Origin of the sequence: Gordonia sp. SCSIO 19800 (genome assembly GCF_018132775.1) — a bacterium.
GTDB classification, from domain to species: domain Bacteria; phylum Actinomycetota; class Actinomycetes; order Mycobacteriales; family Mycobacteriaceae; genus Gordonia; species Gordonia hongkongensis.
The window spans coordinates 57,672-115,342 of the sequence record NZ_JAGRQM010000015.1; the positions used below are offsets into that span (position 1 = coordinate 57,672).

47 protein-coding genes and 1 pseudogene (2 of these 48 cut by a window edge) are annotated in these 57,671 nt (G+C 67.1%); 35 read left to right on the forward strand and 13 right to left on the reverse strand.

From position 1 onward, the window contains the following. Window positions 1–318 carry the 5' portion of a hypothetical protein gene (locus tag KB201_RS16755; RefSeq protein ID WP_211539876.1) on the reverse strand. Its footprint begins 66 nt before the window's first position, so only the first 318 of its 384 coding nucleotides appear in the window; the start codon lies at window positions 316–318; its stop codon lies off the left edge, out of view. A gap of 244 nt (window positions 319–562) precedes the next feature. Here KB201_RS16755 and KB201_RS16760 point away from each other — a divergent pair, with 244 nt between their 5' ends. After that, on the forward strand, window positions 563–1,255 hold the full coding sequence (locus KB201_RS16760; protein ID WP_211539878.1) for a hypothetical protein: 693 nt from the start codon (window positions 563–565) through the stop codon (window positions 1,253–1,255). An 83-nt stretch (window positions 1,256–1,338) separates the two neighbouring features. Here KB201_RS16760 and KB201_RS25270 read toward each other — a convergent pair. After that, window positions 1,339–2,183, reverse strand: a pseudogene (locus KB201_RS25270) (hypothetical protein). 500 nt (window positions 2,184–2,683) lie between these two features. On the opposite strand from KB201_RS25270, the gene KB201_RS16770 reads away from it, so the two are divergent. Both KB201_RS16770 and KB201_RS16775 read left to right on the forward strand, forming a co-directional pair. Continuing rightward, the gene (locus KB201_RS16770) at window positions 2,684–3,340 is read left to right on the forward strand and encodes an MspA family porin (protein WP_165630964.1); all 657 of its coding nucleotides are present in this window, start codon (window positions 2,684–2,686) and stop codon (window positions 3,338–3,340) included. Window positions 3,341–3,526: 186 nt separating this feature from the next. Then, the gene (locus KB201_RS16775; protein ID WP_211539882.1) at window positions 3,527–3,718 is read left to right on the forward strand and encodes a hypothetical protein; all 192 of its coding nucleotides are present in this window, start codon (window positions 3,527–3,529) and stop codon (window positions 3,716–3,718) included. 67 nt (window positions 3,719–3,785) lie between these two features. On the opposite strand, the gene KB201_RS16780 is transcribed toward KB201_RS16775, so the two are convergent. Then, complete coding sequence (locus KB201_RS16780) at window positions 3,786–4,199, reverse strand: hypothetical protein (protein WP_165630966.1); 414 nt, start codon at window positions 4,197–4,199, stop codon at window positions 3,786–3,788. A 37-nt stretch (window positions 4,200–4,236) separates the two neighbouring features. Beyond that, entirely contained in the window at window positions 4,237–4,881 is a 645-nt protein-coding gene (locus KB201_RS16785; RefSeq protein WP_211539883.1) for a hypothetical protein, read from the reverse strand. Between the two features lie 231 nt (window positions 4,882–5,112). On the opposite strand from KB201_RS16785, the gene KB201_RS16790 reads away from it, so the two are divergent. Next, the gene (locus tag KB201_RS16790; protein ID WP_211539942.1) at window positions 5,113–5,421 is read left to right on the forward strand and encodes a hypothetical protein; all 309 of its coding nucleotides are present in this window, start codon (window positions 5,113–5,115) and stop codon (window positions 5,419–5,421) included. Window positions 5,422–5,584: 163 nt separating this feature from the next. Here KB201_RS16790 and KB201_RS16795 read toward each other — a convergent pair whose 3' ends face one another. Genes KB201_RS16795 through KB201_RS16810 form a run of 4 tightly spaced genes read right to left on the reverse strand, consistent with a single transcriptional unit; the run spans window position 5,585 to window position 11,050 of the window. Then, window positions 5,585–5,887, reverse strand: a complete 303-nt coding sequence (locus KB201_RS16795; protein ID WP_211539884.1) for a hypothetical protein — start codon at window positions 5,885–5,887, stop codon at window positions 5,585–5,587. A 51-nt stretch (window positions 5,888–5,938) separates the two neighbouring features. Further along, the gene (locus KB201_RS16800) at window positions 5,939–7,771 is read right to left on the reverse strand and encodes an Hsp70 family protein (RefSeq protein WP_211539885.1); all 1,833 of its coding nucleotides are present in this window, start codon (window positions 7,769–7,771) and stop codon (window positions 5,939–5,941) included. Between the two features lie 31 nt (window positions 7,772–7,802). Continuing rightward, a complete protein-coding gene (locus tag KB201_RS16805; protein WP_211539886.1) occupies window positions 7,803–9,227 on the reverse strand; it encodes a GTPase in 1,425 nt (474 codons plus the stop codon). Beyond that, the gene (locus KB201_RS16810) at window positions 9,224–11,050 is read right to left on the reverse strand and encodes a dynamin family protein (RefSeq protein ID WP_211539934.1); all 1,827 of its coding nucleotides are present in this window, start codon (window positions 11,048–11,050) and stop codon (window positions 9,224–9,226) included. Before KB201_RS16810 ends, KB201_RS16805 begins: the two co-directional genes overlap by 4 nt. 375 nt (window positions 11,051–11,425) lie before the next feature. On the opposite strand from KB201_RS16810, the gene KB201_RS16815 reads away from it, so the two are divergent. Together KB201_RS16815 and KB201_RS16820 are read left to right on the forward strand one after the other, a co-directional pair. Continuing rightward, complete coding sequence (locus tag KB201_RS16815) at window positions 11,426–12,679, forward strand: hypothetical protein (RefSeq protein ID WP_211539887.1); 1,254 nt, start codon at window positions 11,426–11,428, stop codon at window positions 12,677–12,679. Between the two features lie 18 nt (window positions 12,680–12,697). Further along, on the forward strand, window positions 12,698–13,909 hold the full coding sequence (locus KB201_RS16820; RefSeq protein ID WP_211539888.1) for a hypothetical protein: 1,212 nt from the start codon (window positions 12,698–12,700) through the stop codon (window positions 13,907–13,909). 90 nt (window positions 13,910–13,999) lie between these two features. Here KB201_RS16820 and KB201_RS16825 read toward each other — a convergent pair whose 3' ends face one another. Together KB201_RS16825 and KB201_RS25275 are read right to left on the reverse strand one after the other, a co-directional pair. Then, window positions 14,000–14,272 (reverse strand): hypothetical protein, encoded by a 273-nt coding sequence (locus KB201_RS16825; protein WP_205333836.1) that lies wholly within the window; start codon window positions 14,270–14,272, stop codon window positions 14,000–14,002. 254 nt (window positions 14,273–14,526) lie between these two features. Continuing rightward, on the reverse strand, window positions 14,527–16,308 hold the full coding sequence (locus KB201_RS25275; protein ID WP_374193949.1) for a MarR family transcriptional regulator: 1,782 nt from the start codon (window positions 16,306–16,308) through the stop codon (window positions 14,527–14,529). Between the two features lie 3,344 nt (window positions 16,309–19,652). Here KB201_RS25275 and KB201_RS16835 point away from each other — a divergent pair. The 29 genes from KB201_RS16835 to KB201_RS16980 all read left to right on the forward strand — a co-directional run bounded on the left by KB201_RS16835 (window position 19,653) and on the right by KB201_RS16980 (window position 53,392). Continuing rightward, window positions 19,653–20,624: a ParA family protein gene (locus tag KB201_RS16835; RefSeq protein WP_240199201.1), complete on the forward strand. Its 972-nt coding sequence runs from the start codon at window positions 19,653–19,655 to the stop codon at window positions 20,622–20,624. A 227-nt stretch (window positions 20,625–20,851) separates the two neighbouring features. Further along, on the forward strand, window positions 20,852–21,202 hold the full coding sequence (locus KB201_RS16840; protein ID WP_211539893.1) for a hypothetical protein: 351 nt from the start codon (window positions 20,852–20,854) through the stop codon (window positions 21,200–21,202). Window positions 21,203–23,123: 1,921 nt separating this feature from the next. After that, the gene (locus KB201_RS16850; RefSeq protein ID WP_249145839.1) at window positions 23,124–24,773 is read left to right on the forward strand and encodes a cutinase family protein; all 1,650 of its coding nucleotides are present in this window, start codon (window positions 23,124–23,126) and stop codon (window positions 24,771–24,773) included. 148 nt (window positions 24,774–24,921) lie between these two features. Then, window positions 24,922–25,446, forward strand: a complete 525-nt coding sequence (locus KB201_RS16855) for a hypothetical protein (RefSeq protein WP_211539895.1) — start codon at window positions 24,922–24,924, stop codon at window positions 25,444–25,446. Further along, window positions 25,443–26,291 (forward strand): hypothetical protein, encoded by an 849-nt coding sequence (locus KB201_RS16860; RefSeq protein ID WP_211539897.1) that lies wholly within the window; start codon window positions 25,443–25,445, stop codon window positions 26,289–26,291. Before KB201_RS16855 ends, KB201_RS16860 begins: the two co-directional genes overlap by 4 nt. 146 nt (window positions 26,292–26,437) lie before the next feature. Next, entirely contained in the window at window positions 26,438–27,673 is a 1,236-nt protein-coding gene (locus KB201_RS16865; protein WP_307848079.1) for a hypothetical protein, read from the forward strand. A gap of 161 nt (window positions 27,674–27,834) precedes the next feature. Further along, window positions 27,835–28,308, forward strand: coding sequence for a hypothetical protein (locus KB201_RS16870; RefSeq protein ID WP_211539899.1), 474 nt, complete (start codon window positions 27,835–27,837; stop codon window positions 28,306–28,308). 43 nt (window positions 28,309–28,351) lie between these two features. Then, a complete protein-coding gene (locus KB201_RS16875) occupies window positions 28,352–28,639 on the forward strand; it encodes a hypothetical protein (protein WP_211539900.1) in 288 nt (95 codons plus the stop codon). A gap of 25 nt (window positions 28,640–28,664) precedes the next feature. Then, a complete protein-coding gene (locus tag KB201_RS16880) occupies window positions 28,665–28,934 on the forward strand; it encodes a hypothetical protein (RefSeq protein WP_182374558.1) in 270 nt (89 codons plus the stop codon). Continuing rightward, window positions 28,880–29,566, forward strand: coding sequence for a hypothetical protein (locus tag KB201_RS16885; protein WP_211539901.1), 687 nt, complete (start codon window positions 28,880–28,882; stop codon window positions 29,564–29,566). The genes KB201_RS16880 and KB201_RS16885 overlap by 55 nt, the downstream gene beginning before the upstream one ends. 4 nt (window positions 29,567–29,570) lie before the next feature. Then, complete coding sequence (locus KB201_RS16890; RefSeq protein ID WP_211539902.1) at window positions 29,571–30,473, forward strand: hypothetical protein; 903 nt, start codon at window positions 29,571–29,573, stop codon at window positions 30,471–30,473. After that, a complete protein-coding gene (locus KB201_RS16895; RefSeq protein WP_211539903.1) occupies window positions 30,467–31,984 on the forward strand; it encodes a hypothetical protein in 1,518 nt (505 codons plus the stop codon). The genes KB201_RS16890 and KB201_RS16895 overlap by 7 nt, the downstream gene beginning before the upstream one ends. 46 nt (window positions 31,985–32,030) lie before the next feature. Next, window positions 32,031–33,527, forward strand: a complete 1,497-nt coding sequence (locus KB201_RS16900; protein ID WP_211539904.1) for an SCO6880 family protein — start codon at window positions 32,031–32,033, stop codon at window positions 33,525–33,527. Window positions 33,528–33,553: 26 nt separating this feature from the next. Further along, window positions 33,554–34,612: a hypothetical protein gene (locus KB201_RS16905; protein ID WP_211539906.1), complete on the forward strand. Its 1,059-nt coding sequence runs from the start codon at window positions 33,554–33,556 to the stop codon at window positions 34,610–34,612. A 21-nt stretch (window positions 34,613–34,633) separates the two neighbouring features. Continuing rightward, window positions 34,634–36,595, forward strand: a complete 1,962-nt coding sequence (locus tag KB201_RS16910; protein ID WP_211539908.1) for a hypothetical protein — start codon at window positions 34,634–34,636, stop codon at window positions 36,593–36,595. Then, entirely contained in the window at window positions 36,592–36,990 is a 399-nt protein-coding gene (locus KB201_RS16915) for a hypothetical protein (protein WP_211539910.1), read from the forward strand. The genes KB201_RS16910 and KB201_RS16915 overlap by 4 nt, the downstream gene beginning before the upstream one ends. Then, on the forward strand, window positions 36,983–39,007 hold the full coding sequence (locus KB201_RS25095; protein WP_211539912.1) for a transglycosylase family protein: 2,025 nt from the start codon (window positions 36,983–36,985) through the stop codon (window positions 39,005–39,007). The genes KB201_RS16915 and KB201_RS25095 overlap by 8 nt, the downstream gene beginning before the upstream one ends. After that, window positions 39,004–39,552, forward strand: a complete 549-nt coding sequence (locus KB201_RS16925) for a hypothetical protein (RefSeq protein WP_211539914.1) — start codon at window positions 39,004–39,006, stop codon at window positions 39,550–39,552. Before KB201_RS25095 ends, KB201_RS16925 begins: the two co-directional genes overlap by 4 nt. A gap of 43 nt (window positions 39,553–39,595) precedes the next feature. Continuing rightward, window positions 39,596–40,297, forward strand: coding sequence for a hypothetical protein (locus tag KB201_RS16930; RefSeq protein WP_211539915.1), 702 nt, complete (start codon window positions 39,596–39,598; stop codon window positions 40,295–40,297). After that, window positions 40,294–42,225, forward strand: a complete 1,932-nt coding sequence (locus tag KB201_RS16935; RefSeq protein WP_211539916.1) for a type IV secretory system conjugative DNA transfer family protein — start codon at window positions 40,294–40,296, stop codon at window positions 42,223–42,225. The genes KB201_RS16930 and KB201_RS16935 overlap by 4 nt, the downstream gene beginning before the upstream one ends. Further along, window positions 42,222–42,626: a DUF4913 domain-containing protein gene (locus KB201_RS16940; RefSeq protein WP_211539917.1), complete on the forward strand. Its 405-nt coding sequence runs from the start codon at window positions 42,222–42,224 to the stop codon at window positions 42,624–42,626. The genes KB201_RS16935 and KB201_RS16940 overlap by 4 nt, the downstream gene beginning before the upstream one ends. Window positions 42,627–42,818: 192 nt before the next feature. After that, window positions 42,819–44,042 (forward strand): hypothetical protein, encoded by a 1,224-nt coding sequence (locus KB201_RS16945; protein WP_211539918.1) that lies wholly within the window; start codon window positions 42,819–42,821, stop codon window positions 44,040–44,042. 168 nt (window positions 44,043–44,210) lie between these two features. Then, window positions 44,211–44,546, forward strand: a complete 336-nt coding sequence (locus KB201_RS16950) for a hypothetical protein (RefSeq protein WP_211539919.1) — start codon at window positions 44,211–44,213, stop codon at window positions 44,544–44,546. Window positions 44,547–44,828: 282 nt separating this feature from the next. Beyond that, complete coding sequence (locus tag KB201_RS16955; protein WP_211539920.1) at window positions 44,829–45,413, forward strand: hypothetical protein; 585 nt, start codon at window positions 44,829–44,831, stop codon at window positions 45,411–45,413. Window positions 45,414–45,454: 41 nt separating this feature from the next. After that, window positions 45,455–51,196 (forward strand): DEAD/DEAH box helicase family protein, encoded by a 5,742-nt coding sequence (locus KB201_RS16960; protein ID WP_249145841.1) that lies wholly within the window; start codon window positions 45,455–45,457, stop codon window positions 51,194–51,196. Window positions 51,197–51,537: 341 nt separating this feature from the next. Further along, window positions 51,538–51,954, forward strand: coding sequence for a hypothetical protein (locus tag KB201_RS16965; protein ID WP_211539922.1), 417 nt, complete (start codon window positions 51,538–51,540; stop codon window positions 51,952–51,954). 226 nt (window positions 51,955–52,180) lie between these two features. Continuing rightward, complete coding sequence (locus KB201_RS16970; RefSeq protein WP_211539924.1) at window positions 52,181–52,594, forward strand: hypothetical protein; 414 nt, start codon at window positions 52,181–52,183, stop codon at window positions 52,592–52,594. A 22-nt stretch (window positions 52,595–52,616) separates the two neighbouring features. Beyond that, window positions 52,617–53,006 (forward strand): PLD nuclease N-terminal domain-containing protein, encoded by a 390-nt coding sequence (locus KB201_RS16975; protein WP_211539926.1) that lies wholly within the window; start codon window positions 52,617–52,619, stop codon window positions 53,004–53,006. A 68-nt stretch (window positions 53,007–53,074) separates the two neighbouring features. Then, window positions 53,075–53,392 carry a hypothetical protein gene (locus KB201_RS16980; protein ID WP_211539928.1) on the forward strand — a complete coding sequence of 106 codons (318 nt, stop codon included), beginning with the start codon at window positions 53,075–53,077 and terminating at the stop codon, window positions 53,390–53,392. A 38-nt stretch (window positions 53,393–53,430) separates the two neighbouring features. On the opposite strand, the gene KB201_RS25280 is transcribed toward KB201_RS16980, so the two are convergent. The 3 genes from KB201_RS25280 to mobF all read right to left on the reverse strand — a co-directional run. After that, entirely contained in the window at window positions 53,431–53,673 is a 243-nt protein-coding gene (locus KB201_RS25280; RefSeq protein ID WP_075862459.1) for a recombinase family protein, read from the reverse strand. Continuing rightward, complete coding sequence (locus KB201_RS16990) at window positions 53,670–53,885, reverse strand: hypothetical protein (protein ID WP_075862460.1); 216 nt, start codon at window positions 53,883–53,885, stop codon at window positions 53,670–53,672. Before KB201_RS16990 ends, KB201_RS25280 begins: the two co-directional genes overlap by 4 nt. A 692-nt stretch (window positions 53,886–54,577) precedes the next feature. Then, window positions 54,578–57,671 carry the end of a MobF family relaxase gene (mobF, locus tag KB201_RS25205; RefSeq protein WP_307848080.1) on the reverse strand. Its footprint extends 3,122 nt past the window's final position, so only the last 3,094 of its 6,216 coding nucleotides appear in the window; its start codon lies beyond the right edge, outside the window; it ends in the stop codon at window positions 54,578–54,580.

Sequence of the window (57,671 nt, forward strand, 5' to 3'; positions counted from 1 at the left end):
AACATTCGCGCTGCCCTCGTCGGCGGGCGGGAGCTGTCCCTCCTCGGCGGCGTCTTGGGCGGCGTGAGCGACCGGCGGATCAGCCGGCTTCTCGTCGTCAGGGCTGTCGGGGTTGTCGTCGCCCAGGTCGATGTCCTCATCGGGATCGGCCGGCGGGGTGTCGTCCATGTCGGGGACGGTGTCGGGGTCGGCGACGGCGGTCGGGTCGAAGGCGGCCTGCAGCGCGTTGTCCCACACTCCCGGCGGGAGATCAGCGGCGAGGGTGGCGGGGTCGATGCCGAGTGACGCCAGAACCGGCGACGGTTCGTCCTCCTGCATGTGTTGACCTCCGTTTCTGGTGAGGTGGTCGCCGACGAAGGTCGCCGTCGGCCCGGTCACCAGGTGAGATGTTACGGCCCACCCCTGGTGTTCCCGACCCGGTCCCGACAGCTGTGATGTAATCCTCCTCGCCAGATAGACGCGGATTCGGGGTCGCGGCGATCGTGGGCGGGAACATTCCTCATTCCTGGTGGCAACAGATTCCCGACACGCTCACAGACTCCAGTTCGAAAGAGGACCCACCATGTCCGGTACCCCCAGCAGCGACGCCCCCATCATCAGCCCCGACGAGCCCTACAACCCTGACGCCACCCCCGCCGATGCACCCGCCCCGGAAGCCGCCGACGGCCCGGCTGGCGAGGTGGTGCACACCACCGACGACGCCGGCAACGCCATCGACGTGCACTACGACGAAGCCGGCGAGGTGGTCCTGATCGAGGCCGACACCGATGGTGACGGCCAGGTTGACACCGCGGCGGCACCGACCGCCGACGGCGGCGCCGTCATCGCCAGCGACCTCGACAGCGACGGCGTGGTTGACGAGGTCGCCCACCTCGACGCCGATGGGGACCTCACCCAGGTCGATTCCTACGAAGATGGGCAACTGGTCACCCAGACCCTCGACACCGATGCCGACGGCGCCCCCGACACCGTGCTGACCGACACCGACCGCGACGGCGCACCCGACACCCTGCTCGTCGACACCAACGCCGACGGGGCCATCGACGCCGTCGCTGTCGACACCGATGGCGACGGGCAGTTCGACGCTGTCGCGCTCGACACCGACTTCGACGGCCAGGCCGATGTCTACGGCCAGGACACCGACGGTGACGGCGAGCTCGACCTCTACAGCGACGAGACCGGCACCTACAGCGACACCCCGGACGCCCCCGAAGACACCACCCCCGGCGGCCACGACAGCGACGCCCTCGTCTGACCCCGCCCGAGGTGACCGACGTCGATGCCCGACCCTCAGCTGGGGGTCGGTCATCGCTGTGTGTGGGGGTGACGGCCTCGGCGTCAGAATCCGCGGAAGATGCCGTCGGTGTCGGCGGCGCCGACGAAGTCGGCGAAGTCCATGTTGGCCAGGGCGAGGTTGTTCTCGATCGACCACATCGCAGCGGGCACGACCCGCACGCTGCGATTGGAGGTGTCCTCGCCGTCGAGATTGATGGCCAGGATCGGGTGGTCGGGTGGGACAGAGTCTGGGTATCGCACAGGAACACGTAGAACGGCGGCGGTTCCCCGATCGCGTGCGCGAGCTCGTCGACGGTGATGTTGTCGTAGGTGGGGTCATCGACCAGGGTGAGATCGGCAGTGAACCCGTCGACAGGATCGGGAGCCAGCGCCGCATTCGCCACCGTCGTCCACGCCTCGAGATCGCTGAAATCACCACGGATCAACAGTGACAGGCCAGACAGATGGTCGGCGTCGAGCGGTCCAGACACCGAGGTCGCAGAGTCGGCCGCCACGGCGGCGTCGATGCGCTCTCGCACCTCGACGGGCTGGGCCGGGGCATGTGACGCGGCCGGAGTGTTGCGGCCGGTCGGCGTGTAGCGGATGACCTCGAGGCCGGCCGCCCGGGGATCGGCCAGATGTCGACACGCACCTGCACGACGGGATCGGAGAATCGCCGGTCCCGGCAGGACACGCGAACCATGTTCCAAGGACCAAAAATCGTCTGCACCAGAGGCTTTATGCGCTCGTGTTCGCTCGGCGACGACCACACCAGAGGCTGCATCGTAGGCAGGTAGCCGAATTTCGGCGCCACCTTGCTCGACATGGACCCACCCGTCGGCAGCATCCAACAGGGCCGGGCTCGGCGCCGTGAGTGATGAGATCGACGACCACCGGGGCCGGCGCATCAGGGATCAGAAACGTCAACTCGGGAAGCCGCGGCGGATCGAACCCCGGCTTACCAGGTTCGTAGCTGAGCGTGTAGTCCTTGGTGTCCTGAATGCCGATACTCAACCGATGCTGGCCGGTGTACCAGCTCTGATAATGCTCTGGCTCGAATGATGCGAATGCGCCAGTGAGAGCGATGAATCAGCCGTCCGATGTTCGTACTGCACGTGCTCCAGCTCCACAACCACCCCTCGTTACTGTCGACCCCCACAGCACGCTCTTCTAGCGGCTGCCCCGCCGCCACCCTAGGGCCGAACGGCGGCGATCGATCACGCCGACGACACATCCGCCTGCCCAACGGCGTTGATCCTGCATCGTGCTGCCGGGAACATTCTCGGTTCCCCGTGGCAACCAATCCTCAGTTGCTCACGCAGAGCACATTTCTCGCACCGATGAACGGGGCGGGACTGCCAGCACAGGGCGCGGCGATTCGCTGCGACAGGACCAGAGGACACTTCGAATGAACAAGACCGCCATGACCATTGCCGTTGCCGCCGTGTCGATGGGCGCTGTCGCGAGCGGGTTCGCCGCCGGCACCGCCGAGGCCCAGCCGGGGCACCAGCGCAGCTGGGTCACCGACGACGGCTGGAAGGCCTCGATCGCCTCCACCCAGGAGAAGGTGCAGAAAGTCGCCCCCCTGTCCTCGGTGCCGACGTCGCGGGAAGCGTTCATGTCGATGCGTGCGGTGTCCACGCTGACGCCGCCGGCCGGGCAGGCCGGTGCAGCGATCACCGGTGAACTCGAGGCCGGGTACATGATCGGGTGCGCGGTGCAGCTGGAATCGGTGACCGGCAGTGTCGGGGCGAGCCTGGGCATCGGTGGCAGCGGCGGTGGCGGTGTCAGCGCGGCCGGCCCCAGCGGCAACCTGTCGATCAGTCCGCAGGCCCTGCTGCAGCCGAGTCTGTCGGTGGCGATGTCACCGGGCAAGATCACCACCGTCACCTTCGACAAGAAGGCCGTCGGTGCCGGACGTGCGTCGACGACCACCCGCGAAGGTCACATCAGCATCGACGGGTGTGCGGGCCCGGTGGCGGTCCGCTCCTACGCCATCCTCAAGACCAGCACCCCGAAAGCAAACGACGGCAACGCCGTCTACGGCCGCGTCGTCTACCTGTAAACCAATCGGCCCCAAATCTGCTGGTCGGCGGGAACATTCCTGCACTCTCGCGGCAACCCATCTGTGGACGCACCACCGGCGGTGCGCCGCGCACGGTCTGCGACCGCAGACGTGCACAACACCGAAGTCCAGCCGAAGAGCTGGCATGACGAAAGGAACACTCAGATGCGAGTAGGTAAGACGCGAGTGCGTAAGACGACTGGTTCCACCGTGGCGGCCGTCGCGGCGGCCGGTGCACTATCGCTGCTGGGCGGCGGACTGGCCTCGGCCGCCCCGATCGAGCTGCAGCACGGCGACGACGGGCTGACGACCTACGACTTCGGCGTCGACGGCCAGGACGTCATCGTCGGCGGCACCGGCAACTTCACCTGGCCCTGACAGCCAGCTCGACAGAGCTGAACCGATCACTGCGGGTGGACGTTCTACGTCCACCCGCAGTCTTCGTTCAATCGGTCGTCACCGACCAGTGTCCGGCATCCGGGTGCCGGGACGGCAGCGCCGAACCGAGACGGGCTGCAGCATCGGCGAGGATTGGCCACGACTCGACGAGCTCGCCCTGCCAACACGCCCACGGCACCGGACCCGGCCCGAGAACATCGCCGAGCAGCGGGTGCCGGCTACGCGCAATGCTGTCGGCGGCCTTCTCCACGGCCGTCACCAAGTCCCATCTGGTCACGTCGGCGACGTAGCTGGGCAGCTCGGCCGTAGCCTCTGCGACGGCGTCAACCGAGCCGGGCTCGGTGGCCACAAGGTCGGCGGCACGCGCAGCAATCACCTGCGGGCGCGGCTCAATGGGCGCACCGTCGGGATGGATCGACCGGTAGCTCAGCGGCGTCGGATATTGATCGTGCGCACCCACGCTAGAAGCGTATCGACTAGCGACGACGGCCGAGCCGCTAGTCGAGGATCTTGCGGAGGGTCGCGGTCGCTTGTTTGCGGACCTCGCTGTCGGGGTCGTCGAGGTAGTGCTCGATGACTGGGCGCAGACCGGCCGGGAGCGGTTGGTACTGCCGAATGAACTTGATACCCAGTGCCCGAACGGTGTCGTCGTCGATCTGCTCGAGGACGATCTGCAGTCCCTCGGGGGTGCCTTGGGTGATCAGCCATTCCAGTAGCGCGGCGCGGCCCGAGCCCAACGACCGATCGGATGCCAGTGCGGCGATGCGGTCGAAGTCGCTGGGCACCGCGAGGTAGCGCAGTGCGTTCGCCGCCGCATGCAGGGTTCCCGGGCTTTGCTGCGGATCGCGATAGAACTCGCTCATGAGCAGCGGCACGGCCTCGGTTCCCATCGCGTCGATCGTGGTCAGTGCCCGATAAATGCTGCTGCGGAAGCGACCAAGATCGACGGGGCCGGTCAGGGGTACGCGTTGCTCGGCATGCTTGAGCCAGTCGATGAGCACAGGTATCACGCTGGGGTACCGCCGGTTGGTGTTGACCAGTCCCGCCACGCTGGTGATCGTGAGGCCGTCCCGCCGGGCGGCCCTGGCGATGTCCCTGCCGAGGACGTCGTGAGCGGTCCGCCACTGCGGCGTAACAGGCATCGCTAGTCGAATCCCATCCGAGTCAGTCGCAGGACGCCTCAGCGGGCAAATCCCATATGTGCCGTCCAGATTCATCGAGTGCCGCGCAGCCGCACACGGACGCCCGCAGGGAACATTCCGAACAGTCGCCGGCAACTCATTGCAGTCCCATTCAGGACCAGGACAGGACGTGGTCGCAGTACGCAACACGCGGCCTCTCCCGAAATGAGCAACAACGATGGAAGGTTACAAATGTCAGGACAACAACGCCACCGCAGCCGCCGGCTCACAATCGCCGCTTTCACCGCGCTCGCGGCCGGAGCAGTGGCGGCCTCTGCTCTCGTATCCGGCGGTGCGAGCGCTGGGGGCGGCCCGAACGGCTACGTCTACACCCCGCCCACCCACGCCAAACCGTCCGTACCGCACCAGGGCGGTACCTCTCCCTACGACGTCGCGCCGCACCAGGGGGGCACGCTCCCCCACGACGTCGCGCCCGGCCCTTCGCCCAAGAAGATTCCGCACCAGGGCGGCACGTCCCCCTACGACATAGCGCCGCACTGAACTTCGCTCCGCTAGGTCTCGACGGCCCGTACGCCACCATGGGGTACGGGCCGTCGGTCTGGCTTTAGAGGTGTCCGAACGAGATCGGCCGCGCGCCTACGCTGCCGTCTCCAATGTCCAAGCCAGGCGCAAGCGGCTTGAGTCAGCTGGGGCGAGCGACCACTCACCAAACTCCGTCGAATACCAGCCCTACCCAGATGCATTCGACCGCCAGGCCGAAGGTCAGCCCCGCCCAGAACGCGATCTTCTCTGCCGGTTTAGCACCAGCGATAGCGGCAACGAGGATGCCGAAAGCGACGAGCCCCAATGGAAATACGATAAGGAAGAGGGAGTCCGGGAGCAGGAGCGCGCAGGCGGCGAGAACCAGTCCAGCGATCGCATAGACGGCGTAGCGTGGCCCATCATCGAGCTGGGCGATCCGAGTGGCGACCGCACGGGCGATCGCGCGCTCGAGCGACTTCGTCATGCCAGTCCTTCACGGTGGGCTTGCCCGATCACGTCGACACCTTCTGCGCACTCAGTTGATGAGGCCTGAGCGGGTGAGGAAGGTGCGGGCGTTCTCCTCGGAGGACAGTTCGGAGACCGAAAGGATCAGTCCGGTACCGGTGTTGGCGTAGCTGATGTCGTATTCGTTGTCGCTGAGACTTGGCGCGATCTCGGCGGCCGCTTGGCGGTTGGTGTCTTCGACGACGACGCCTTTTCCGGCGCTGTAGACCCCGTTACGCAGGTTACGAACCTCGCGGGCGGCTTCGTTGTCGTCGACGTTGATGTGGATCCGCAACGAGGGCGAGAGGCCGCCCGCGACCTTGAGGCCGCTGAGGGTGCCGTTCTCGTTGAGGGTGCATTGCAGTGTGAGAGCGCCGTTGTCGGTGAAGCTGCCGTTGGTGCAGTCGGTGATCTGTGATTGCAGGGCGCCGGGGAGTTGCTGGCGGATTTGGTCGGGGTCGGTGAGGATGGGCCCGCCGTCTTCGCCGGTGGGTCCGGCGGCGGTGGCGTCGGTGTCCAGGGTTTCGGTGGCCTGGGGTGCATCGGTGGGGTCGTCGTCGCTTCCGCTGGCGGTGGTGACGATGGTGGTCACGATCGCGGCGGCGGCGATGACGGCGGCCGCGGCGGCGCCGATCCGCAGCCAGCGCCGCCGCGTCGAGGCGGGCTGGGCTGGTGAGCCCAAGGTGCGGGGTTGGGTGTGCCAGGTCGGCATGAGGTCGGCGGCTTCGGGAATGCCGCGAGGCTGGGTGGGCGCCGAGTCCGCCAACACGGTGAGCAGCGCACCCTGGGCGACAACGGTTTTGGGGTCGTCGAGGGTAGCGACGGGGCCGAGTTCGCCGAGGCGTTGCTGGATGAGGGGGATGCGGGAGGACCCGCCGGTGAGGTAGAGGGCGGTGAGCTGGTCGGGGTGGGTGAGGCCGGCGTCGGAGAGGGTGGTTCGGGTGAGCTGGACAGCGGCGTCGACGGCTGGGGTGATGAGTTCATCGAACTCGTCACGGGTGATCTGCAGGGTGGTGCGTTCACTCGGGCCGGGCACGGTGATGGTGGCCGACGGCGTTTCCGACAGCAGCTCTTTGGCCTGCTGGATGGAGTCCTGCAGGGACTGGATGGCGTCGATGGGGGCCGTGCGGCGCAGCCAGGCGGCGTGGTCAGGGTCGCGGTCGGCGAGGCGGTCCTCAACCCAGCGTTGCAGCAGGGCGTCGAAGTTCTTGCCGCCCAGCCCGTTGTCGCCGCGGGCGGCGATGACCTGGAAAGTGTTGGTGGTGGTGACCTCAAGGACGGCGACGTCGAGGGTGCCGCCGCCGAAGTCGAACACCGCGATCCTGGTGCCGTGTTGCAGGGCGTGGGAGCGGGAGTAGTGCCCCGCCGCAGCGCGGGGTTCGGAGATCGTGGTAATCCGCTCGGCCGGGATGCCGGCAGCCCTCGCGGCGTCGGTGAGGACCTGGATCTGTTGGGACGCCCACGCTTCGGGGTGGGTGAGCACGACCCGGTCGGGCATGGTGCCGGCGTGTGCGGCGACCCCGCGGCCGATGATGGTGCGCATCACGGCGGCGACGAGCGCGTAGATCGGCAGGGTGTGCCCGTTGGCTGCGACGGCCGGTTGCGCACCGATGAGGCGTTTGGGTGAGGCGATGAACCCGGCCGGGTTCTGTGCGGCGGAGTTGAGGGCGGCACCCCCGACGAGGACGGTGCCTGCGGGGTCGACGAACACCGCCGAGGGCATCAGGTTGCTGGTGTGGGTCAGCGAGAGCGCTTCGATGCTGCGGCTGGTGGCGCCCGAATGCGCGGCCGCCGAGTTTGAGGTGCCGAAGTCGATGGCCAGAGACCAGGCGTGGGTGGCAGATGTCTGGGTGGCAGATGTCATGGTGTCGGATCGTCCTGTGCGGGAGGGGGTGTCAGTGGCCGGCGGCCAGAGCGGTGTAGGTGCGGATGAGGGTGACCAGGGCGGCGTCCTCGGCCGCCGAGCGGGTGGCCAGGGTGCGTTGCTGGGCGGCGGCCAGGCGGCGGTGGGCTTCGGCGGTGACGGCGGCCGGTGGTGGGTGGCCGTCGAGGCCGACGCGGCCAGCGGGGGTGGTGGCGGTGAGGATGGTGCGCAGTTCGTCGGTGACCGCGGCGTCGGGGTCGACGTCGAGCATGCGTTGGTAGTCCTCGAGCACGGTCACCGCGGACAGCGCCGGGTCGGCGCGCAATCCGGCGGTCAGGGTGCGGATGTGGTCGCGGGCGGGATGGGTGAAGGCCAGTTGATCGAGGCGGGCCAGGATGCGGTGGGCGCGGTGCAGCACGGCGAACCGTCCGGTGGCCGCGGTCAGGGCGTGGCGCAGGGCGGCGATCCCGGAGCGTTCGGCCAGCCAGGCGTTGAGCGCTGCGGCGCCGTCGGCGGCGACCCGGCGGCCGTTGAGGACGCCGTACTCGCCGAGCAGGGCGAGGAGTGCACGCCGTTCGGCCGGCGGTACTCCCCCGCTGGTGGGGTCCTCGGAGTCGAAGATCCGCAGCACCTCTAGCGGCGGGACGTCGCGGAGCTGGGCGAGCAGCGCGGCGTGGCGTTCGGTCAGCATGCCGGTGTGGCTGGTTTGCGCCATCAAACCGGACACCGGGACGATCGCGTGGACGATCCCGGCCAGCGGGCCGGCCATGGTGGCGGCGTGGGCGGCGGCGTGGGTGAGCGGGTCGCGGCGGCCGAAGGCGCCTTCGCCGAAGGAGTCGGCGCGCGAGAGCACCCCGAGCATGGTCAACGGGGTGAACGGCAGCCGGTGCAGGAACTCGATCTCATCGACTCGGGGTGCGGCGTCGAAGAGGAACACCGCGGCATCGGCATCGATGGAGGCGGTGCGGGTCTGTTCGAAGCCGTCGATCATCACTCGGCGGGTGGCGGCGTCGTTGGCGGCGGTCAGCGTCGACAGGCCGGGGGTGTCGATGAGGGTGAGTTCGCGCAGCGCCGCCGAGGGCAGCCACCGGTCGACGTAGGCGACCTCGGCTGACGGGATCGGTAACTCGATCCCGGCGCCGGGGCGCAGCGCGGCGCGGTGGCGGGTGCTGTCGAGGGCGAGGACCTCGGCCCGGGACGGGGACCCGTCGCGGTAGACGGTGACGACGTTGGTGGCCTCCAGGGCGGCGGTCTCGGCGACCGGGGCGCCGATCAGCGCATTGACCAGCGTGGATTTGCCCGCTTTGAGTCGGCCGACGACCACGACGCGCGGCGGTGACCACAAGATGGTGCCAATCGCGTTGGCGTGGTCGATGCAGTCCCCGCCGAGCGCGGCCAGCTGGTGCAGCCCGCGGTCGAGCGTGGTGTGCACCGAATCCGGTGTCCCGCTACTCATGTCGGGTCTCCGTCGAGCAGTGCTTGGGCGGCGGTGATGCGTTTGTCGACGATGGCCAGGTTCGAGGTGAGGCGTTGGGTGGACTTTTCGCGGGTGGCGGCGTCCGCGGCCGCAGTCTCCTGGACGTGGGTGATGGTGGTTTGGAGCTGGTCGATGCTGGCGCGCAGGTGATCTCGGTAGCGGATGACGATGTCGGGGCGGGCTTGGGCGACGGCGCTGTCGAGGAGTCGGCCGGTGGCGGTCTTGGTGGCGGCCAGTGTTTCTCGCAGCCAGGCCAGCAGGTTGGTTTTGCCGGCGCGGATCGCCCGGAAGCTCAAGTTCACTCCGACCCACACCGCGCCGATGACGGCGCCGACACCCATCAGCGCCGACAGCCCGACAAGCCCACCGAGGGTGGAGGACCCGACCACACCCATGGTCAGTAACGTCGGGTCGAGCAGCCCTTGGCGTTTGCTGGTGACCTGGTGGGTTTCGATCTTCTTGTCCTGCATCGAGGCGACAATGCGGTCGCTGATCTGTTCCCACACCGCAGGGTCGTCGGCGAAGCGTGGGGTGATGATCGTGTCGTGCAGCTCCTGCAGGAACCCGGCGAGGGTTTCGGCCATCGCCATCTGCAGATCGACCTGCATGTCGGCGGTGAACTTCTGTTCGCTGCGCCGCAACACCTGCATACCATTGCTGTTGATGTAGGTGGTCCACTTCTCGCGCACCCCATCGAGGCGACGTTCGAGGTCATCGACCGCCGATTGCCGCAGCAGGGTCAGGTCCCGGGCGAGGTACTGCTCCCATTGACGTGACTGGGCCTGCAGGTCGGTGAGCCGGTCCCGTTCGGCGGTCAGGTCCGGCAACGCTTTCGCCCCAGCAGCCAGCGCGGCGAGCTCGTCGGCGATGGTCGTGCGCACCGTGCGCAGCCCGTCCAGACACGTGCGGACCGCATCCAGGTGCGGGGCCGCCGCGGCGGCATCGAGTCGGTCGGTGATCGCCGCGCGCAGGGCGGCGATACCGGAGTCGACCTCGAGGCCGTGACGCGCCCGCGGGTCGGGGGTCTCGGCGGCCAGGACGGCGAGCAGGCTCGACACCCCGATCACCGGCACCGTGCGCCCCAGGTGCTCGCCGATCAGGCGCTGGTTCTCGGCGACGATCGCCCGCCACCGGCCCAGGTGTTTGTCGGTCTTGGTCACGGCCACGACGACGGCATCGACACCCGCGCTGGCCTCGCGGACGAAATCCATCTCCGGGGCCGTGATCGGGGCAGAAGCGTCGCAGACCAGCACCAACACGCACGCCTGCTGGGTGGACTGCGACGCCAGTTTCGCCAACCCGGTGTCCAGGCCGCCGACACCGGGGGTGTCGATGAGGGTCATCTCGGCCACCGCAGCCTCACGCAGCGCGATTGCCGCCGCGGTGGGCAGCTCCTCGACGCTGCGATCACACACCATGCGCCCGCCGGTGGTCACCCAGTCGGCCAGCTCGCCGATCTCCGCCGGGCGCGGGCCGGAGGGAAAGAACAACTCGGCGGCATGGGCGGCGGGCAGATCACCGGTGGTGGTGACCGACACCGCCACCGAGGAGGTGACATCAACCCCGACCGGGCACAGATCGCGGCAGCCGACCAGGGCGTTGACCAGGGAACTTTTGCCGCGCTGCACCTCGCCGGCCACCACCACGGTGCGCTGCGGCGCGCGATGCAGTTTCGTCTCGGCGAGGTCGGCGACGGCGTCGTGTTTGTAGGCGCGCAGCACCTTTCCCGCCTCAGCCACGACCGCCGCCGCGGCCGCATCAACCCCTGTCTGGGGTGCTGCGGGCGCGTTCACGCCGACCATCGTCTCGTAGCGGTGCCGCCGTTCCCCCGACCGGTCATGGAAAGCATGCTGGTCGAAGCGGCAGGACAACGCAAAACGGTGGGTGTCAGGCGCCGGCGGTGCAGGCCCAGATGATCGCGTGAGACCAGGCCCGGACTCATTGGCCGCGGCTACCGCCGCGGACCGTTCGCCCGCGATGGCAGACCCGACTGTGTGGGCGCGACAGTGGGCGCACTATTCTGCAGCCGAACAAGAGGATCGTGCAGATCCGGGTTTCGGGGGAACCGTTCGGGGTTCGCGCAGCAACACACTGGAACAACACCAGTGTGCAGCGCTGGCCCGGGTGAGATCGTTGGTCCTCCGCGGCAGGGCTGCAGGAGAGAAAGCGAGACCCTGATGAAGCGTTGGTACCCACTCGCGGCCGCAGCCGCGGTCACCGCGGGCATGCTGGCCGCATGCTCCACCGGCGGCGAACCCGCCCCCGAATCCTCGACCACCGGTAGCGCCGAGCCGACGGTCGATCTGACCGCGCTCGATCCGGGCGCCTACCCCACCGAACCGCGCCCACCGTTCGGTGTTGCCGACGACTCGCAACTGGTGCAGGTCGAAAGCCAGCGGATGGCGCAGTTCATCGTGGTGCCCTTCGAGGTCGACCCGGACCTGACCGCCCCGGACAAATCCAACGCACCGATCACCAGCCGCCGCAACCTGGTGCCACACATCAACGCCGACGCGGCGGCGATCCCGGCCAACGACGCACTGCTCGGCGGGTTCTCGTCCCTCTTCACCACCGCGCCAACCGAACGGGACAACCCGCGTGGCCTGCACAACATGGTGCTGCGCTACGAAACCGCCGCTGATGCCCGCGCCGCCGCACAGCAACTCGCCCAGGTCAGCGCCCGCCAGCAGAACAGCCCGGTCACCAGCCTGCCGGGCGTGGAGGGCGCCTACGCCCTCAAGACCACCCGCAACGACAAGAGCTACTTCACGACCTACACCCCGCACGGGGTGTACGTGATCTACGAGTTCGCCTCCTCCCTGGCGGCCCACTCCGACCAGCTCGAGCCGATGGCCCGCAAAGCAATCACGTTGCAGTCGGCGTTAATCGACCAGTTCCCACGCACCCCCACGGCTGCGGAGAACGCCGCCCGCGGCAACGGCGAAGGTTTTCAGCCGCCGAAGATGGATGAGAACAGCATCCTCATCTACGCCCTGCCCTACACCGACACCGAGATGGAAAACGGCATCACCGGCCGTCCGCAGCAGAGCATGCGCGCGGTGTACGGGCCGCGCGGCTTGTCGCACTTCTCCAACGACCCGGCCGGCATCTTCAACGACCTTCGTGCAGCCGGATCGACCGCGAACGCGATCGAGCGCTCCATCGTCTACCGCGCCGACACCGAGGAGCAGGCCGCCACGCTGGCCGCTACGAGCGAAGCCGACGATCAGAAGATCGACGCACCGCCCGGGCTGCCGGCCGCCAACTGCTCTGCCCAATCCAGCGCCGACGGCAAGTACACGATCTATCACTGCAAGGTGCAGGTCGGCCGCTACGTCGGAGAAGTGCAGTCGCCCAACAAGACTGACGTCTACCAGCAAGCCGCGGCTCAATATCTGATCCTCACCAAGGCCGACCAGAACGCGAAGTAGACGGGACGAGAGGCGACGATGACGCGCAGCTACCTCGGTCGCTCCATCGCCGCGGCCGCGGCGGTGACCGCAGTGCTGGCCGGCTGCACTGTCGACGGGCAGCCCAGCTCAGCCATATTCGCCGACCCTGCCGTGCAGGTTGATGCCCTCGACACCGGCGACTACCCCACCCGGGCGCGAGCGGCGTTCGGACGCGCGGTCACCGACCCCGAGCGGGTCGAAGCGTCTCGGATGGCGCAGTTCGTGCTGGCGCCGTTCGAGGTCAATCCCGATCTCACCAACGGGCGATGGCCTGTCGGCGAGTTCGACGACGCTGCCGGGATCGGTCGCGCGGTCGTCCCGGGCGCGGCCGACGTTCCGGCCAACGCGGAGTTCGTCACCGGGTTCGTCACCACCGCCGACAACGGGGATGCCAACGTCGGGGCTGCTCGTCACCTGCTGCGGCATGCGGTCCTGAAGTATCGCAGCCCTGCCGACGCCTCGGCCGCCGCTGAGCAGATGAGTGCCGCGGTCGCCGAAATCGACAACAAGCCCATCGTGCCGCTCGACGGGGCGCCGGGCACCCGAACTGTCATTCAAGATTTCGGTGCGTCCACAGCGATCCTGGCTGTCACCGCTCACGACTTGTATGTGTTCTTCGATCGGTACTACGGCCCCACGACGCAGTTCCGCAGCGGAGAGTCGTTGGTGCGTATGGCCAACGCGATCACTCAGCAGAAGATTTTCATCGACGAGTTCACGCCCACCCCCGACGGTGAAACTCCGCTGATCGACCCCGACGCCATTCTCATCTACGCGCTGCCGTTGACCGCGGCCTACCTGCGGGCGAACCCCGACTCCCCTGACCGCGGAGCGGTGTACGGGCCCCGCGGCATCGCCCACACCAGCACCGACCCCGTCACCGACTTCGAGGTGCTGACCAAGATTGGCTCGGATGCCAACGCAGTGGAGAACTCGGCGGTCTTCCGAGCGGACACCGCCGAGGGCGCGCGCACCTATCTCGACAGCTTCCTCGGGTCCAACCGCACCCGCGGCTGGACCGGCGCCGACAATCCACCAGGCTTGCCCATCGCCTCCTGCCAGAAGCACCCGACCAGCCAGGCACACAGCTGCGCATTGACGGTCGGGCGATACGGCGCCCAGGTCATCGGCAACACCAAAACCGATGCTCACCAACAGGCCTCGGCCCAATACCTGATCCTGACGACCGCCGACCAACGAGCACACTGACCGACGACATCGCGCACGTCGTCGTCTCCCTGCAGACAGTGGTGCCCGGACCCGCCACTGCGGGTCCGGGCACCGACCTCACCCCGAATGTCAGGGGCGGAATACCTTCGGCTGCCCGGCGTCACCGATCGGATCGCCGTAGCCACGGCGGGTGAAGTCGTCGTTGTTAACTGGATCGCCGTACTCCGCACCGAATGTGAAGGTGAAGGGCTCCTGACTTTCGGTGGCACCGCCGTGCACTTGGTGGATTCCGAAGTCCGAAACGAACGGGCCCGTCGCCGCGGTCGCGACACCCGCTCCGAGGCCGGCCAGTCCCGCAGCGAGCACAGCGCCGGCGATCAGACGAGTCGAGGTTGTTGCCATAGGTTGGTTCTCCAATCGGGTGAGAGGTGGCCGCTGCGGCGACCCTTACACCCGTCAGTTGCTGTGTCGTCACCTAAATGTTCCCGAGTTTCGACGCCCGACACCCGGCCGACCATCTACGGCCCGCCAACGGAGTTGTGCCGGCGTGAGCAGGCGTCCAATTCGGCCCAGCACTATCTCCTTAAACTCCGCGGGAACTTCGCTGTGGCGTGACGTTGAACTGTCACGCGGAGTCCTGATGATCGCGGTGACACCTAAGCAGCGTTACTTGTCTGCATGTGACTACGCACCAACGAACGAGCCGACGGATAGTCGACCTTTCCGCTGGGCCGCGTCGGGAACCGCCCATACCGTGTCCGCGAGGGCGCTGCGATTGGCAGTGCGATCGCTTGCGGATCCGTTGCCACTCTGCCCGGTCCTCGATACCTTCGCTTCCCTTTTTGCTTTCGCCAGCGAAGTTCTTCATCCCACCAGTCCCGAACCAGTCGATCGACAAGATGGCTCTGCGCCCGTCGGACCATTGCGCCGTAAGATCCGAATGCGACGGCTACTTCGTCCCACCTATTTCTGGAGGGAGTCAGTAGGTTCAGCTCCCTGAAGTAGCGAAGCCACGCACGGACGCACCGGCTGGAGTAACCCGTGGCACTCACAAGGCCGACCACGGATACGTGACCACCCTGCCAGGCTGCGTGGATCCTCTCGGCGGTTCCGCCTAAACCTTCTCGCCAGACCCAGATGTCGTGGTGGGCATGGTGGAGTCGCATGGTGGAGCTGGCAAACGGGGGGCGTGTTTCCACTTGTGTTGCAGCTGTGTCATGCGCAACATGTGCGAGCTCCCAAGTTGCCGACTCTGTCCCCTGCGCCTCAGCGACTCGTCTGATCCAGCCTTCTGCCTGGAGGCGGTGGAGTGCCCTCGATGCTGTTGCGGCGTGAACGTTAGCGGCTTCGGCTAGCCGGCGAACGTCGATGTTCACGGTCGTTGTGTGTGCCTGAGCGCACACAACGAGGAGGCTGTGCAGGACCCGTTCAGCACTGGCCCACCCCTTCCGTGCCCAAGTTGCGGGATCTGAGTTCGCTGCAGCGAAGACAGCCTCAATGTGAGTGCGGACTGGGTCGTCGACGGTGTGGTCGCCTTGCGCTCTTGGCCACGCTGTCTCGGCAGCAGTGCGCAGTGCTTTGTGCCATTGCGTGAGGGCGTGCGCCTCGTTCTGGCGGAGGTCTTCGCGCAAGCGGACGAGTCCAGGCTTGTGCAGATGTTGAAGCACATCAGTCCAGCACCAACCGCTAGCGGCCATCCCGAGCATGATCGACCACGCGTGTGCCGAGCGATCGTCGGCGGCTGTGAGCCGCGTGGCTAGGCGCTCAGCCGTAGTTGTGGATAGTTCGGTTCGCGCGCGATCAACCCGTGTGGCAGGCCCCTGCCCGACCAGCCGTAGGCCGATAGTCGTCGTTCGCTGCGTGGAGTTTTGCCGCGCGGTTGTTGGGAACCTCGCTATCAGCCACTCAGCTAGGTCGGGTGGCGCCGGCCGAGCCTGCATGTCCCTGACGGCGTTGCCCAGTTCCCGTCCGGTCAATAGTGGGCTCGCGTTTCCGCCCGACCGGTGCACAGACCCGGGGATCCGAACTGCGCCCGACACGGGGTTGGTAAGCGGTGAGATGTCGAGGGTTGGAAGGTGCGCGCGCAGCCTACGAGCAAGGTCGGCGACTTTCTCCGCGGGTATCCCTGGGTCAATGACGCGCACCCAGATGTGCCGCCCTCCTGAGGGCCCCGATTGCACTTGCAGGTGGCTCACACCCAAGTCGGTTAGGACGCCGGTAAGTACGTTGGCATCCACAGCAACGGCCTCGGGACCGTACGGTCCTGCATCCAGGTCGAATGCGAGCAGCGTGTACCGGGAATGGCGGTCCGCTAGATACGTCGCAATAGGCACCGGTGGCATTCGTTCTGGCCATGGTGCTGATCGGTATCTGTGTTCTTTTGTTGCGTCGACACGCACTGTGGAGCGGGGCGACCACTGCCTCCATTCACTCAGCATGTCCACCCACTAGTGGGCGAGTGCTGCGGACGAATGCAGTCGATTCCCCGCGTGTGGTTGTGCGACACGCGGAGCACAGGGATTGCGGGCACTCCGAGAGGGCGCACGCTACCCTGAGATCTGTCCGGCAAGACAGTCCCTTCGGGGATGGGCGAGAGCCCGTGAGACCGAGCTGGTAACTCAGTCTCGAAACTTCAGATCAAGGACCCTCCGACTGGTAATCGGGGGGTCCTTGTGTTGGACCTCGCGCGTTATTCAGATGTCAGCGTTCGGAAGGTTCGGAGGCTCCCTTCTGGGTTGGCGATGCTAGGCGCGCAGCACGAAGCTGGCGCAGGGTAGGAAAGATCTGGTTCGCGCCGAAGGCGCGGCACCGACGCTGATCGACCGTCGTCGGTAGTAGGGACCGACCGTGATGTTGGGCTGAAGAACTGCGCAAGCTCGAGCACGATCTTCCGCAGGGACGATCGAGCCGCGGTGCAGTGGCCACGCTAGGACCGGCGCTACCTGCGCGTCCTGCATTCATCACACCCCCTTGCTGGCTCGAATCACATCGGTGTAATTGTATGAGCGCGATTTCCGCGCGATTTTATGTTGGTGCTGGACGGCGGGTCAGGGGGCAACAAGTAGGGCGGTTCTCTCATCGCTGCAGGTCATAGGCATTGTTTGGCTGTCTTTTCGCGCGAATTTATGCCACACTGGGTGGATGGATCGGTCCGCTGACGGCCGGCGTGGGCGCCTTGGCGCACCCACGCCAGTTCCGGCAGCTATCGAGAATCGGTCGACCAAAGCTCCGGTAGTGACGGCGTACTGCGCTGACCCGCAGTGCCGAAAGGAGTTTCGTAGGACCGCGGGTCGTGGTCGGCCTCGGATCTATTGCTCGGATGCCTGCCGGCGCTCCGCCGAGAACGCCGCTCGACGAATTTCCGCGCAACTTCAGCATCATCGCGAGATGGCGCAGATGCTCGAACGCGACCTCGCGGCGTTCGATTCGTCCGCGTCACCCAAGTCCACCCCGGAGCCCTCGTCAGTCGCTGGCTTAGACACAGCCGTTGCCCGCGCGGAAGGTGTGCTCCTGGGGCTTTCAGACGGGAGTGTTCTGGCAAGCGAGTTCACTCGCTTGCTGGACGCAGTTCGTGCTGCGCAGCCCTCGCAGCAGCAACATCGAGCGGGCTAACCGGCAGGCAATCGACAAGCCTGTCGGTAGAAGCGGTACCGACTGAGTCACAGGCGCGCCTCAAGCGGGCCATCAGCAGTAGTTCGTCGGTGGGTCAGAAAGATCTACTCCGCCGCGGTTCTCCGCTCCCCCACCGGCCAGCGGTGCCGGTCGAGAGCCAGCGCGTGACTACAATTATCGGATCACGACAGCATTCGAGCACCGTGACCTGCGCAAATTAAAACTGCCTCTCAGTTTCCCGCAGAACGACGAAACTGAGTTGTCCTATCCCCTAGGGCCAAAATAGGCGGCAGCTCGTTACGGTGCGATCTGGAGCCGTTTACGTAAGACTGTCGTCTCAGCGCGATTGCCAGGACTCCTGTCAGCCGCACTCAGCGTTCATTCTTGCTTCCTCAGCCCCAACGGGTCGTCGATACGCGATGGCCCACCTTCAGAGTCGAACATCTCCCGCCGGCCCATACGGCCGACCCATACGGGTGTCATCCGGTTGGTGACGACGTCGGCTCAGTTCTCGGAACCCCACCGCAGCCATCACTCAGGGAGTCTCCCGAAGTGCCGAGAGCTTTGTGGCATTGGGCCTAGCGGCCGAACTCGAGGGGCCGGCGGCGACACCGGTGCCCCCGGGGGAGTGAGACGACTCGGTGATCTACGTAGAGCACGGATTGTAGGTGCCCGCCTGAGCTGCCGCATGTAGTTGTGGCACTGGTTCCCGGTCAGCCATCAGGTCATCCTAAGTGAGCCCGGTTCAGTTGTGGAACCACAAGAGCGGCCAATGTCTGTGTCGTGACCCAACAATGGGGTCCGCCCGGCCATTTCAAAGACTTCGAGGACCGCTGTTACTTGTTAGCGGTGGCTGCGCCGAGGTAGACAAGCGATCGAGCAAGGCGGACGCCAGCCCCCGGTCATCATTGGTGGGACGAAACTCGTCGTTAACGAGCTGCGCTGTGGTCTCATGTCTCTATGTCTCGGTGCACCCGTGTCGCGAATGGTCAAACCCGTCCCACCGGGTCAGGTCACGCAGACGCGCAAGTCTGCGCGGGGACCGCTTCGTTGAGCTGTCGGCTCAAAAGCCACTCGGCCCGACAGCCGTGCTGTGTGGCTATGTCACCCGGCACCTTGTTCTTACAAGGGTCTAGTCGAGAGCGCGAATCTCTCCCGGGTGCAGACACGATGCTTCCGTTCGTCCTGGTTATCGTATCCGCGATCCTGGTCTCCGACTCTCGTCCCCGCACACGTGGCTACCGACCGCGTCGATGGCGACTGCCGTGCGCACAAACGGCCTGTTCAGCTCGTAATAATGCACGCATTACTTCGCGCTGCAATGCGCGCAGCCATGCGCTCAGTGCAGTCGCCAGGACCGTCTAGGTGAATCGCGACAACACTGTGGTCACGAAGCTACGCGCTACGCCCCGAAATGGGCCTCCTAGCACGAACTACAACACTCGAGGAAATGCACCTTCGTGGGTTGCTGCCCGGACATTCTGCGTTAATGGGCGCCACCTATTAGACCGCACGCCGACAAATACGTTCCTACGTCTGCCGGGCCGTACCGTGTACTGTTCGGCGCGCCATACATACAGCATGAAGTGCCGCACCGATGTACGGGATAGGCCCCAGCGTCCTTACCCCCATACGCCGCGCTGCGGTAAGACACGTATCTACTCGACTACGAGAGACCATGTCGCGCTTAGTACAAGGTGATGTGAAGTGCTACGTACTCGGCTACTCGCGGACGCTCGCAAGGCGATCTATGCGGCACAGAGCACTCATGTCCGCATACATCGCCATATCTTGACCCACGTCGCAGGGGTTGTGCGCCGAGATGTTTCTTCGTCTACGGGCTCCGCTAATGCGGTACATGTAGATTGGTGCACATACCACAATACTGAACACATACCCGTGCGCAGTGATGACAGCTCTGTCTAAGCAGTTATGGCTATACGTAACGCAGGACGTAGATGTTGCCTGCCGACCAGGCACATTGTCGTTGTTAACGCCTCGATCATTGCCGAGCTCAAGTGGGTATCTGCGGCGTCGCGCACGGGAGACCTCGCGGTAGAACGCCAAGTCATCTGCAGCGTGTCGTACACCGCGCGAACCGATGTGCGCTGTTATCCTCTGCGCATAGCGGACCCCAGTGCGCCCGGGAGGCACTGCCTTCCTGCGGTCCATGCGCAGCACCCCATTGGAGGATTCAGTGCAACACCTATCTCAACCCGCACTATCTCGGGTTGTCACGATCGCAAACGGCAAGGGTGGCGTCGGTAAGACGTCAACGGCGACAAATGTCGCTGGTTTGGCCGCTGCCGCCGGTTGGCACGTCCTGTTCATTGAGCTCGATCCGCAGGGCAACGCGGGACGCGACCTCGGCTACGAGATGGATGGGGCAGGCGACTCCGGACAACAGATCTTCGACGCGATCATGCAGGAGAAGCCACTACGACCCAGTCTTGTCAACTACCGACCCAACTTGGACGTACTTCCAGGTGGGAGCGGACTCGACGATCTTGAAGCGATACTGATCGGTCGTTCTCAGCGTTCGCCAGGTTCACACAGGCAACTCGCAGATGCGTTAAGCCCCATCGCAGATGATTACGACCTCATCATCATCGATACCCCACCTACACGACCCCATCTTCTACGGTTAGCGCTGGCTGCAACACGTTGGATCGTCATCCCGACGAAACCGGACGACTCAAGCATCGACGGCCTGCAAAAACTCGCTGACGAACTGGTTAGTGCCAGATCAACAAACCCCGACATCGAGGTGCTGGGCGCCGTGCTTTTCGGTATCGAGGCCGCTGCGAAAGCCATTCGTAGAGAGGCGCGGGCCAAGCTAGACGCAGCGCTAGGAGGAGTGGCCCCGCTGTTCAATTCCGTTGTGCGCCATAGCACCATGACCTCGGTTCAGGTACGGGAGAAGGGCTTGCTTGCCCACGAGCTGGCCGAGCAGGTCGACAACGCCGAGCCGTACTGGAAGGCCCTCAAGGAAGGCAGGCGGCCCGACCGTGTGCCAGGCACCGCGCCGTCTCTCGCAGAAGACTACGTCCTCCTCGCCCAGGAGATCCTCCAGGAGATCGACCGACGCGAGACCGAACAAGATTCCTCCGCGGAGCCGGCACACGAAGGAGCACCTGCCTGATGGCCACCGATCGCAAGCCTGTCACCGGTCTCGCGAGGACCGGTAGCGTCCCGGGGCCGCCGCCCCGTAGACCAACCGCTCCTACAGCCGCACCGGCGGCGACCCCAGCAGTACCCGACGGCCCAGCGCTACCGCACAATCGACCGCAACCGGCAGCGTCCCCTCGGCCTGTCTCGCGAGGTGCCCGACGCCCGAAACGCGTCGAAACCCGCCCAGACGAGATGCTGGTGCCAGTCACCCTGTCGCTTCCCACGCCACTCTGCACAGCCACCAAGGCACACAACAAGCAGAACGAAACAACCATTGCCGGGACATTGATGGACGCGATTGTCGCCAATCACGACCGCTTGCCGGCGTTAGTAGAGAAGCTCAAACGCCAGCACCACGACGATGGGCTGTTCGTACGAATCGAAGCCAGACCAGAAGAAGAGCGATCTTCGCTGACATTCCGGATGCTTGGTCGCAACCTGACTGTCATCGATCGCTTAGTTGTCGAAGTTGGTGCCGAGAATCGCTCGCAGCTGTGTAGGGCGGCTCTAGAAGCCCACCTCCAGTCTCAGTCGGTGGATTCGGAGTAAGCCGGTACACCCAATCCTCCGACGGTTCATCCCTGCCGGCTGGCGGTTCGCAGGCACGAGCTGCACACCCAAACCCGCGGCGTCCCTGCAGTCACGCGGGGGAGGGTGATGGGTCCGCGCGACTAAACGCAGTTCGATAGGTGAGGGTCGCCGAAGGGCGTCTGATATCTGGGTACGTATCAGAACGAAGCAACGGGCACGCAGTAAATTGCCAATCCATACCGTTGCGGGCGAGCCTGGGACTCACCCGCTTCGACGGACGCAGAGAGTGCACGCCTTTATTTTGGTCTAATATCGGTGTAACTTCGGTTTGCCACCACCAATGGCGTCTTGTGGCGCGGCGCGATGTCCAATGACTGCGCAGCCTAAAGACTGGTCTTGCCGGATCGTGCTCGCGGGTCGGGTTGGAGGTTGCAGTAGACCAACCCGGCCCGCTGGGCCACCGCACCTAGCAACACCTGACGAGAACTCCAAGTTTGGGTCAGTCAGCTTGCTCCGACTGACTCGCTACGAACTCAGCGAACCGCGCTTCGTATCGCCGAACCTGAGGCATTGACATCGGGTAGCCGGCTAGCCACCTCAAGTAGTTGAGGTCATCGCTGTCAGAGGTGGACTCGCCTTCCGGTGGTGGCGTTCGTAGATGATCGTCAAGAACAAGGATTAGATCAGCGAGAGTGTCATCACGACGCGCTATTTCTGCTTGCCTGATTATCCACGCTCGGGTCAACCTGTCGGTCGCATGACGAAGATTCGCGACCACAACGCGCTGGTCCTCGTCGAGCGACGACGACAGGTCATCGACTGCGCGTACCTTCCGAGCGAGTTCGGCCAGCGCGTCGGTTCGAATGAACACGCCGTAAGCAGAGGGCGTCAGAGGACGTGTGGGGCGAGAAGAGACCGGATCATTCGTACCCGGGGCCAGATCGGTCGTGGGTTCGTCCTGCAGAGGTACCGGGTCACCTCCCTCGAAAGCGCGCGCGGCGCTTCCGGGGGACCACCGCAGCGGAGCGTCCAGCTTGGTCAACGTGACGAACCGCGGCTTGGCCATTAGACCTTGCTCGAGGCGTCGCATAGTCGGGTCACTCGGCCCGCCGGCGAGACTGACATCGGCTTGCGACATTCCCAGTTCCTGCCGGCGCCGTTGCACGAGGCGCCCAAAGCGCAAAGCATCGGCCACACCCGCACTCTAGGCGCTATAGACCGTTCCGGGGCGTGCCCCCTACGGTATGCCACCAATGATTGTTTAACTTCGGCTTTCAATCGGTCTACTGTTGGGCTATAGTACGTACCGACGCTCGATATTTGATCGGTTACTGCACGGGTCAAGCTGCCGATTGAGCGGCTTTTGGCCATTTGCGAGACCCATGTACACCAGGTAGGCACAGGGTCTCCGTCTCGAAGTTTGACCCCGGCCGGACGCTGCAAAGTTTGGCGACTCGAACGGCGTCCGGACCGGGTGATTACCAGCTCGATGCGGTAAGTGCAGGCATCGAGGCGGGCGTTGCAAAGTGTACCTGCGGGTATGCGCTGACAACGGTCGTCTGGGTGGGCTGCTCCTACAGCTTCGAGGAAACCCTTGGAGTGAAGGAACTCGCATGACGAACCTTCTTGAGCCCGATCCTCGTGGGCCAGATTGGTCTGGGCGTGTCGCTGTCGACTTTCGATCGATGGCACAGGTCCCAGGCTCCGGAGAGGGACGGTCAGATTGCCGTCGAACAGTCCCTCTCCGGAGTGGTGGTTGGCGACTACGCGCGAGCGCGATTGATTTGCCGTCGAACGGCTCACGCGTGGTCACCCGAGGAGACAGCTCCCTGTCTGTCGATGGGGGGCTGTCCCGGTGACCAGTGTAGAGATGCATCGTCCTGTCCAGAGGGGTGGACAGGACTCACGACACTCGATCTGGGCGACGACCCTGGCCGTCATGGCGACAGCCGTCATCGCCCTCGCCAATGTCGGGGTCGGGAACGTGTCTGCCGCGCCAGCGCAGCCGGGGGGCTGCCCTGGTCTGATGGTGTACGCGGTACAGGGCACCGGCCAGTCGTCGCCAGACGCCGACCCGTCGAAGGACGCGGGCTTCCTGTCTCAGGTACTGCACCCGGCGATCACGGCCGCCCGCGGTGATATGGACCGCGCGTATGTGCCCTACGACGCCGGCTTCGGTGGTGCTGTAGCGGGCGGCAAGGTCCCGTACGAGCAGTCCGTTCAGGGCGCGGTCGCCAAGACACTGTCCTGGATCAAAGACAAAGCCGCCGCGTGCCCGGCCACGAAGTTCGGTCTGGTCGGCTACTCCCAGGGCGCTCACGTCACGCGGATCGTGTTGAACGACATCGTCGGTGGCAAAGCAGCGATCGGCGCCGACAAACTGGCTCTGCTGGCCAACCTCGGCGATCCTGGCCGTCCCGAAGGGGCTTCGTTGTTCCCCGGTAAGCCGGGGCAGACTTCTCCCGATCCGGTGCCGGGAACAAGCGGCGCGAACGTGTCCAAGATCGTGGCGGTGTCGACGACCAACGCCCCGGGTGGCGGTATCGCCCCGGTCGGTGACGTCGAGGACACGTCGTACCAGGCCATCGCGGGGCGCTATCTGTCCGCGTGCACGCCCGGCGACCTCGCCTGCGATGCCCCGGCGAACGCACCGCTGGCGCGGTTGGTCACCAACATCGCGGGTCAATCGGAACTCAACCCGGACGATCCGATCGGGTCGTTGTCGACGATCGCCGAAGCACTGGCATTGACCGCAGTCAAGACCGCGGTGCCGGTGGTCAATGAAGATGTCCAGGCGCCGGAGAACAACCTCGAATCCGTGAGTTACCAACCGCGACAGACCCTGTCAGAGCGGTTGGCCGTGGCCTCAGACCCTCGTACGCCGTTGCCGAGTGTCCAGGACGCGTTGTCGGCGGTCATCAAGGTGGGCACGATCGGGTTCAACGCGGTGAAGACCGTTGTGCAGACAGTCGCCACCCCGAGCACCATCGCCGCGATCGCTACTGCGGGTGCTGCAAATCCACTGGCCATCGTCGGCATTCTGGGCGCAAAGCTGGGCCAGGCAGCGGTCACGCTGGTTCCACCGGCAACCCAGGAACGTCTTGTCTCTGAGGCATTTACCGCGTTCAAGTCCGAGTTCCAAGCGAACTCCGACCTGTTCAAGGTGTCCTCGCTGTTGAAGTACTGGGATGCGGCCAAGCAGCACACGTCGTACTCGCAGGTGTCGGCCACGCCGACAGGCCAGCCCCCGACGAAGCTGATCGGTGATTGGATCGTGGCGGCCGCGCGCGACATCGCCGGCAAGGACGGCGCGCCGTCGAACTCGTCCGGCAGCGGCAGCGGCAGCGATGACTTTTCGTGGCTGTTCGGCGAGGGGTCCGCTGGTTCGTCGACGCTTCCATCGTTGACCACGACGTCGTTGCCGCCGAGCGCTGCGACGTCGGAACCGGCGTATCCGTGGGAGCTCGACACTTCAACACCATCGGCTTCGTCCGAGACAGTTCCCTCGGGGTCCTCACCGGTCCCGCAATCCACACCTCCTGGCGGCGCGTCCGGCCTTCCGCCGTTCCTCAGCGGGGCCTCGCAATGAGTCTGACCGTCCTCTCGGCCAGCCCTTCCCGCGTGTGCGGGCGCGGGTTGTGCCGCGCTTGTGGTGGTGGTGGTCGAACCACCACCTCCAGCTAGACCCTTCCTCTCCACTAGCGCACTCAGCGAATCACTCCGGAAGGAGCGAGTACATGTTCAGTGACAGTGCAATCCGGCCCCCGTTCGGGGGACATGCCTCTCACAACCCCGGCCATCCGAACCGTCCCATCAACCCGCAGGGTGGTGAGCCGGCGTGGTTGAGTCCCATCGATCTGATCACCGCAGTCACCGACCCGGCCACGTCGGTGGTCCCGACCGATGAGAACGGCTGCGCGTCGACTCGATGGGGGATGGGCAACGGCCTCAGCATCACGCGGCTCAAAGAGGCTTACGACGAACGGGCGCGGTGCGTACTGCCCGGTGACCGCGGCTACCGCCTCGACGCGAACAGCGTTGTGCTGGTGGTCGGCTCGAACGGCTCGTTGCCGGACGAGCTGCTGGTCGGCGCCACCTACCGCGACGTGTTCGACGACACGCTGCACACCATCGATCCGTTCTCGCTGACCGCGGTCCGGCGCGGTGTGTTCGGCGACGAACATCCCCTGCACTGGCACCTCGCCGCGTGCGATCGCTGGACCCGCGCATACCGCCACGGGAACGAGGTGACGTTCGGATGAGCACTGATTGGCAGAACGACCCGAGCGTGCACTCCTGGCTGCACACCAGCGAGCCTCACTCCGACCAGCTCACCGAGTGGGTTGACGAGCCGACGCGCCCCGAGCAGGACATCCCAGCAGGGGGCGTTGACCAGGTCGACGACACTTACAGCTACGCCCCACTCGATGACGCTAAACCTGATGACGCCGATTTCGCGGAGGTCGCCGAGCCCGCAGTCGAGGAGCCCCCGTACACCGGCAACGTCTATGCCGCAGCGCCATTCACACGAAGTGCGCCCGCTCCGACCCCGGTTCGACGTCGGGACCGCCGGTGGCTGCTGATCGTGGCGGCTGCCGCTTTGGTGGCGGTGATGGGGCTAGTGGCGATCGCAGTCATGATCCGGGGCCTGGTCAGCGGCGGCGGCGAGGACGGCATCACCGATCCGGTTGCTGCGATGGACACCCCGGACCCGTTCTCCGATGCGGTGGAATGCCCCTCGACCACCGAAGGGCCCACCACCACCGGCCGCGACCCGGGTGACCTGACGTCCGGGCCGAACGTGATCAAGGCGTTCAACTACGCCTACTTCCACTGGCGTTCGGGACCGGCCGCGCGGGCACTGGCCTCATCAACCGTTGAGGGCATCGGCAGCGCTGTCGATTTGCAGTCGAGCATCGACACGCTCAACCCCCAAGCGCGGTATTGCCTGTCGATCACCGAGACCGGCGCCAACACCTACCGCACAGAGGTCACGTTGATCCTGCCCGATGGCACCCGCGACCCCGACCCCGATGTCCAGAACATCACCACCACCCAGATCGGCGAACGCACCTACATCGCGTCTGTCACACGAAACAAGAAATAGAAAGGTCACCCCCTCCCATGTACCTCACCTCACCAGCGGTCACGTCGCCTCGGTTCGACACCCCGCCCCGGCGGTCGCGGGCACAACGCAGGCACCGCAACGCCCCACCAGCCGCCCCGTTCGTCGGGACAGTGCTTGCCGCGCTGATGGTTTCCGGTTCCTTCGGCGCCACACTCCTGGTCGACAGCCCGGCCGCAGCCTACGAACAGGGCGGTGTCGACCAGGGCGAGACCGACGATGGATTCGAGCAGGGTGGGGTCGGCGGTAGTGGCGACGACGCAACCCCACCGGTCGCACCTCCGCAGCAGACTGCGCCGAGCTACAACTACAACCCCGGTCCGGGCGCAATTCCGGCACCGCCCCGGGAAGCGCCGTACCAGCCGTACCAGTCGCCCAACTACAACCAGCCCAACTACGACACCGTCTACAACCCGGCGCCGCCGCGGGCCTACACCTTGCCCCGCCCGGTCGCCCCGGTCCGCCCGATTGCACCGCCCCCGAAGACGTTGCGCGTGGGCAACTTCCTCGTCGAGGAAGACCAGCTCAAACGCGATGCTCCCTGGCTGACCGACCGTCAGCGGGTCTCGATCAACGAGTGGTCGGCCTATGGCGAAGCGAAGATCGCCCAGGGCCTCATCTCGGTCGGCGTACCCGAGGACGAAGCGTCCCGCCAGGCCGCGGCCACCATCATCGGCGTCGCACTTGGCGGCACCGCAGGTGCGGTCACACTCGGCGTGCCCGCCGCAGTGACTGGCGGCGTCGGTGGTGCGCTGATCGGTACCGGCGTGGGTGCGTTCATCGGGTCGACCATGGTGGTGCCCTTCCCCGGCGCGAACACCGGCCCGGGCGCAGCGATCGGCGCCGCAGCCGGTGCGGCGATCGGTGCCGCTGCCTTGGGTATCCCCGCAGCGGTCGTCGGCGGGGTGGCCGGCGGAACGGCCGGTGGGCTGCTCGCGCACGCCCTGGGTGCCGGAGATCCGGGTGCGAACCCGCGTCAGCCGGGGCTGCCCGGTCAGCCGGACCCGAACCGCCGCGCACCTTCGCCGCAGCGACCGGAGCCCGCTCCGCTGCCCAACCCCGGCGCCAACCAGTTCGAGCTGCACCTTCCTGCCGACCAGGCGACCAAGGCTGGTCTACCGGCGGTGCATTACCAGGTCAACGTCGGTGGAGATGTCAACGCCGAGACCACCATCGGCGGACAGACCTACACCGCGAACTGGACCGCTGAGCAGGCCGAAGCCCCCTACAAGGCACTCGGCGGTGCAGCCGATCAGGTGAAGAAGACCGTCACCGACGCCGCGGTCGACCTCTCCCGGCAGGCGGAGAAGGCGGTCCCGGGTCTCAAGGTCACCTTCCCGCAGCTCACGCCGAAGGGGGCATAACAACGATGGCCGCGAGTGTGGAGACTGTGTCGGCGCACAACGCCGGAGCGATTCGGGGTGCGTCGATTCTGCCGCCGAGCGCATCGGAGATGTTGGGGCGGCGCACGACACGGTTACCGGCGCATCTGGTGGCGGCCGTGGGCTGTCACGGCGGTGCTGGTGTGTCCACGCTCGCGGCCCAGCTCGAGCATGTCGGCGATTCCGGCCAGTTGTGGCCCGGGCGGGCCGACGAGCCACCGTTCGCGGTACTCGTTGCGCGGGAATCGGCGCGCGGCCTGGCCGCGGCGTCGCTGGCCGCGCGGCAGTACGCGACGAACAATGCGCCAGCCCATGTGCAGTTGCTGGGTTTGGTGCTGGTAGCCGGGCGGAAGGGAAAGCCGACCGCCCGGCTCCGCCGGGATCGCGAATTACTGGTCGGGTCGGGCCTTTTCGCGAACGTGTGGCACGTCTCCTGGCACGACTTCCTCGTCGACACCCCGCTCAACGAGTTGCCCTCGACCGGCCCCGACCCGGCGCCGGCGGCGCGGCGGGCCGATCCACGCACCGTCGTCGCCCCTGACATCGCCGCCGTCGGCCAGGGCCTGCGCGACGCCGCGGTCGCGGTGATGTCAGGTGACGCCGGCACAACCCCATAACGGCACAACTCCACAACCTCCACCTCACGAGAAGGAAGAGATCATGCTCCAGTCCACCCTGGCCTCGGCCACAGCCACCACCTACGTGGCGTTCAACCCCATCCCGATTCCCGGTCTGTCGGACCGGCTCAACACCTTCGGCGGGTGGGCCACCTTCCTGGCCTACTTCGCCACCGCCGTGGCGATCGTCGTCGGCGGCGGCTTCATCGCATGGGACAAGATCACCGACCGCGGTGACAACAAGGGCGTGAAGATCGCGATCAGCTCGATCGTCGGCACGATGGTGATCGCGACGGGCGCCACGATCCTGCAGGCCGCGGGCGGGCAGTGAGCCGTGCGGACCGAAAGCCACCGCGATGAACACCACCCTGACCGTGGCCTACGCGAAACTACCCCCCGAGGTGATGAGCAACATCACCCTGATCGGCGGCTGGTTCGTGTTCGTAGCCAACATGCTCGCACTGCTACACCTGGTCTTCCTGGGCGCCTCGATCGCCTTCGACAAGGTGCGCGAGCATCCGTTCTCCCAGATCCCCGCAGGGGAGTGGTTCACCAAGATCATCTTCGGGGTGTGGGTGGTCGCGATCGCCGGCAACATCGCGACGGCGGTGCTGGTATTCGGCTGATCACCACACCGATCACCCTCCTCGGCCTGGTGTGCACGGTGATCGTGCTGCTGTCCGGGTGCGGATCAGACCCCGACACCGCCACACCGTCGACGCCGCAACAGATTCCGCTGACCGCGCCACCCACCGATCTGCGGTGGGTGGAGTTCAACGGGATGCGCCTTCCCCAAGCCGCCGAAGGCCCCCACGAGATGTCCGATGTCATCGCGCCGGGAGGGTTCGACCGCACCCCTCCGGGTGCGGGGCTGGCCGCGGTCAATGCCATCGTGCGTCTCTCGGTCGCGCTCGATGACCAGTGGCCCCAGGTTGTGCGTGAACTCCTCGCACCGGGACAGACGCGAGATGACTACATCACCAACCGCATTCAGCTGTCGACCACGTCCGGCGTGCCAGCCGGTCAGGCCCCGCAAGTACAGGGCTGGAAACTGACCGCGTTCACCCCCGACAAGGCATCGGTCGACATCTACACCCGGATGCCGGACGGGTCGATGACGGTCAACCACACCACGGTCGTGTGGGCGCCAGCGTTCGGTGATTGGCGGCTGCTGCTGCCCGACGCCGCGGCGGGCGCCTCACCAGTGGACGCGATCTCGGCCACGCCGACCGACATGGTCGCACTGACAGGAGCGTAACCCCATGAGCACCCCCGATCCTCGCGACGACGACCTCGGCCGCCTCGCGGCGCTGCACTCACTGCGCCAGTCCGGCGGCTACAAAGGCACCACGTTGGTGCTGTCGCTACTGGTGTTGACCATGGTCATCGGCATGGCCGTGCTGGTCGCCATCCGCGGCGACGGTGACGAGTCGTCAACGCAGCCACCGCAGGTCACTGCCACGGACACACCGACGTCGCTGCCGCCGCAAACCCCGGTGACCCGGCTGCCCGACGACGCGTTCGGGGTGCCCACCACCGACACCCGCGGCCGCCGGGTGGAAACCCCGACCAACCCGCTCGGCCAGGTTCTCCCGCAGACCACCGATCCCTCCGACACCGATGATCCTGAGGCTGTGCTCCCGCCGCCGCGGGGGTTGATGTGGCAGCGCGTGTACGGCGCGACGATCCCGTTCTCCACCTCGGACGGTCCGACTGCGATCAGCACCGACGGTGTACCCACCGGGTTTGCCCACACCCCGCAGGGCGCGGCGCTGGCGGCCTGGCAGATCGGCCAGCGGGCCACCTGGGCGCCCGATGACCAGAACGTCGCCCTACTCGATCGCGCGGCCGTGGTCTCCGAGGCCGCCCGTCCCGAGGCCGACAATCTGCGCACCAATGGCGCGCAGGTCTATGCCGGAAATACTGAGTTGCCCGCGCAGATCCGGGATGTGCCGGTCGCGGTCCGCGTCACCACATACTCCACCGACTTCGCCCACGTCGAATTCGCCCAACCTCTCACCCGCGACGACGGCTTCACCGCCATCTCGGTCGGCGTCGACATGGTCTGGCGCGACGGTCAGTGGAAGTGGGTGGTCCCCGAACCCGGCAACGATCCCAGCCGCCTGCTGATTTCGACCACTGGCGATGGGTGGACCCCATGGTGAACCACCGCAACGACTCTCACCTCCGGGAAGCGCGTTCCGGCCGACGGGGACGTCTGCGCACTTATCTGACCGGCCGCCGGACCCATGTCGCGGTCGTGGTGGCGCTGATTGTCGCGACGGTGTCGTCGTGGGCCGGTGCGGGCACGGCCGCAGCGAACCCGCTGTGCGACGCCCTGGGACCGTTGACGCGGACCGTCTGCGGCGCCGCGGGCAATGCCGCGAGCAATGTGGCCGGCAGTGTGGTCGGCGGGTCGTTCGAGAAGATCGTCAACTCGCTCCTGGAGGGCTACCAGACGGTCCTGACGTGGGCGATGGCGTGGTGGATCAAACTGCCAAACCCGCAGTTGGACAACAAGTCCTCCCTCATGCAGGAAGTCCACGACCACACCCTGCAAATCCAAATCGTGGGGCTGACGTTCTCGCTGATGTTCTTCGGCCTGCGGATGATGATCGACCGCAAACGCTCCCTAGCCGATGACGCCGAAGAGGGCTTCAAACTGATCTTCCGCTCGGCGATGGCCACCGCCGCGATCCCGCTGGCACTGACCGTGGGCGGGCAGATCGCCGACGGCATCTCCAACTGGCTGGTCAGCGAATCGGTGACCGCCGGCGGCGGCAACGGCGACGTCATCAAGAACTTCCTCAAACTCAACCTGCTGACCAACTCCGCGCTGGGCACCACCGCCATCGGTATCTTCGCGCTCGTCGGATTCCTCGGAGCCTTTTTGCAGTTGGCGTTGCTGGTGGTGCGCGAGGCGATGCTGCTGCTAGTCGTCGCCGCGCTCCCGGTGGCCGCCGCATTCTCCGGCACCGGACCCGGTTCGCAGAGCTACCAGCGGCTCGTCGCGTGGTCGGTGGCGTTCCTGCTGTTCAAACCCGTTGGCGCGCTGACCTACTTCGTGGCTTTCCGTGCGGGGGCCTCCAAAGACAACGCCCAACAGGTGGTCCTGGGCATGGTGCTGATGATGCTGTGCGCGTTCGTGTTACCCGCGCTCATGCGCCTGATCGCCCCTGCAGTGGCAAGCATGGGCGGCGGCGGATCAGGTGCCGCAGCGGCCGGTGCGGCCATCGGTGCAGGCGTCGCGGCGGGCAAGGTCGCTGCCGCGGCCGCCTCGGGCGGGGCGACCGCCGGGGCCAGCGGCGGCGCGAGCGCAGGCGGCATGTCCTCGATCGCCGGTCGCGGCGGCGGCGGACCCTCCGGCGGTATCTCCACGGCATCGGCACCCTCACCACCACCGCCATCCGGTGGCGGCGGGCCCGGCGCCCAACCCGCCCTCTCCGGTGGCCAGGGCGGCCAAGCCAGCTCCGGCGGCGGGGGAGGAGGTGGTGGCGGTCCCACCTCCGGGCTGGGCGACGCGATGGGATCGGCCGGCGGACTGGCCGGGGCAGCAATGCAAACCGTCGCCGACAGCGTCGAATCCGAAGTCGAATCCACCACCAGTGCCGACCCGTCGCTGAGCAGCCCACCGCCGATGCGTTCGGGCTGGAACGAACACGCCATGGCGCACTAGCCACCACCACTGACCCATCTCTGTCTGACTGTCGAAAGAGGTTGTCATGACCGATAACGCCGGCACCCGCCGACTGCTGTACCGCCCTGCGGCGGCGTTCCGGTCCTCCGGCGCTTTCGGGTTCACCATGTTCTCGACGATGGTGCTGCTCGGGTTCCTGTTCATCGCCGTCGTCGGCCTGATGCTGCCGCTACCCGGGATCATCAAATTCTTCGGGCTGCCGTTCACCCTGGCTGTGCTGTTCGTGCCGCTGGTCGTGTCGCTGCGCGGCCGCTCAGCGTGGGAGCTGGGCATGGGTGCACGGGCGGTGTCGAAGTCGCGCCGTGCCGGTGAGACCCTGGTGCGGTCCGGGCCGTTCACGACGATCCCCGACGGCACCCCACCACCGGGACCGCTCGCCACCGCCGAGACGTTCAACTTCTCACCCGGCGATGGATCGGCGTCGTTCGGCCTGATCAAGTTGTCGTCGAAGAATTTCTACACCCTGGTGCTGCGGACCTGGCCCCAGGGCGGGGAGTGGAATGACCAGCCTGTGCGGGACCGTTGGGTCGCCCGCCTCGGCGACATGCTCACCTTCCTCGGGCAATCCCCGGACTTCGTGGCCGCCACGGTCACCATGGAAACCCTGCCCGAGTCGGGGATGCGGGCCTCCAGCATCGTGCGGTCGCGACTCAAGGACACCGCGCCAGCGTTGGCCCGCAAGATCATCATCGAAGCCACCGAAGCGGTGCCGACCGCCGAAGTGCGCCTGGAAGCCCGGATCGGATTGACCTGGCGCGCGGACACCATGCACCGCAAACGCGACGCCACCGACATGGGCAACGAGCTCGCACGACGACTCGGCCGGATTCGGGACTACTGCCACGCCGCCGGTCTGCGGGTACGGCCGATGCTCGAACGCGAAATCTGCGCGATCGCTCGCCGCAGTTTCTCCCCGGCCGACGAGCTCGACCTCGAGATCGGTCTGATGAGCGGTGAACCGATGCGCCTGCGGTGGGAAGACTGCGGACCGACCTCGGCCTCAGACCAGCACGGCCGCCTGCTTCACGATGCGGCGCAGTCGATGTCGTGGACGATGCGCAACGAACCCGAGGCGCCGTTCGACTCCAACGTGCTCGCCGATCTGCTGTCCCCGAACAGCGACGTACCACGCAAACGCGTCACCTTCGTCTACCAGCCCTACACCCCGGCCCAAGCCACCACCATCGTCAACAAGGACCACAACGATGCCCGCCAGGCCGTGCGCACCAACGTCGGCAAACTGCCCGAACGCGCGCTGGTGCGCCTGGACAGCGCCGAAGGCGCCCGCCAGGAACAGGCCCGCGGCGCAGGTGTGACCCGGGTGTCGATGATCGTCACCGCCACCTGCCCCATCGGTGCTGACACCCAGAAGATCGACACCCTCGTCACCGATCTGGGCCTCTCTGCGGCCACCCCACTCGAACCGACCCGCGACGAACAACTCGTCACCTTCTGCGCCGGACTGGGATTCGGTGTCGTGCTCTCCGAAGAGAGCACCGTCTCCGACAAACTCGCCGCCTAACCCGAGACAGAAAGGACCACCCTGCGATGCCGACGCTCCCGGCCCTGACCTCGCTGCTCCAGCGCTCCCGCGCCCGCCTATCTTCCTCGGCGGCATCCCTGCCCCAGATCAACACCGTCCTGTCGATCACCGAACACCGCTCGGCCGGCGGTCACGACTACGGCCTGATCCGGGCACACGCCACCGGCCACTACACGGTGATCCTCGCCGCGACCGGCGCGACACTGCGCGACTGGCAACAGCTGTGCGACTTCACCCGCATCGACTTCGGCGCCGACGCCTGGGATGTCGTCGCGGTCACCGCAGTCGCCGACCACTTCCCCCGCACCGGCACCGCCCACCGGCAGTGGATGATCCCCGAGGGCCATCACCACCTCGACGTCGCCGACCTCGCCACCGACACCTATCTCGCGGTGACCTTCGTCGCGGCCACCTCAGCAATGAAGTCCACTCCCGACGAAATGGCCGTGGAAGTGGGCCGGCGCCTGCACACCCTGATCGGGTCCCTGCACGCCGCCGGGCTGCCCACCACACCGCTCACCGCAGCACAGGTCGCCGCGGTCGGAGTGCGGGCCTACCGCGGCGGCCTGGCCGACGACCCGGCGCCCGCGTTCGCCGACATCGCACCGGACTCGACACCGCACCGGGTGCGGGATGTGTTCTGCCACAACGACCTGGTCTCGGCGACATGGGTGATCGCTCCGCACGTGCTCGAACCGCCCCACGCGATGGGTTCGGTACTGGCCCAGCTGCTCGAGCGTGACCCGACCACCCCGCGCACCCGGTTGGCGATCACCTGGCGAGCCACTCGGATCGCCGAGACCATCCACCCCGATGACCCGATCCGCCTCACCTTCGAGCCCGCTCTGCAGCGGTTCGGCGCGACGCTGACGATCACCGAGCCGCGCCCTCGTACCCCGTCGGTGGACTCCGTGCGCGACCGGTTGCCGCTGTTCGCCCGCCTCGGCGTGCGCAACGGCTATGACCGCCACGCCGAACTGTTCGCCGCCGGCATCGGACTCGGGGTGTTGCTGCCCGAACACGGCGACATCACCGACGAAGCCCTGCGCCACCGCCACCGCTAACCGATTGCGAGACGCCCCACCATGACTGTCACTGACCTCCGCACAGCCACCACCGCCGCCACTGACGGCGACACCGCGCCCTCGACGTTGCGCCTGGATGCCGGCGCCGCCTCGGCCACCCGGCCGAGCACCAAAGAACGCGCGGCCAAGCCGACCACGTTCTACGACGACGACACCCGTGAGGACCTGCTCGACACCGCCCGCAGCGGTGGAGTCAACGGCTACCTCGCCCGACAGAAACTCGGCAACGACGCCCGCCGGCGGGAAAGCCACGAAGCCGCCGTTGCCCGGCCGATCCAGTTCGATGTGCCCGCCCTGATCCGCACCAACCGGGGCTTCGACGGGCGTGGCGGCGGGCGCGTCGCCCACGTGCGCCGACCCAACGAACTGCGCGGCACCACCGCGCACGTGCCGGGGTTCTATCCGTTCCCCATCGGCGCCTCAGCCCCCCTGGACGGCGCGCCCGTCGGCTCGCACCTCGACACCGGACAACCCGTCGGGTTCGACCAGATCGGCTGGTTCGAGGCCGGACAGATCACCGCACCGTCAGCGATGGTGTTCGGCCTCAACGGATTCGGCAAAAGCACCCTCAACCGGCGCATCGTCTGCCACGACCTGGCGACCGGGGTCCGCCCGCTCATCATGGGCGATCACCGACCCGACTTCGTCAACATGATGCGCCAGATGGTCCTGCACGACGACAACGGCCGGGTGCAGTACCGCGAGGACGGCATCACCCCGGTCACCCCGCAGGTCACCAGCGTCGGATTCGACTCGCCGATGAATCCGCTGGCCGTGGGCACCTTCGGCAACCTCATCGCCCGACTGCCCGCCGCGGCCCGCCAGCTCGCCGAACGCGAAATGCGGGCACGCCAGGTCACCGCCGCCACCGGCCTGCTCGAGATCAGCTCCGGACGTCCCATCGCTCCGCACGAGGAGACGCTGCTCACCACCGCCCTGCGGGTGCTCTACGGCACGGCCAACGAGTTCACCCTGACCAATGCGCCCCTGCCGGGCGATGTGCTCAACCTGCTGCGCCAGGTCCCGCAGACTCTCATCGACGCCACCGCCCGCGACGCCGACACCAATCCCGAACTGCGCCGCGCCCACCAGGACCTCCTCGATGCCTCCGGCGCCCTGGGGCGTCGACCCCATGACGCGATCGCCGTCGACCGCTACCTGCTGCTGACCGAGAACCTGCGCCAGTCGCTCGACCAGCTGGTGTCGGGGCAGTTCGGCGAGATCTTCAACGCCCCCACCAAAGAGCCCATCGACATCGACGCCCTCGGGGTGTGCGTGGACATGTCCCGGCTGCCGGCCAACGCCCGCAAGCTGCGCGCCGCAGTACTCCTGGCGTGCTGGTCGGACGGTTTCTCCGCCGTCGAAGCCTCGCATCTGCTCTCCGATCACGGCCTGCAAGAGCCCCGCAACTACGACCTGGTGTGCGACGAGTTCTCGCTGGTACTCGGTGTGGGCAACGGCATCGTGTGGCGCGTCGACGAAGTGACCCGCGTCCAGCGCGAACAGGGCACCGGCAGCCTGTTCACCACCCACACCGTCAAGGACCTCCAAGCGTTCGACTCGATGGAAGATCGCCAGCGCGCCATGGGCTTTCTCGACCGCGCCCGGGTCAAGGTGTGCTTCCCGCTACCCGAGGACGAAGCCTCGCTGATGGAGGGCAAGGTCAACCTCAACGAGAAAGAAGCCGCCACCCTCGCCGAGTGGGCCACCACCCCCCGCGGCATCGACGACCCGGTCGTCTCCGAGATCAGCGAAACCGACTGGGCCGACGGGGTCCGCGCGACCGGCACCGAAACCAACACCGTCCCGCCAGGTATGGGCAAGTTCCTGATCAAGGAGGGTGAGCAGCCCGGTATCCCGGTGCAGATGCGGTTGACCGCCACCGAGCGCGCCACCGAGATGCACAACACCAACAAGCGCTTCAACCGCGGCCGCGGCGCCAAGTCCGGATCCGCGGCATGAGCACCGACAGCGACCCGGGGGTGGTCACCCCGCTCGACCCGCTACCCAGTGCCTGGGAGCAGGTGCAGGACTGGGTGGTCGAACCCAACCCGCGCCGCACCGCCCACTCCGAGGAAGTCCGGCGGTTGGCGGTGCGCGCCGTCGCTGAGCTGCTGGCTCGCACCTCGCTGTCGCTGACCGCCGCGGCCGCCGACGTCGCCGGCAACATCGGTGCCGGCACCAACAGCGTCATGCGGTGGTGCCGGGCAGCCGGGGTCGGCCGCGACGTCACCGCCCGCGACCGCGAATGGGCCACCCGCCTCGACGTCATGCGCTCGATGAACAAGGCGCTGACCGAGCACGTCCGCGACCTCGACACCACCACCGCCGACTATCGGGGTCTGCCTCGTGGGTGAGGGCAACGCCTCCAAACTGCTGGTGCCGCTGCTGGCACTGGTGATGGGGTTCTTCGCCTCGTGCACGGTCATCATCTCCGTGGCCGGCGACGACGACTCCTGCCTGCCGCTGACCGGCGGTGTCGACCAACCCGCCGACGCCTCCCTCTCACCCGGCGCCAAGGTCAAGCCGATGAAAGCCAAGGACTTTCAGATCACCTCCGGCTACGGTCCGCGCGACGGGGCGATGCACGAAGGTATCGACCTGGCCGGGGCACTCGGCGCGCCGATCTATGCCGCCGCCGACGGCACCGTCACCGCCGCCGGGAGCGCCTCGGGGTTCGGGCACTGGATCGTGCTCACCCACAACATCAACGGGCACGTGTGGTCCACGGTGTACGGGCACATGTTCGCCGACGGGGTGCTGGTCAAAGCCGGTCAGAAAGTCACCGCCGGACAACACATCGCCAAGCTCGGCAACGACGGCCAATCCACCGGCCCGCACCTGCATTTCGAGGTGTGGGATGGCGGGCACCGCGACTTCACCGGCGGCCGCTCGGTCGACCCGGCCGGATGGGTGTCCACCAGCCCCGAGCCCGGCGCCGCCCCGGCCGGGCGAGCGCCCGCCCAACCAGGCGGGCCGCGGGTGCTCACCGCACCCCGGGTCTTGCCCGCCGCCGACGTGGTCACCGTCGCCGACTGGGATGCGGTGGCCAAGCACGAATCCGGCGGCAACTGGAAGATCAACACCGGCAACGGCTACTACGGCGGATTGCAGTTCGCGGCGTCGACCTGGACCGGCGCCGGCGGCGGGCAGTACGCGCCGACCGCCGACAAAGCCACCCGCGAACAGCAGATGGAGGTCGCCAACCGCGTCCTGGGGTCCCAAGGCTGGGGCGCCTGGCCGACCACCTCCAAGAAGGCCGGGGTCACCGGCAAGAAACCCGCTCCCGCAGGCACGTTCCTCAACGCCGCCGCGGTGCCGCCACCGGCAGGCGCCCCCAGCGGCCCGCCCGCACCGTCCGGGCCGTCGGGTCCGCTGCCGCCGCTGCCGAAGTCCAAGGGCTCCGAAGCGCACTTCCAGGTCGACACCATCCGCCTGGCCCGCGCGATCGCCGCCAAGTTCCCCCAGATCCAGACCATCGGCGGCTGGCGCGCCGACGGCGGCGGCTACAACGACCACCCGTCCGGCCGCGCCGTCGACGTCATGATCCCCAACTACACCTCCGCGCAAGGGATCGCGCTCGGCAACGCCGTCAACAAATACATCCTTGACAACAAGAAGCACTTCAAGCTCGAGTACACGATCTGGCGTCAGACCTACTACCCGGCGGTCGGCAAGTCCAACGTCATGGACGACCGCGGCGACCCCACCCAGAACCACTTCGACCACGTCCACGCCACCGTCGAAGGCCACGGCATGCCCCGCGGCAATGAGGTCTACACCGCGCCCGGCATCACCGGCGGGATCGGCGCCGACGAGGGCACCGACTGCGGCCCGGTCGAGGACCAGCACGGCGGGGGAGTCGACAACCTCGCCGCCGGACGGGTCCCACCGGCCTACGAGCCGTGGTTCCGCAAAGCCGGACTGCTGTGCCCGCAGATCAGCTCGGCGTTCCTCGGTGGAATCGGCAAGCAGGAGACCGGGTTCAACGCCTCCCTGGTGTCCCCGGCAGGGGCGAAGGGGCCGATGCAGTTCATGGACTACACCTACCCGTCCTGGGCCAAAGACGATGACGGCAACGGCCGCGCCTCGGCCACCGACATCGGTGACGCCGTCATGGCCGCCGGCCGGTTCTCGTGCGCCAACGCCAAACAGATCGACGCCGCGATCGCTTCCGGGCGGGTGAAAGAACCCGCCGAAGGCCGCGAAATTCTCTACGCCTACGCCTACAACGCCGGAGTCGGCGCGGTCCTCAACGCCGGCGGAACACCCACCGGCGGCGACTACGACACCCAGACCCGCCCGTACGGCCAGAAAGTCATCGCCTACGCCAAACAGTTCGCCGATCAAGGACTTCCGGAGAAGAACCGATGAACCACCACCGCCATCGCCACCTCCTGGCCGTCATCGCGATCGTGCTGATCGCCGCACTGGCCGGATGCTCCGGCAGCGACGACACCACCGAACCCGCACACGGCCACGATGACCACGGCGAGCACTACAGCACCCCGCCCGGCCTGCCCGACCGCGCCGAACCGATCGGGGTGTTCACCACCACCGTGACCACCATGTTCAGCTGGCAACCCGCCACCGACACCTCACCCACCGACGCGCTGCGCCGCACCCGAGCCACCCTCACCGGCCAGGCACTGGCCTCGGCGGACAGCCCCGCCACAGTGCGGCCCAGCGCCCAGTGGGGCGCCTGGAAGCAATCCCTCGACGTCATCACCGCCCGCGTCGACAACGCCTCGGCAGTGCTGATCTCACCGGACAAGGCCAGTGCGCACGGCACCGTCACCCAAACCGTGCTCGGCATCGACGCCACGGTGACCTCCTACCGAAAGTTCACCGTCACCGCCGAACTCGTCCGCATCGACGGCCACTGGAAAGTCGCCACCTACCCCCGCGCCGACACCTGACCACCGACCGCCCAACACCGCCCCTCGAAGGAAGGCACGCCCCATGCTCGACCCACACAACGTCACCCAGGACAACAGCCGCGAAGTCGACGACATCTTCGACGAAATCCGCACGATCATGCGTCACTCCCGCCGCCACGCCGACGAAGCGCTGCGTCAGGTCCGCAACCAGCAGCACCGCCGACGTTCCCGGCAGACCCGCGCCCAACAACGCCTGAACACCGCGCGCGCCACCGGCGCCCGCCCGCCCCTCTACACCGACACCAGTGCCGAACGCCACCCGCTGACTCCGGATCTGATGGCGCGCTGGGCCGGAGCGCACGCCGCGGCCGACCTGGCCCGCGAGGCCGCCGCCGAGGCCGCCCGCGGCGGTGACACCGCCCGGGAAGCCCAGACCAAAGCCACCGCGCAGCGCGCCGAGCAATGGGCGCACGCCTGGGACGAGCGGCTACGTGAGGCCGGCGTCGACCCCGACACCATCTCCGGTCGCGACCGCGACAACGACCTCGGCGAGGTCGCCGACACCGATCTGCTCGACCATGTGTCGACCGCGGCCGCGAACTACGCCATCGACGTCGACGACGCCGCGACCGAAGGGGGGCACCGCTCGACCAGTGAGCTCATCGCCGACACCGAACCCGCCCCCGAAGCCGCGCTGATCGCCGCCGGCGTTAGCGACTGGCAGATCACCCCGACCCCCGACGTCGGCGCCAGCGTCTCCCTCGACACCGGAGCCCAGCTGTGAGCACCACCCATCGCCGCGACCGCGGCCAACACGAGTCCATGGTCGGCTACTACCTCGCCGCAGTCCTGTTCGCGCTGCTGGCGATCGTCTACGTGTGCTGGCGGGCGGGTTGCTGGCTCACCGGTCAGCCCGGCCCAGTGCTGATCAACCCGGCCACCGCCGCCGTCGACGGCACATTCCAGTGGCCGGTGGCCTCCACCGTGCTCCTCGTAGTCGCGGTCATCGCCGCCGCCGTGGTGACCGTCATCGTGGCACGTCACCGCACCGCCACCGCCGTACTACGCGAATTCGACCAGGTGGCACAGTTCCTTCCCCGGCCCCGGGAACTGCACGCCATCACCGCCCGCGACGCCAAGCACTCCGCACAGCGCCTGCGCGGCCGCGACGCCATCACCGGGCACCTCGACTACGGGCTGGCGTTGGGATCGCTGATCGGATCAGGAACCTCCGCGCTCTACATGAGCTGGGAATGGGTCGGACTCATCATCGGCGGACCCCGATCAGGCAAGACCACCGGCTACGCCATCCCCATGATCTGCCAGGCACCCGGCGCCGTGTTCGCCACCTCCAACAAACCCGACATCTACGACGCCACCCGCTGGGTGCGCGACCGCAACGACCTCACCACCCACGCCGCCAAGGCCGACACCACCCGACACGGGCTGCGCGCACTGTGGGCCTACCGCACCCAGCGGCGCGAACCCCCACGCACCCGCGGCACCATCTGGCTCTCCGACCTCCAACACATCGCCGGCACCCAGGGCCAGCAGTGGTGGTGGGACCCGTTCTGGTGCGTGCACGAACTCTCCGACGCCCGCGAGCTCGCCGCGATCTTCGCCGGAGCCGAAACCGCCGAAGGATCACGCCTCGACGCCTACTTCGACGGCGGAGCCAAAGAACTACTGGCCCTGCACATCCTGGCTGCATCTGTCGGTGGGGGAGACCTCAAACACGTCGACGGCTGGCTCACCGACCCCAAACTCAAAGTCGCCCGCCAGGTATTGACCCGCCACGGCCACCACGACGCCGCAGCCAAGATCGACACCGCCGCCAACCTCAACCCCCGCCAACAAGACGGCCTCTACGACATGGCGCGCCGGTTCATCAACGTCATGACCGTGCCCGCCTACGCCCGATCAGTCCTCCCACCCCAACGGGTCCGGTTCGACGGCGATAACACCGTCGGCAGCAACGACATCCGCCACGACCTGCCCAAGTTCGATCCGCAAGCGTTCGTCACCTCCACCGACACCATGTACGCCCTGTCGATGGAAGGCGCCGGCGCGGCCACCGCCCTGACCACCGCCCTCGCCGACACCATCTTCAAAGCAGCCGTCGCCCAAGCCCGACGCAACGGCGGACGGTTGCCGGTGCCGGTCGTGGCGGTGCTCGACGAGGCCGCCAACGTGTGCAAACTGCCCGAACTGCCCGACTGGTACTCCCATTTCGGCAGCCAGGGCATCGTCATCGTCACGATGCTGCAATCGCTGGCCCAGGCCGCGAAAGTGTGGTCCAAAGACAAACTCGACATGCTCGTCGACTCCTCGAACGTCTACATCTACGCCGGCTCATCGAACAACGAGTCCTACCTGTCCGGGCTGAGCCGCATGATCGGCCAACGCGACGTCCGCCGCCGCAGCCGCTCGCACTCCAGCTCAGGTCTCGGATCGACCAGCACCAGCGAATCCTGGTCCAGCGAACCCATTCTCGGCATCGACGACCTCAAAGCACTACCCGCCGAACGAGCAGTGCTGGCGACCTCCGGCAACCGCACCGTCGTCACCACCAAGAACTCCTACTGGCTCGGCCCCTACGCCGAACTGATCGACGCCTCCAAGAAGGCCTGCGGGGCAGAACGCGCAGCCCAGCAGGCCGCGCTGTCCACAACACCTCAACCCGCCGCCCTCCGCGAAAGGACTTCCCGATGACCACCCCCGACACCGACACCCCCGACGACGACCCCCGCGCGCACTGGCGATTCACCTCCGGCTCCGACTGGTTCACCAACTGGCTCAGCCACATCAAAGCCGGACGTTTCGACCGCGACACCCGCTGGTGCCCGCAATGGTGGCGCCACGACGAAGTCGTCATCCGCCTCGAGGAGCTGTGGAAGGCGTGGGAGACCGCCCGCCTGAGCGAAGACCCCGCCGCACTGTCGTCGTGGTGGACCGCCCACCTCGACACCCACTGGCGGACGCTCACCGCCGAAAACGGGCCGCTCTACCTGTGCACACCCGACAAACACACCACCACCGAGACGCTGGCCGATCAATCCACCCCACCCCCACCGGGATGGTTCGACCCGCCCGCCGATATCAACGCCGCCTAACCCTGAGGGACAACCCATGCCACCACCGCCACTGTTTCATTGGGCCCTCGTCGGTTGCGTCGTGCTCCTGGTGATTCTCGCTATCACCAGCGCAGTCGTCGTCATCAGAGCCGTCCTCCATCAACGCCGCCGACCATCCGAGCGCCAACCCCACGATCCTGGCCAGCTCGATACACCCCGAGGAGACCAGTCATGATCGCCATCCCCCTCGCGTCGTTTCCTGGACCGTCAATGGGACCCGGCTGGCAGCCCTACCGGCGGTCGGTGTCGTCGACATTTGCTGCCAACGTGGGCATCTCGGCCGTCATCGTCGGTCTTGTCCTCGCGGTTCGCGACCTTTGGACCTCCGACGACGGTGGCGAACAGGTGTGGTCGTGGCTGCACACACTCGCTGAGGACCGCGACCACTTCGTGAGCACCGGAGCCACAGTCATCGCCGTCATAGGGATCATCGCCCTCACATTCGTGACCGTCCGACTCGCCGGCGCCGCGATGCCCCACCGTGGCCTCATGAAGCGGAGCGTGAACTACGAGAACTCCGACACCGTCGACGCTGTGGCCCGCTACCACGCTGCTCAGACAGTGGTGTTGCAGGCCTTCGGAGCACAGGTGAGCGAGATCAGACTGAGCAGCACCATCGTGAACTCCACACTCCGTGCCGGAGGGACCTTCGCCCTCTGGCGTGCTCTCCTGCAAGAGCCGGCCACTAACACCGAAAAGAATTGGGCGACACTGGTGGCCACAATCGCAGCGTCCTACCACTACCGCGGCGCCATCGGTGACCCACAGATGGCCGAGTGGACCGATGACGAGCTATCACGGCTTCACCAGGTGGCGCTTCGCCTGTTGGTGAGCGACGACCGCCCCGCCGACTACTCCGGAGAGTGGAGCATCGACGGCATCCTCGCCGCAGCGAGCCGACGAGCGGTCGAACTACTGGCCGATCACAGCGTGGAAGTTGCAGCCCTGGCTCAGGCCGCGGCGGCGAACTTCCTCCATGTCATCCCGAAACCCCTGTATGCAACGGAAATTCGCACCTGCCTGTCCGATCCGGTCACCGTACTCTCCGACCCCAGGTATGCCATCCCCCGTGGCCGGTCGGGCATCGACACCGGACTCGCGGCCGCCATGGTCTCGATTCTGGGTTGTGCTGCGGCAGTGGTCGGTATCGGTCTCGACGTTTTCGGCCTGACCGTGACCGGCATCTCTGCTGTCGTGGTCGGTGGGCTGATCCTTATGCTTCGAGTCGAGGGCCGCGACCTCAGCCGCCGCATCGACTACGAGTTGAACCGCGCTCGCCAACGCCGCATCCAGCGCCACGCTTCCATGCAGGACCCCGCCGCTGCGGGCACCGTCGACGACGGCCGGGCACTGGGCGAGCCCATCGAGTCCGACTATCACCTGCGGGGTGAATGACTGATGAGCGCCCTGACGATAGTGCAGGCCTTTCCCGCCCCGCTACCACCACCCCCAACCTGGCACGTCGACCACACCTGGATGTGGTCAGTGTTCGCCGTAGTGTGGCCGGTCTTCGCGGTGGGGGCAGTCGTAATGTTCACCCTCCACATTCGGCGTGGTGTGGCTGTGCCCGAGAAGTCGATCCGGATGTGTCTGGCGACGGCGGTTGGGCTCGCCATGTTCTCGGTGGCCGAAATGGCCCTGCTGGGCGCCGATCGCCGCGACCTTGACGCATGGGGTCGTGGCTTCGGGTGGTCAGCGGCGGTGTTGGGCACCGTCGCAGGCATGTCGCTGATGGTGGCTGCGGGGGCGGCGTTCATCGCGGCCGCGGTGGTCGGCTGGCAGCGCGACACCCCGGCTGATGCTGCCAGCGAGCAGCCCGGCACTGACGACCCCGAGACAGACGACGGCAGCGACACCCACATGCACGTGTCCTCAGGTGACCGGGTGGACCCGCCGTGAGATGTCTCAGGCCCTGACAGGTGCGGACACACCTGCCAGGGCACTGATCGGCCAGAGATCCAGCCTCTGACCAGTGAGAAACGATAACCCACCCCCGCGAGGGCCGGCGTTGGCCGGGCCGGGCGGACCTCACTTGGTAGGAGCTCCGACGTATGGCGCGTAACGCCACCCCTGACGACAACACCCCCAATCTGTTCGATCTGCTCGCCGATACCGACCCATCGGGTCAGCGGTTGTCGGCATCGCAGAGCACTATGGATACCCACAACGAGGAGGACACCGATGTTTCACGATCTGCGCACGGCACTGACCGAGCGGTACGCCCAGGAACTGACGCAGATGGACCGCATGGAGTTCGAGGACTTCCTGACCGCCGAAGCGACTCGGCTGGAGGCCGAGATCGCTCAGACGCAGTCACAGACGGAGCTGGCGGCGATCGCGGCGTGGAAGAACGAGCACGGGGGCAACGACCCGGACGTGCTGACGGCGCAGCGGCTGTATCAGCAGGCCCGGTACTCGGCGGAGGAGACGGTGCTGGCGACGCTGTGGGAGGGATTCAGCAGTCCCGAGGACGACGATCAGCTGGACGACGAGCCGAACCCGGACACGATGACCGGGATGCAGCGGTGGCTGACGCCGTCGGCGATCGAAGCGACCCGCGAGACCGAACAACTGACCGAGCAGGTGTGGCCGGATCAGACGCCGCGGTTCCAGGTGTACGCCGAACAGCTGTTGCAAGCGCGCCTGACCGACGGGCTGGCGGTGCCCGACGGGCCGAAACATCCGCTGGTTCCGGAGCTGAGCGCGATAGTGGACGCAGCGCTGGCCGATCGGGCCCGCGACGCCGCCGAGCGCGCGCAGAGGTAGTTGACGACGGCCAGGGGCTGCTGTTTGAGTCCCTGGACGATTTGCGGATCCCAACTGACCCGGCCGTCGTCGACCCGGGCGGGACACCGCTGCCACCGAAGGCCGACGACGCGCTGCCGCAGGTCCCGCAGTCCGAGACCGGGCTGCCGCTGACAGCGTGGGCGAGCACCCGGGTCACCCCGGCGCGACGCCCGGACGGCTCGGTGGTCTACATCAAAGCCGACCATGTGGTGGCCGGGCTCGAACCCGACCCCACACCCGACGCAGAGGCACCGGAGCCGGCGAGCGCTGCGGCCGTCGACAAGGCCACCACCTCGCCCGCGGCTGCTGAGGTTGGGCCTGCGACTGAGGTTGGGCCTGCGACCCGGTTCACCCATCCGGGGACGGTGCTGGTGCCATCGGGGGCCAAGTCCCGCGCCAGAGCCAACATCGCCGCACTCGAGGTCCTCACCGACACCGCCCGCACCGGACGCCCGGCGACCGCGGCCGAGCACGAGATTCTGGCGCGATGGTCGGGCTGGGGTGCCGCGGCCGACATCTTCGACGAGTCCAAGTCGGAGTGGACGCCCGAACGCGAGCAGCTACGCGCCCTGCTGGATTCCGAGCAGTGGCGCCAAGCGAAGGCCTCCACCCTCAACGCCCACTACACCGATCCCGCGATCGCCCAAGCGATGTGGTCGGCAATGACCCGCGCCGGGTTCGACGACGGGCTGGTGCTCGAACCCGGTTGCGGCAGCGGCACGTTCATCGGCATGGCGCCGCCCGGCGCGCAGATGGTGGGCGTAGAGCTCGACCCGACGACCGCCCAGATCGCCCATCTTCTCTACCCCGACGCCCAGGTGCGGTTGGAGGGCTTCGAGACCACCCGGGTGCCCGAGGGCTCGTTCGCCGCGGTGATCGGCAATGTGCCCTTCGGTGGGTTCACGGTGCACGACCCGATCCACAATCCGGCCCGCCACCGCATCCACAACCACTTCCTCCTCAAGTCGCTCAACCTCACCGCCCCCGGCGGATACGTCATGGCGATCACCACCGCCGGGACGCTGGACGCGGCCTCGGACAAGGCGCGCCGCGACATGCACGCCGTCGCCGACCTCGTCGGCGCGGTGCGGTTGCCGTCGACGGCGTTCGAACGGGTCGCCGGTACCCAGGTCGTCACCGACGTCTTGGTGTTCCGCCGCCGCGAGTCCGACGCCGCCGCACCTGCGGACGCCGAGTGGCTGCATTCTGACCTCGTCGCCCTCCCTGACCGGACCGGCGAGACCACTGAGATTGGGGTGAACCGCTACTTCACCACCCACCCCGAGCATGTGCTGGGCACGATGCGTGTCGATCGCGGGCTCTACCGCGACGGGATGCTCGTCGTGGCCGCCGACCCCGGCGGCGATGTCGCCGCCGACCTCGACGACCGGCTGACCAACATCGTCGACGCCGCCCTGGAACGCGGCGACGGGCTGTTCCTCGCCGACGACACCGCCACGGCCGGGATGGAGTTCACCGCCGGCGCCCTGGACACCGACGCCCTCTACGGCGAGGACATCCCGATCGGGCACGTCAGCTACGACGAGACCACCGGGGTGTTCTCGCGGCGCGGGATCGGCGGCGATGAGCCGATGAAGGTGCCCGCCACCCGCGCCACCGAGACCCGGCATCTGCTGCGGCTGCGTGACCTGTTCGCGGCCACGATCGCCGCTCAGCGCACCCAGAGCAGCCGCGCCGAGAGGGATGCGCTGCGCGCGGACCTCAACGAGGTCTACGACGCCTACCTGAACACCTACGGCCCGGTGAACCGGGCGAAGCTGGTGGGCGGCAAGGAACGCACCGCCGAGCAGGCCGCCAAGAAGCTCGCCGAACTCGAAGCCAAGTGGCGTAACGCCCACCGCGACGCCGACGGCGACGCCTATCCCGGCCCGCTGCCTGAGGATGTGGCGGCCGAGCTCGATGAGAAGGCATGGCAGGTCAGCGCACCCTCGCGACGCCAAACCCATCTCGAGGCGGTCCGTGCCGATCCGGGAATGGCCGGCGTGCTGGCGTTGGAACGCTACGACGACGAGACCGGCACCGTCAGCAAGACCGCGGTGTTCTCCCGCGATGTCGTCGTCGCGCCGGTACCGGTGTCACGCGCGGATACCCCGGCCGACGCCGTCGCGATCAGCCTCGGTGAACGCGGCCGAGTCGATCTCGACCGTGTCGCCGAACTCCTCGACCAACCCACCACCCAAGCGCGCGAGTCGATCCGCGGTCTGGTCTACCCCGACCCGGACATGCCCGAGGACCTAGTCCCCGCGGCGACCGCGCTGTCGGGCAACGTGCGCGCCAAACACGCCCGCGCCGCCGAAGCCGCCCGCGCCGATCCCGGTAACCGGGACTGGGCAGAGCTAACACAAGCACTGGCGCAGGTGATTCCGGCCGATAAGCAGCCCTCCCAGATCGGGTCGGTCAAACTCGGACCGACCTGGATCGAACCGCGCGACTACGAGGCGTTCGTGCGCGAGACGTTCGGCGCCGACAGCGTGCAGGTGTCGCGCGCGGCGGGTACATGGTTGGTCGAAGTCCCACCGTTTGAACGCAATAGCGCGCTGATGCGCACCGAGTACGGCGCCGACAATGCCGATAGAAAAAACAAGGCGCTCGATGCGGTCGCCCTCACCGAGATGCTGCTCAACCAGCGGTCGATCGTGGTCAAAAACTCCAAGCCAGCGCAGGAGGAGGGGGCGCCGGAGGTGGATGCCCAGGCCACCATCCTCGCCCAGGTCCAGGCAGAGAAGATCACCACCGAGTTCCGGTCGTGGCTGTGGTCGGATGATGAGCGCCGCGACCGGCTGGTCGCCGAATGGAATCGCCGCTTCAACACCTGGGTCCGGCCCGAGCACGACGGGTCCCGGCTGGTGCTGCCCGGTCTGTCCCCGGTGTTCGAGCCGCACCCCTACCAACGCGATGCGGTGGCGCGGATTCTCGCCGAGCCGACGGTGCTGCTCGATCACGTGGTCGGTGCCGGCAAGACCGGCACGATGTTCATGTCGGCGATGGAGCTCAAACGCCGCGGCCTGGTGAATCAGCCGTGGATCGTGGTGCCCACCCACCTCATCGAGCAGTTCGGCCGGGAAGTGAAGATGTGGTACCCCGCGGCCAACGTGCTCGTGGGGCGCAAAGGGATGTCGCCTGAGGACCGCCGCGTGTTCGCCGCGCAGACCGCGACCAGCGACTGGGACATGGTCATCATCCCGGCGTCGGTGTTCTCCGCGATCCGGGTCCACCCGCAGCGACGCGCTGACTACATCGCCGGTCAGGTCGCCGACCTCGACGCCGCGCTGTCCGCGGACGCAGGCGAGATGACCCAGGCAACGGTCAAGAAGATCGAACGCGCGAAGAAGGAGCTCGAGGACCGCCTCGCCACCGCGACCGAGCAGGCCACCAAGGACCATGGGGTGTTATTCGAAGACACCGGCGCGGACTATCTGTTCGTCGACGAGGCCCACGAGTACAAAAACAAAGGCCGCCAGTGCACGATCGACTCGCTGTCACTGACCGGGTCGAACAAGGCCGAGGACCTGTCGATGAAACTGGACTACCTGCGCGAACGCCGCCAACACCAGGCGGTCGCGGCCGGGCGGGTCATCACCCCGGGCGCAGAGCGGGTCGCCACGTTCGCCACCGGCACCCCGATCGCGAACTCACTCGCCGAGTCGTGGGTGATGCAGCAATACCTACGCCCGGATGTGCTGGAGGCGGCCGGGGTCCGCTCGATCACCGACTGGGCGGCGTCGTTCACCGCGACCCGCTCCGAGACGATCCCCAACGCCACCGGCACCAAACTGCGTGTCGTGTCGAAGGTGTCGGCGTTCGCCAACCCCAAAGAAATGTTCGCCATGGCCGCCCAGTACACCGACGTCGTTGTCCGTGAACAGGTCCCAGCCAATCTACCAACCCATGACGGGCGGCAGATCATCACCAGCACACCCGGTCAGGAGCGGCGCGATTTCATCGCCGACCTGGACTATCGGGCCGACCATCTCGACCCGCGACGCGCCGACATCGACAACGTGCTCAAGATCCTCAACGACGGCCGCAACGTCGCTCTCGACCCCGTGCTGGCCAACCTCGAACCGGATCCGGGAAACACCCGCGCCGATGCCGTGGCCGAACAGGTCGCCCGCATCTACCACGCCACCGCCGACAACGAGTACCTCACCGAGGAAGGGGAGAGGTCCCCGATCCGCGGGGCGTTGCAGCTGGTGTTCTGCGACCGCGGCACCCCACGACCCGACGGGCCGTCGGTGTACTCCAACCTCAAAGACCTTCTCGTGGAGCAGTACAACGTGCCCGCGGAGAAGATCGCGTTCATCCATGACGCGAAATCGCCGTCGCAGAAACTGGCGCTGCAGGCCGACTGCCGAGCCGGTCGGATCGCGGTGCTGGTCGGGTCGACCTCGAAGATGGGTACCGGCATGAACGTCCAAGGGCGCCTGATCGGTCTGCACCACATGGACGTGCCGTGGCGGCCCGCCGATCTCGAGCAGCGCGAAGGGCGGATCATCCGCCAAGGCAATCAGAACCCGCAGATCGAGATTCTGAACTACGTCACCGCAGGCACCACCGACACCGTCATGTGGTCGAAAGTCGAATCCAAGGCAGCGTTCATCGAACAAGCCAAACGCGGGCAGCTCGACGACGTCGCCGAAGTCGACGACATCGCCGACGACTCACTGTCCGAAGCGGCCGCGGCCACCAAAGCCGCCGCCACCGGCGACGAACGGTTCCTCGAAATGGCCACCCTCGAAGACGAGGTGAAAAGCCTGTCCGCACTGGCCAGCGCCCACGCCGACTCCCGCTCCCACGCCCGCCGGGTCGTGGCCGCCGCGGACCGGGCCATCCCACGCTTGGAAGGCAGCATCGAGAAACTCGACGCTCTGCTGGCCGGTCATCAGGAGTGGATTGACGCTGGTAAGCAGTTCGTCGTCACCGGGGCCCGTCCTCAATCGAAGCGTCCGGAGCGGTCCGAGACGCTGCTGTCGCGGGTCACCGCGGTTTACCACGAGCTCAAAGGTGCCGGCATGAAGCAATCCATGCCGATCGCGTCGATACCGTCAGGGCTTGCGGCGCACGCCTCGCGCGAGTTCGCCCAGGACAAGATCCACGTGTGGCTCGACTGCCCGGGGCGACCCGGGTTCACTCTCGACGCATCCCAGGTGTTCACCTCCACCGAGCGGCGCACCGCGACCGCGTCCGGTCTCGCCACCCGCCTGGAGAACCTGTACACCGGCCTCGACGACACCCGCGCTCAACTGGTCGCCGACATCGCCAGCTACCGCCGCGAAGTCGAGGTCAACGCGCCGCGTATCGACGCACCGTTCACCCGAGCGGATGAGTTGCAGACCAAACAGGTTCGGCTGCGCCAACTGCGGATGGAGATCGAACGCGCCCAGCAATCCGAAGAAGCCGTCGCCGCCCGCCAAGCTGCCGAGGAACGGATGCGCAGCGCTGGTCGCGAACCCGGCTGGAGCCTGGAACTCAACCCCACACCGGTCATGGTCGAAGAAGCCGGACTCGACCATGCCGCCGACTACATCGCCGTGATAAAACGCAGTCACCAACACCAAGCAGAGCTGTACCAAGCCGAAAAAGGCACCGCGACAGCAGAACCGGGGATCGGAACGCTGCTCGCCGACACCCGACCAGCACCGGACGCCGAGCGCACGCAGGGCACGGACTCCCAGCAACCGCCCCACGATCCACTCGGTGACGGCACACAGCCCCAGCGCGACCCGGACCTGGGCCTGTGAGTACGACAGTGACGTTCGCCGCGTTCCGAGTCAGGCGTTGGCGGGTGCGAGTTCGCTGCCGCACCCCCGATGCGGCTCTCGGCCCTGCGGGCAAGCAGATCGAGCAGGCCGCCTCGGACCTGACTCGACAAGGGGCAACCGCTCTCAACAACCTTCCACGTCGAGATCATTTGGCCCCCAAGAGCACAAGCCCGCCCCGCGGCGGGGACCCACCGGACAGGCGTGGCTCGCCACGCGCGACCAGCGTCGCCGGGCACGCCTGTCCCGGGTTCGTGATAGAAGCGAACCGCCAAACCCGCGCACCCATCACTAGCAACCGATACCGAACAGGACGTGACTTCATGCCTTTGCCAACAGCCCGACTCTCCACCGCCGTCAAGACCATCGTCGCCGGACTTCTCATCACCGCCGGCCTCGCCACTGGTCTCGGCCTCGGTAGTGGTCAAGCACACGCGAAGATCGACGACGGCCGATACAAGTACCAGCTGGTCATGTACGGCGTCATCCCCTACCCGGAATCCAACGCGCGAGTGATCGGCAACCGTCTGTTCCAAGACATCTACGGCGTCGGGCCGTGGAATGCCACCAACAGCCACATCACCCAGACCCGCAACGGCGGCATCGTCTCGATCGCCGGTGACCCAGTCGCGCACTGGTACTCCCGCATCGAACTACGCAAGACACCACACGGCTACAAAGGTGTTTTGTTCGCCGGCGGCGTCCCCACCGGCGACGTCTATCTACGTAAGGTCCGCTGACCACACAAAGAGCGCGCAGAAATTGCCTGTGCGCCCTTTGTCGTTCGGCGGGCGCGATCGGGGCGGACCGGCACTGTCGGGCGCGCGGTGCTGGCCAGTCCTCCGGCACAGCATCGCCGTGATGAAACGATCCCACCAACACCAAAGCAGAGCGGCAGAGCCTATTATTCGCGATAACAAAGGTCGTGGTTATGAAAGGGAACACGCAATGGTGACGAGATCGAGGATGCGCACGGCGTTGGCCGGTGCGGCGCTCAGTCTCGCGGTAGCGACGGGCGGGGTGGCGCTGACCAGTCCACCGGCACAGGCGGCGCGGATCGTCGAGACGTCGCAGAGCGGGGTGGTGGTGATCGAACTCAGCCACGCCGACACCGTGGCCGCCGCCCACCTCGGCGCCGGCCGGGTCATCAACGCCCTACTGGGCAACGACTACTGGGGCGTCATCCTCGAAACCGACTCCCGCTATCGCGCCAGGGCGTACTACCGTCCGGACAAGGCCGCCAGCTGGAACGACGTGACCGGTCACCAGGTCATCTCCGAGGCCGCCGCCCACCCGGGCGGGCGGGTCGTGATCGCGGTCTATGTTGACCGAACCAAGAGCCTGAACGGACATCCGCTGTGGATACAGCAGGTGTGGTGACCGACGTGAAGAGGGAGTAGACGTGCCGTATCTCGGGTTGATTTACCTGGTGATCCTGGTGATCGCACTGATCGACATCATCAACACCGACGACGCTGCCGTGCGCGGGCTGCCCAAATTCGCCTGGGTAATCCTGGTCGTGATGCTGCCGTTGGTTGGTGCGCTGGTGTGGCTAGCGGTCGGACGTCCTACCGCGGATGAGCGACCGCGCCGGCAGCATGCGGGTGCGGCCAGCGAGTTCCCGGAATACGACCACCCCGGCCGCTACGTTCCGCAGGACCCCGAGGCCGACCGAGAGTTCCTCCGGCAGGTGCGCGATCGCGCCGAACAGCAACGCCAGATCGCTCGCGAGCAGCAACGAGCTGCCGACCGATCTGACCGCCCAGACGACGATCGTCCATTCTCGCAATAGCAGTCAGCGGAAGCGTTTTCATTCGTCGACCGTCAACTACGACCGCACACGACAAGGGGCACCATCTGATGTTCGACCGCACGCCACCACCGGTCCTCACCGACGGCGGGGATTGGTGGCTGCTTGTAGACGTGACGAGCGGGTTTGCAACCGGTGCGGTAGAGACCGCGACCTGCTATTGCAAAGTGCTGCAATGGGAGCGCTGCGTCGACGCCGACCGCGAACCAGCGTTGGTGGGTTGGTTGAGTGGGAAGGTGCGTCCTGTGCGCGCCGACAGAATTCCGGCTGACACTCCTGTCTCCCCGGGACACTATGTTCGCCTCACCCGGGAAGATATTGACGGTCTAGTGCAGGCAGGCACATGGAAGACCATCGACATCTGGTAGCACCGACGGGGAGAGCCCTGGCCGGGGCCTCACTGCGGCTACATCTCAGACCCCGCTGGACGCGCGTACTTCCGCACGTGCACTGTGCCTAGGAGCCGCCAGACATGCTGGCGAGTCCAGTCCGTCCCGCCGGAGGGCGTCGGGACGCCGGCGTGGTTGAGGCGGTCGGCGATCTGTTGGTCGCTGTAACCGCGTGCGTGCCAGTCTGCGATCGCCTGGGCAGTGGAGGGTGAGCACAGCGGTGGCCGCCCGACCGGGCGTCGGGATGTGGTTGTGGTCATGACCGCGGCTCGCCGTTGTCTCCGCGTCCCAGGACGCGAACGGTGTGGAGTAGATCGGCCAGGACGAGCCGTGCGTGCTCGCGTTGGGCCGGATCGGAGCTCCATAGCGCGGTGCAGGTAGCCGAGAACACGATCGCGCCTGCGATGACGACAGTGACGGCGGCGAAGATGAAAACCGCAGTGGGCGAGAACGAGATGTTGAGTGACGACACGAGGTCTGTCTCCTTGGAAGAAGGGGACAGCGCAACGCGCCTACAGACACCGGGTTAGGCGGCTAGGTGCACGATGCAAGGTCCCACGAGGGTAATCGGCTGGGAAACCTCGTGGGATGTGGGTCCGCGAACCACTCGCGGCTGGGTGGCCACTTCGTGACCGGGCGCCCGTGGACGGGAATTGCGGTGCTGCAAAAGAGTTTTAAGCGCGAGCGCAACTGAGACAGCGAAAAGCCAAGCGGAGTGCTCGCGGGCGGCCCGGACCGCCGCCAGACCGTCGGTGAAGGATTTCGGTCCCCGGACAGCGCGCCGTTGCAGAAACGCACTGCACGCTGCGCCAATAGCCCGTCGTCGCTCGATCAACGACGACCAGAATTGTTCGATCGTGCCCAGCGAGGCGGTCAGGCCTCGCAGCGACGAAGCTAGGCGTTGCTGCGTGCCCATTAGTGCCGTGACCTGCCCATAGTCGAGCGATGCGAACGGTTGGGGTGTGACTTGGGCTAGGCCGAAGCGCTCTAGCGGAACCTTCGGCATCATTCGGCGGATGACCTTGGCGTTCTGCTCAACCATCCTCCGCATGGAGGGGCTGAGGTGAGCCGAGGTCGTCATGGCACCTAGTTTAGTTCGACCTTCCGAGTGTTCGGTATTTCAGAGACCGCCGAACCTTCCTGCGCGCCAACCAGGTGGGCATGTTAGTCGCCGATGCCGTGGTCGTGGCCTCGATGCCGCTCCGGCGGTAGATCGCGGGGGCGAGGTGTAGAGGACGGCGGTGCGGCTGTCGTGGAGACGTCGCGACCACGCGGCGGTGCGATGAGAGCCCGGATGGTGTCTTCGGCGGCACGGGTTTCGGCCGGAAGCGTATCGCGGCGGGCCACTTCGGCTCGGGCGTGAGCGATGGCAGCGGCGGCGTCGTCACGGTCGTCGATGGCTTTCTGGTGGAGCTGGCGGGCACGGGCGTCGGCATGTTCGGCCGCAGCCAGTTCGCCTGCAAGCGTGGCAGTGTCGGCGGCGCGGGCGGTCAATTCGTCCCACTGGTGTTCGGGAACACCAACCTCTCGCTTGGTCTGTTCGTGGGCTGCGGCGAGGTACTGGTGCTGACGCTCGGCCGCGGCGACCGCCTCGGCGAGGCGCTGGTGGTGCTGGTCGTGCTCTGCGCGGGCTTTGCGCCCCCGCCCGGCAGGCGGCAGTCCCGCCAACTCGGCGCGCGCCTCTGTGACGCGGGCGGCGGCGCCGGCGAGAGCGCGTCCGGCGGTGCGGGCGGTGGCGATGCGGTCGACGGTGTCGGCGAGTTCGGCGTGCTCGGCGCGCACCCGCGGCGTCCGCTCGGGCGCTGGTCGGCTGGTCCTCAGATCGTCGACGGCGAGGGTGTGGCGGCGGGTGAGGGTGCGCAGGTGCGCGGTGAGCTGGTCGTCGCTCATGACGCGGAGCGGGTCTTGGTGGAGCCAGTCGTGCAGCTCGGCGTCGGCCGCCGGTTCGGCGACCGCGGTGGCGGTGGCTTCGGCGGCGGGTTGCGTCGCCGTCGGCGTGACCGCGTCGGGGGTAGCGACGGGCCCGGTGGCCGTGGTCGGCATGAGGAAGGTGTCGCGGTGGTGGTGCGCGGTCTGGGTGAGGGCGTGGACGTGGTTGAGGCGGTTGTCGATTCGATAGATGCGGGTAGTGAGGTCGGCGCGGCGGCCGCGCAGGTCCGCGAGGTTGAGTTCGTCGAGTTCGCTGGCTTGCAGGCGCATGAGTTCGACGTCGGTGTCGGTGACACGGACACCACCGGATTCGGCGATCGCCTCCTCGAGGCGGGTAGTGGCGTCGGCGTAGACGGCGGCGAGGGCGTCGCGGTCGGCGACCGCGGCGGTGACGCGCCAGTCCAGAGCGGTGGCATCGGCCTCGGCGCGTAGCGCGGCGAGGTCGGGTGCTTCATCGTCGCTGAGGGGATCGAGGTCGGTGGTGTCGGCGGCGCGGAGCTGGGCGGCGGTGCGGCGCAGGGCGGATGCCTGGTTGGTGAGGTCTTCGATGAGTTGTTCGGCCATCATCAAGTCGTGGTGATGCCCGGCGGTGTCGGCGGCCGCGGCGAACTGGTGATCGGCAGCAGCGCGCAACGCCAAGACATGCGGTGCCATGGCCTGCTGGTGGGCGCTGGTGCCGGCGTTGATCGCCTCACGCAGCTGCGCCAAGTCGGTGCCGAGTTCGGCAAGCTGGGCGGTCAGTTCATAACGCAGCGCAATGCACTCGGCGAGGTCGGTCGGCGCGGCGAACCGATCAGGTGCAGCAGCAACGACGTCAGCGGCGAACTCGTCGAAGGCCAGATCCTCGTAACGGTCGAGGTCGTCCGGATCGAGGACATCGACGCCAGTGTCCGGCGGCGGATCGGTGTCGGTGAGCGCGGCGAGGTAGTCCTCGTCAACGCCGACGTTCTCATCAAGGTCGTTGCCGGGCTGGCCGGTGAGGGTGTCGGCCCAGGGGTCTGCCAGTCCGGCGGCTTCGGCTGCGGCTTCGGCGGCGGCTTCGTCTTCGAGGGTGGGCGGTGCCGGCGGTAGTGGGGTGGTGTCGGTGGCGTGGCTGCTGTGGGTGACGAGCAGTTCGACTCGCCAGGTGAGCAGGCGGGCGTATTCGTCGAGCCGCACGGTGTGGTCGTCGTCGGCGCCGCTGTGGAGCAGGGTGTCGGCGAGGTCAAGCAGGTCGTGGGGGGTCCACTGGACGGGGTCGGCGGCGCTGACCGCGGCCACGAGTGCCGGCCAGGCGCGGTCGGTCAGGATCGCTTCGGCGGCCCGGTCCCCGACGATCCCGACGAGAGCGTCTGCCCAGTCGGGGCGCAGTCCGGTGTTCGTGGCTTCGGCCGCGGCGGGCGCCAACTCACCGGACAGCCGCCACCACAGTGCGGCGGCGGGCATTTCGGTGGGCAGCGGGTTGTCGGCGAGGGCGTCGCGGGCCAGAGCATCGACGTCGAGGCCGGCGCGGGCGGCCAGCGCCAGGTGGTCGGCGAGTTCGGGCCAGTACGGGTCGGCGAGCAGGTGGGGGTCGAGGTCGCGGGCGAGGTCGGCGTAGCGGGCGGCCTCGGCGGTGGTGGTGATGAGCGCGTCGGCGCGCTCGGTCAGCGCGGCGTGACGCCGCGCCAAGGCGATGGAATCTGGTCGCGGTCCGGCGGGACGCCGGTCGGTGTCGTCGACGTAGCGGGCTGCGCGGAACACGGCGAGTTCGGCGACGAGCTCGCCGCCGCGTTCGGGGTCAGCCAGCAGCAGCGGACGCGCCCACACGGGGGCGGTGGTGGCGTCCCAGGCGGTGGCGCGTTCGGTGACGGCGGCGGCGAGGTCGGTGACGAGGGCGTCGCGGCGGGTGAGGTAGGGCGCCCACTGGGGGTCGTCGAACCCGTCGGGGACCCGCGGCAGCCAGGGCAGGGGCCCGCCGCCTGCGGAGTGTTGTTGGGTGGGGTCCAGTCGCCAGTCGAGCACGGCGGCCGGGTCGGCGGCGGTGGCCAGTTCGCGGTGGGTGATCGCGGCCTGCAGCCGCGCGATCGGGTCGTCGCCACCGAGGGCCAGCGTGGCGAGGTGGGTGCGCAGGGTGGGCCAGGCCGCGCACGCGGTGAGCGTGCCCGCGGGGGTGCCGGTGTGGGTGCTGTAGAGGGCGTCGGCGTCGTGTTCGAGGTCGCGCAGCGCCTTGGCGCCGAGGGTGTGTTCGGCGGCGGCACCGAGGGCGTGGTCGTAGGCGGCCGCGGCGCGGGCCAGGCGCAGGAACGGGTCGGCGGCTTCGCGTTGGGCGGTGGTCGCCGACTGTTGGGCGCCGTCGCGGCCGAGGATC

Bases quoted from the DNA above. Each gene is read 5' to 3' on its own strand.
- KB201_RS16900 (WP_211539904.1), top strand. From the start codon at position 32,031: ATGACCGATAACGCCGGCACCCGCCGACTGCTGTACCGCCCTGCGGCG.
- KB201_RS16940 (WP_211539917.1), top strand. From the start codon at position 42,222: ATGACCACCCCCGACACCGACACCCCCGACGACGACCCCCGCGCGCAC.
- KB201_RS16795 (WP_211539884.1), bottom strand. From the start codon at position 5,887: ATGACGAAGTCGCTCGAGCGCGCGATCGCCCGTGCGGTCGCCACTCGG.
- KB201_RS16875 (WP_211539900.1), top strand. From the start codon at position 28,352: ATGCTCCAGTCCACCCTGGCCTCGGCCACAGCCACCACCTACGTGGCG.
- KB201_RS16915 (WP_211539910.1), top strand. From the start codon at position 36,592: ATGAGCACCGACAGCGACCCGGGGGTGGTCACCCCGCTCGACCCGCTA.
- KB201_RS16835 (WP_240199201.1), top strand. From the start codon at position 19,653: ATGCGCAGCACCCCATTGGAGGATTCAGTGCAACACCTATCTCAACCC.
- KB201_RS16785 (WP_211539883.1), bottom strand. From the start codon at position 4,881: ATGCCTGTTACGCCGCAGTGGCGGACCGCTCACGACGTCCTCGGCAGG.
- KB201_RS16880 (WP_182374558.1), top strand. From the start codon at position 28,665: ATGAACACCACCCTGACCGTGGCCTACGCGAAACTACCCCCCGAGGTG.
- KB201_RS16945 (WP_211539918.1), top strand. From the start codon at position 42,819: ATGATCGCCATCCCCCTCGCGTCGTTTCCTGGACCGTCAATGGGACCC.
- KB201_RS16895 (WP_211539903.1), top strand. From the start codon at position 30,467: ATGGTGAACCACCGCAACGACTCTCACCTCCGGGAAGCGCGTTCCGGC.
- KB201_RS16810 (WP_211539934.1), bottom strand. From the start codon at position 11,050: ATGGTCGGCGTGAACGCGCCCGCAGCACCCCAGACAGGGGTTGATGCG.
- KB201_RS16820 (WP_211539888.1), top strand. From the start codon at position 12,698: ATGACGCGCAGCTACCTCGGTCGCTCCATCGCCGCGGCCGCGGCGGTG.
- KB201_RS16955 (WP_211539920.1), top strand. From the start codon at position 44,829: ATGTTTCACGATCTGCGCACGGCACTGACCGAGCGGTACGCCCAGGAA.
- KB201_RS25275 (WP_374193949.1), bottom strand. From the start codon at position 16,308: ATGCTGAGTGAATGGAGGCAGTGGTCGCCCCGCTCCACAGTGCGTGTC.
- KB201_RS16760 (WP_211539878.1), top strand. From the start codon at position 563: ATGTCCGGTACCCCCAGCAGCGACGCCCCCATCATCAGCCCCGACGAG.
- KB201_RS16970 (WP_211539924.1), top strand. From the start codon at position 52,181: ATGCGCACGGCGTTGGCCGGTGCGGCGCTCAGTCTCGCGGTAGCGACG.
- KB201_RS16815 (WP_211539887.1), top strand. From the start codon at position 11,426: ATGAAGCGTTGGTACCCACTCGCGGCCGCAGCCGCGGTCACCGCGGGC.
- KB201_RS16890 (WP_211539902.1), top strand. From the start codon at position 29,571: ATGAGCACCCCCGATCCTCGCGACGACGACCTCGGCCGCCTCGCGGCG.
- KB201_RS16925 (WP_211539914.1), top strand. From the start codon at position 39,004: ATGAACCACCACCGCCATCGCCACCTCCTGGCCGTCATCGCGATCGTG.
- KB201_RS16965 (WP_211539922.1), top strand. From the start codon at position 51,538: ATGCCTTTGCCAACAGCCCGACTCTCCACCGCCGTCAAGACCATCGTC.
- KB201_RS16770 (WP_165630964.1), top strand. From the start codon at position 2,684: ATGAACAAGACCGCCATGACCATTGCCGTTGCCGCCGTGTCGATGGGC.
- KB201_RS25280 (WP_075862459.1), bottom strand. From the start codon at position 53,673: ATGACCACAACCACATCCCGACGCCCGGTCGGGCGGCCACCGCTGTGC.
- KB201_RS16855 (WP_211539895.1), top strand. From the start codon at position 24,922: ATGTTCAGTGACAGTGCAATCCGGCCCCCGTTCGGGGGACATGCCTCT.
- KB201_RS16850 (WP_249145839.1), top strand. From the start codon at position 23,124: ATGGCGACAGCCGTCATCGCCCTCGCCAATGTCGGGGTCGGGAACGTG.
- KB201_RS16790 (WP_211539942.1), top strand. From the start codon at position 5,113: ATGTCAGGACAACAACGCCACCGCAGCCGCCGGCTCACAATCGCCGCT.
- KB201_RS16930 (WP_211539915.1), top strand. From the start codon at position 39,596: ATGCTCGACCCACACAACGTCACCCAGGACAACAGCCGCGAAGTCGAC.
- KB201_RS16825 (WP_205333836.1), bottom strand. From the start codon at position 14,272: ATGGCAACAACCTCGACTCGTCTGATCGCCGGCGCTGTGCTCGCTGCG.
- KB201_RS16865 (WP_307848079.1), top strand. From the start codon at position 26,438: ATGGTTTCCGGTTCCTTCGGCGCCACACTCCTGGTCGACAGCCCGGCC.
- KB201_RS16860 (WP_211539897.1), top strand. From the start codon at position 25,443: ATGAGCACTGATTGGCAGAACGACCCGAGCGTGCACTCCTGGCTGCAC.
- KB201_RS16910 (WP_211539908.1), top strand. From the start codon at position 34,634: ATGACTGTCACTGACCTCCGCACAGCCACCACCGCCGCCACTGACGGC.
- KB201_RS16805 (WP_211539886.1), bottom strand. From the start codon at position 9,227: ATGAGTAGCGGGACACCGGATTCGGTGCACACCACGCTCGACCGCGGG.
- KB201_RS16905 (WP_211539906.1), top strand. From the start codon at position 33,554: ATGCCGACGCTCCCGGCCCTGACCTCGCTGCTCCAGCGCTCCCGCGCC.
- KB201_RS16980 (WP_211539928.1), top strand. From the start codon at position 53,075: ATGTTCGACCGCACGCCACCACCGGTCCTCACCGACGGCGGGGATTGG.
- KB201_RS16800 (WP_211539885.1), bottom strand. From the start codon at position 7,771: ATGACATCTGCCACCCAGACATCTGCCACCCACGCCTGGTCTCTGGCC.